Here is a 43,580-nt window from a genome sequence, read left to right on the forward strand (position 1 = left end):
AACGTTTTCAAGAACGCAACAACGGCCTTGCCCCTCTTGAAATGAGGAACAAGGCCGTCGCCTAATCTTTTATTATTTCATTGTCCACTTGACAGGGAGCAGTTCATAATTCGCTGCTACCCTCAATTTTATCATCAGAAAAATCAAGACAACAATGGGTAAGACACTTAAAAAGATATCCATAAATTTTTTTCATTTCCCTATTTATTTTCAAACCAAAGATTTGAAACATCTGTCAGCTCTACATCATACCTAACCACCATGATTAAGCAAAAAGAAACCTAACATTGTGTGTATTATAGCACAGGTTAGGGAAAAAAGTAACACCCTATCTATGAATTATTTTCATTATTTTTCAAGAGATAGTCACCTACGACCAATCATTCGTCTTGCTGACTATCTCTTGAAAAATTGACAAATCTCAATACATATGGTAAACTATTAGAAAATTGTAATTGCGAGGTAAGGAGAAATGGACAGTAACAAGTAAACTCAATTTAAGTTCTATACTTATTTAGTAGTTTTCTTGCGTCCATTTTTCTGCTCCCTCTATTCCATGAATAGGGTCTTTTTGAGCAGGACTTGACACACTACTAAATAGGTAGTGTGTTTTTTCTTGTAAAGGAGGCCTTATGCTACTAACCACTCAACACCTAACCCTCGACCATCAAAAAGATTTGAGAAATCTGGTTCATGACCTAAACCTCATTGTCAACCCTGGCGATAAAATAGCCATCATCGGCGAAGAAGGAAATGGAAAATCCAGTCTATTACTCACCTTGATGGATTCAGCTCTTGTCGCCGACTACCTGCTCATATCAGGCAGCATTCACCGATATTTTCACTCACCAGTCTATATTCCCCAAAGTCTTCCACTGGAAATAGCAGAGCTAACCTTGAACGACTACTTCTTCGCTGACTTGGACAGTGACATTGATTACGGTCTACTCTACCTCTATGCTGACCAGCTCCAGTTTGACAGTGAGCGATTTGCCAGTCAACAATTGATTGGAAGCCTGTCAGGTGGCGAAAAATTAAAAATTCAGTTAATCAAATCTTTAGCAACTCCATCTGATATTATTTTTCTAGATGAGCCGTCTAACGACTTGGATTTAGATACCTTACTTTGGCTTGAAAACTATATCATCACGAGTCCAAAGACCATCCTTTTTGTTTCTCACGATGAAGACTTTCTTAGCAGAACAGCTACAAAAATCATTCACCTAGAATCAGTAAAAAAGAAAACACTTGCTCAGACCAAGGTTGAAGATCTTGACTACCAAGATTACGCATTGAGACGCCAACAAGCCTATCAGAAGCAAGTCCAACAAGCTCGGAATGATCAAAAAGAATTTGACAAAGCTATGAACAAGCACCTACGTCAAAAATCACAGGTTCGTCATACCTTGCTCAACACCCATGATGCTACATTGGGACGGCTCATAGCCAAGAAAATGAAGAATGTCTTATCACGTGAAAAACGCTATGAGAGAATGAAGGAAAATCTCACACAAGTTCCTTTTCATGAGGATGCCATTACCCTCTTCTTCTCAGACATTTCACCACTACCAGCTAGAAAACAAGTGCTTCACTTAGAAAACTTCCAATTGAACATTGAAGGGCGACAATTAGTTCAAAATATCCATTTCAACTTAAATGGACAAGAGAAAATTGGCATCATTGGACAAAATGGAATTGGTAAATCCAGTTTTCTAAAGTTAATCTATCAAGAACTCAGGCAACGAGCGGACATAAACTTGGGATACATGCCCCAGCACTATTCAGAAGTCCTTGATGAATCTAAAACTCCACTTGATTTTTTATTAGAAAATGGCAATCGTGAGCAGGAACAACTTATCTTAACACATCTAGCCAGTCTGCAGTTTACACGACAAGAAGTTCATCACAAGATCTGTGAACTTTCGGGGGGACAAAAAGCCAAGTTACTCTTGTTAAAAATGGTTCTTGATCAAGCCAATTTTCTCTTATTAGATGAACCCAGTCGAAACTTCTCTCCTACTTCTCAGCCATATATTCGTCAACTATTTGCCGATTATCCAGGTGGCTTGGTATGTGTATCACACGACAGACGTTTTTTGAAAGAAGTTTGTCAAAGAATCTACCGACTAACTGAGAATGGACTGGAAGAACTAGAACAGATATAAAAAAGGAAGTTGGCGCACATGCCAAATTTCCTTTTCTAATAGTATTTCGAATATATTCGCTTTACAGCTTATAGTTTATCAAGAGCAAGCTGTAAGTCCTCAATCAAATCATTGACATTTTCAAGTCCGATGGATAGGCGGATTTGATTTGGTGTGACCCCAGCAGCAAGTAAATCTTCTGGAGCTAACTGAGCATGCGTGGTTGTAGCTGGATGAACTACTAGTGATTTAGCATCGGCAACGTTTGCTAAATTGGAAAAGATTTCCAAACTATCAATAACCTTACGCGCTTCTTCTGCTCCGCCTTCTACTTGGAAAGAGAAAATAGAGCCAACTCCCTTAGGCAGGTATTTATCCGCCAAAGGCTTATAAGGACTATCTGGAAGTGATGGATAATTGACCGACTCTACCTGAGGATGACTAAGTAAAAAGTCAACAATTTTTTCAGCATTAGATACATGACGCTCTACACGGAGAGACAAGGTTTCTAACCCTTGCAAAAGCAAGAAGGCGTTAAATGGAGAAAGGGCAGCACCTGTATCACGAAGTAATTGTACACGAACTGCCACAATAAATGCAGCTGCACCAATATCACGAGTATAACTAATGTTATGATAGCTTGGATCTTCTTCAACAAATTGCGGAAACTTACCAGATGCCACCCAATCAAACTTGCCGCTATCGACAATCACACCGCCAATGGTCGTACCATGCCCACCGATAAACTTGGTTGCTGAATGGACTACAATATCAACACCATGAGAAAATACATTAATCAAATATGGAGTTGCGAAGGTATTATCTGAAACAAGCGGGATGTGGTGGTTGTGTGCAATTTCTGCCAATTTTTCAAGATCAGGAATATTGATAACAGGATTTCCCAAGGTTTCAATAAATACCAGTTTTGTATTATCTTGAATGGCAGCTTCTACTGCTTCAAAGTCATCAATATCGACAAAGCTTGTTGTAATACCATAGCGAGGAAGGGTTTCTTTGAAAAGATTAAAGGTCCCACCATAGAGAGTGGTCGCTGCTACAATATGATCCCCAGCGTGTGCTAATGCTAAAACAGTATAGGTAATTGCTGCCATACCAGAAGCAGTTGCGAGCGCCCCAACGCCACCTTCTAAGGCAGCAATACGATTCTCAAAAGTAGCAACCGTTGGATTGGTAATACGAGTGTAGATATTACCAGGTTTACGTAAAGCAAACAAATCCTCCGCTTCTTGAGCATCTTCAAATACATAGGAAGTTGTCTGATAAATAGGTACCGCACGCGATTTTGAAGCAGCATCAACCTCCTGTCCAGCATGAAGTTGAAGGGTTTCAAATGAAAATTCTCTAGCCATAAAGATACTCCTTTGGTCTTTTTCAGTATTCTACCTCATTTTTACCATCTTGACTAATATTTAAATGTTAAGGAACCCTATAGTTAACACCTATAACCACATCTTATGAGTGACACCTAAGCTACTAACCAAGTCAAAAGGATTATTTATAGCGGAAAGGCAGTTACTCTATAGCAAATCGTATATAAACTCAATTCATTTATATATTTAGGACTGTATAAAAAGTCCAACAAGAATTAGGCAATATTGTTCTGAATCGCTTGTTTTTTAAATGTGAGAGGGGATTTTACTTAGATTTTGTTTCGGCTATCAATGCTCGATTGTCAAACTAATTTAGAGGACTCGCTTGCGGTGAGTATACAAAGGCATTAAGTCATAAATTTGATATAAAGGCAATATCATTTAACGTTTTTTATACTTCTCAAGAATCTTGAGAGCGAACAATCTGATGAAAATGAGAGATAGACAGGCTAGTCCCACCATTTCAAACAGAAGTGATTTTATTATGTCTATTGTTGCCACCGTAGAAATTGTTGTTGTCTGTATTAGCACAGGATAGCGAATTTGAAATGTAAAGAGAAACATACTTGATAGCACAAGCAATATGGATATCCCTAAAGCATATATGATGGTATACATGAAAACAGCAAGTAATGTTAAGCTATTGGCATACTGACTAGGCGACAGTCCATAACTAAAAAGTAAGCCCCTATGTTTTGATAAATCATTTATCAAAAGCCACACCGTAATACAACAAATAAGAGCGGGGAGGAGCATGTTACTGACCGGAAGAATCTGCAATAAAATCAAATAAAAGTCATTTGGGGCAGAAGGGTAATGGAAGTCAAGTGACTGCTCGAGGACTTCAGAATAGACTGCAATTTTTTCCGACAATTCACTGCTAGTATAGTGATTGATGAGGTGCCCTTTTGCCTCCCAGTTATGTAAGGTTCGGTAGAGTTCAAGCTCTGTTTTTAAGACTGTCTGACTTTTACCCTGTCTGTATTCATTGTCCAAGTAGTCAGTTGCAAGAATTAGGATTTTTTTATAATATTCAGTAGCATCACTGTCTAATGATTCTTCTGCATTGTCAGCATACAAAATATATTCAGCATCTCTTTTAATTCGATTAATTCGAACTCTATCCTCAAATCTCAGTCTATCAACCTCTAAAACATTTCGAAAGGTCAACGCAACTGGGATACTGAGTACCACCATAACTAAGGCTAGAAAAATAGAATTTCGCCTGAGTCGTAAAATAAAAAGGGTAACTAAGTTCATTGTCTCAAGCTCTCCTATTCAAATAGTTCTTTATAGATATCTTCAGATTGGTGTTCGAGAGGAGCAATATCTAGTATTTTAACTTGACAAGCCATAATCAGCTCCAAGTAGAAATTAAGATTATGGAGACTAGTATCAACTTGAATCCCTTCTTTTAGCAAAGACACTCCATTCAGATATCTTAAACTCTCACATACAGCATGGTTATCAGTGGTTTGAATGCTGTACTGTCGTCCAACACAGTCGAGTTTTCGGTGAATAAGCTTACCATTCTTAAGAAATAAAAGCTGATTTGTTAGTTGGTCAACTTCATTTAATTGGTGAGAAGATACAATGACAGTAGATCCAGCTTGTGCTAAACTTTTAAGCAATTTCCTGGTTTGTATATAACTAGTCGGATCTAAGCCGTTTAAAGGTTCATCTAAGAGTATGAGCTTAGGTTTGTTCAAAATACAAATTGCAAGTAGGAGGTGCTGCTTCATTCCAAGTGAATAATTTTTGACAGGTATACTTACATAATCATGAATGCCAATTTCTTCAATCACTTGTTCAATTCGCTCTTTTGGTAAACCTTGAATACCTTGAACCAATCGTAAATGTTCCATTCCCGTCAATTCAGGGTATAGGACTCGATTATCTTGCAAGTAAGCAAAGGATTGATAAATACCAGAGTCAGTATGTTTCTTTCCAAGAACTTGAATAGTGCCAGAATCGATAGATTGTAGGTTAGCAATGCAATCCAAAAAGGTTGTCTTTCCTGCACCATTTGGGCCAATTAAGGCCCAGATACCTGGTCCCTCTAGTTCTAGATTTAGATGATCAAGGATTTTCTTTTGTCCGAAAGACTTGCATAAATCTTGAATGGCTAATCGCATAGTCAGACCTCCCTTTTTCTTATTAATAAATAAAACTGAAGAATATAAATCAATAAGTTGCTTATTAGTAAAATGAATAAAGCTCGCGTAGTAACATCTCCAGAAAACTGATGGAAAATTAGGATACTCCCATCTGATAAATCACCTGCATTCCAAAGACTGAAAGGATTGAAAATGTTTGGATAAAGGTTGGCGCACAAAGCCATTCCGAGTGTAACTAAAAATCCAGCAAGTCCATTTTTAAACAAAATTGCTATGGTTTGCGCTACTCCTAGAAGGAATAGAAGATAAAGATAGTGAATACAACTAGCAAGAAAGATTACTTGATAAATGGGGCTGATATGTGTATGAATAAAACTAAAGGTTAATTCTTTGCTGATATAAGTAGGTATAGGGTATATCCAGCTACTATTCCCATTTACAAGCGAGGATATTAGGAAGTGACACAAATAAGTAGCGAAGAAAAGAAAACTGTAAAGGATAAAAAAAGCAATGTACTTCTTGCATGTAAACTGTATCCTGCTCATTCCACTTGTCTGCAAGAGACGGATTTGCCTGTTATTTCCTATCTGATTCTTAATAAAAAAATCTGTAAAACAGACGAGAAAGAGTAGGCTCGTGATGATAACCCCATTATTTTTCTGCCATTTCCAGATTTCATGACTAGCTCCCTTTAGTGCTTGTTGTCCTAAACTATTGACAATTTCTCGATCTGTTTGTGATTTTGGTAATTCAAAAGCGGTTAGAAATAATTCAGTCGGAAAGGCAGAGGGGATCTCATGCTCTAATAAGTACTTGGAAACTAAGACCGTATTTTCAATGGTTTGAGAGGTAAATCCATAACCTTCGTAAGCAAAAGAAATATACTGCCCATCTAGCTGATAGTGCTGGATATTACTTTCATAAAAATAGGCCCAATCGTCATTTTTGACAGCTTGAATTTCCTTTTGATAGTTAGCAATATAATCTGTGAAAAATTTTTGTTCAGCTTCATAATCCATTTGATCGATTAAACTATTTTGATACTGTTCTTCCAAATCTTGCAACATATTCTCAATATTTTGAACCATAAGTTCATCATGCAGAATGACCTTCGACTTTGCTTCTCGATTGTGATACCCTGCTATGAAAGAACTAGCCAGAGTAATAACTAGTAAAATAAGAATAGCAATCAATGTTTTTTTACTACGTAAAAATAATTTTCTTTCAACCTGAAACATAGCTACCTCCGAAAAGAGAAGAGATTTATACGACTAGTTATATGTACAGTCTATCTAGAAATAGTTCCAGAATAATATGCCAAATAAAAACCATCGCTGTCCTGAATATAGTCAGTTAATCGTAAATTACCGGAATATTTTAGTCCGTTTCTATATTCTTCATAATATTTAGTTTGCGAGAGGTATCTAACAATAAATAGCTTATCACTAATGTAATAAGATTTTGGAAGAACAGCAACTCGTAATCCAGTTTCAGCTTTCACTGGTATGGTATTCATTTGAGTAACAACGGGAATAAAAATAGAAAGTATTAATAGTAAATGAACTACAATTTTTTTTCATAATAAACCTCCATTTATGATAAAATCTCTTCTCACAATATAATTATATATATACACAGCTAAAAGAGCAAATTATTATGTGCATTCTTATAAAAAAATAGTAAGTAACTTGTTTTACCACAATTTTCTGAGGTAGGATTGTTTTAGATTAATAATAATAAAATTAGAATTATAGGCGAATACATATTTGATGGGCTATTCAATACTTTAAAATCCACTACTCATATTACTTGAATAAAATAAGAAGAACAGATACAATGATATTATGAATACATTATTAGAATATATTGGACCAATAATCCTTGTTATCTTGATAATTTCTTATAGTATTTATCGGCGGTTCCATCCCAATACTAAGGATACCAAGCAGCCACCAAGATGTCCAAAATGTAAGTCTATCAAACTTCAAACTTATACTCCAAATCGAAAACAATATTCTCGTAAAGCTGGAATGGTCGGCCATGCAATCAATGGTGTTGAAGGAGCAATGTTTGCAATGCTCTATGAAGCCGATAGAACATATTATCGCTGCCAATACTGTGGTAACCGTTTTTCCAGAAAAGAAAACCGTTTTATCTCCAACATCGAATAATCCAACCTAATTTTTATTAGTTGATTTTTATCTTAAAACGCATTGGTTAGAATTCCAAGTAAAGGAATCTAACCAATGCGTTTTTATATTTATCTACTATTCTCACCCTTATGGGATCTATCCTTACAAGTATGTCGACTAGCTGACCAACTTAAAAATTCCTGTCCAATTCAAGAAAGCCTTTCTACGCATCCGTTCAATCTCAGTTCGAAAGAGGCCTGCTATTGTTGCACGATTTAAAACGACACTGTTTTCACGAGAAGAATTCATCACTTTAGTAACAAGCCTCTCCACTTCTTCTCCTTCTCTAGTTCCCATATCCCACAATTCTTGAAGTACTGTTTTATTATACATCTTTTCATACTCTGCCATACCTTGTAGCACCCAATACCTGTGGTCACTTTCGACTTCTAGCCACTGCCATATAATTTCAGCATCTGCCACATCTGGTTTTTCATACTGACAGGATTGACAGAGTACCATTTGATTCGCAAAACTAGTCATGTCTGTTTTCCACTTATGCGATACAATTTGATAAGCAGACACAGCATGAGGAGTTTTACATCTCCAACATAGACCGTTGTGAACTTCGGTATCATCAAAAATCCCTCGCTCAACTAAGGTGTCCATCCAGTAGTCTTCTATCTTTGATAAATCCATTTTAGTATTTTGCATATATAACATCTTTAACATCTTCATTCTCCCTTAAATCCTTATTTATTTTCCAATAGTTGTGACCGAATCATACTCGCTTGTAGCATTGCCAGCTCGACAATGCAAGGATACTGACTTAAATCTAAATTCTCCAACAAACGGTAAGATAAAAATAACTTCGGCTGTAAACGTGTCAAAGGTTTTGACCAAATAACTTGTTCATCTTGAAGTTGTTTGATAGCCAGAAAATATAGGTGATTGGCCATGAGATAGGCTTTGCCATTTAACAAATAGGCATAATCCTGCATCAAATCCCGACAAAATGATGCAATCCACACAGCAGCTGTCTTTTCAACATCGAATTGGTAAGTACGTAATAAGTTAGCTGTGAACACACTTCCCTTTCCAAAATCCTCAGACCACCTACCTTCAAAATCTTCCATGTCTAACGGAGAGGTCAACCCAAAATGACTAGCATATGTTTCCCATTCCTTATAAATATCATTCCAAGAAATAACTGTCTTCATAATCGATCCTACCTCCGTTTTTCATTTATGTGAGATAATTTTAACACCAATTTTTTATTTTGTCAAACATGTTAAACAATATTTGCAAACAAAAATATAAAATGGTATAATTAGTTAAACAAACAAGGAGACAACCATGATACTAGGCGAAATATTAAAAGAATACCGAAACAAACATTCATTATCAATGGATAAATTTGCGGAGCTATCTGGTTTAACAAAGGGATATATTTCCATGTTAGAAAAGAACCAACATCCCAAAACAAAAAAAGCTCTTTTGCCGACAATGGATACACTTGAAAAAGTAGCAAAAGGAATGTCCATATCTGTTGGGGAAGTGATCGAACAGTTAGACACCAATCAAGGCATTGCTTTGACAATCACTCCTGGGCAATTCAAGCTTTTTCAGCAACCTATCCATCCTCAGGTCCAGCTCTTGGATAAAGAGTTACAAGAACCATTTCACAGTCAATGGCTAGCCTTTGGTCAAGAACAGTTACTGGCTATGCGGGAAACTAGTCAGACAAACATTCTGCAAATGGATGATTACCGTGATCGGGTTGAGTTAGCCGTTCCAGGTAAAGTCTCTGCTGGTACTGGTTATTGGCAGGATACTGATTTGAATAACCTAGTCTCATTCTTCAGTGATGACATTCCTGACAGCCACACATATGATACAATCGCCCAAGTAGTTGGTGATTCCATGGCTCCACAGATTCAAGATGGCGATTATTTATTTATTCGATTAACCCCACATATTCCATTAAATGCCATTGGGATTTTCTCCGTAAATGGGGAAAATTTTGTTAAAAAATTCAAAGGCGACTACCTACAATCACTCAATCCAGACTATGATGATATATATTTTAATGCAGATGACGATATCCGCCCAATTGGTCAAGTGGTTGCAATTTATGATTAAAAAAGGAGGCTTACTCGCCTCCCTTTTCTTTTAACGGAAAAGTCTCTCATCTGATGACTATTGACAATTGATACTCTTTTCAAAACCAAAATGAACCGGTGTCAACTTTTAATCTTGATAGAGTTGATTTAATAAGTAAATTAATTATTTAGCTACCCTTATGTCGATTGATTGTCCTCTACTATTTTATTTAAAGTGTGGAGATTGCTTATTATTATTGAAAATTATTAGAGGTTTTGATTTTACTATTTCTCAACTTGTATGCTGAAAATTGAATCGTTATGGTATGAAAATATTAGCCTTCATTTAGATTGAACTGGGTAACTGGGCTAATGTCAGGTACAAATGCTATGCATTATAAAACACTACATTCCAAATTACATTTGGAAAACCGACGAAAGACTTTTCCCCTACTAAAATCTGCAATTTTTTTGCAAAAAATTCAGAATCCTAGTAGTATATACACACCTATGAACGCTAATAGACTCCTTTCACTCGGTCAGATGGCGTTCAACATCTTAAATCAAACTATTTCCTTTTTTCAATTAGATTATACCACTATTGTAAAACGCTTTCAAATAATTATGTGCTCCAAATTCATTTTTTTTATCATTTTTTTAACTTTCTTTTGCTTTTACAAAAGATTCCCACATTTTCTGCTGCGGTTTTGCAAATGGATAGGTAGGAAAATCTTCTACAGAGACCCATTTCAATTCTTTTGAATCTGGAAGTGTGCTTGAATCTGATATACCTTCTATCAATTCGATTTGCCATTTGCGGTGACTAAAAATGTGCTGGACGGTATCAAATTCTTGCTCTTGCCAATCAACAGTCAGACCATAAAGTTCCGTAAAGCTCTGCCGAATATCTGGCTGAACAACTTCTTCTGCAACTTCAAAGAGAGAGACTTGCTTGTCAACGATTGCTCCTTTTTCCAAAAGCGGAAAAGACCAGAAACCTGATAGAAGACCTGCTTCATTATTTTTTTCCAATAAAAATTGATTATCTTTATTTCTAATAAGAAATCCTTGGTAGGCCACGGGAATCGGCTTTTTCTTTGGTGCTTTGATTGGATACTTATCCATTGTACCGTTTAAGTAGGCTGCGCTAAAGGCTTTGACTGGGCTGTCCTGGGGACGTGGATTAACTGGCGATTCAATATCCGAACCCAGATCCATCAGGGCTTGGTTGAAATCGCCCGGTCGATCTGGATCAATCAATAGCTCCATCATCGCTTGGAAAATCTTACGATTGGCAGGCAAACCAATATCATAATCAACCTCAAACAAGCGGCTGAGAACCCGCATCACATTACCATCTACCGCTGGTTCTGGCAAATTAAAAGCAATACTGGAAATTGCTCCAGCAGTATAGGGACCAATGCCCTTTAGGCTTGAAATGGCTGCATGCGTGGTCGGAAATTGCCCATCAAAATCTTCTACCATTTGCTGAGCCGCCTTTTGCATATTCCGCACGCGCGAATAATAGCCCAATCCCTCCCAGAGTTTGAGAATGACCTCCTCTGGTGCTTGTGCTAAATCACTAATCGTAGGCAAGTGATGGAGAAAACGTTCATAATAAGGAATGACCGTGTCTACTCTTGTCTGTTGAAGCATGATTTCAGAAACCCATATAGCGTATGGGTCCCTTGTCCTTCTCCAAGGCAAATCACGTTTATTAGCATCATACCAATCTAAGAGTGCCTTGCGAAAAGATTGAATCTTTTCCTCCGGCCACATTTCGATTCCATATTCTTTCAAATCTAACATACATCTAGTATAACACAAAGAAAGGGAGCCAGCTTTTGCCAACTCCCGTATCTTGTTTATAATTAAAATCAAATTAGCTCGAGAGGTTTGGGGAGCCTTTGGAGGTTTGAGATAAAGCGAATGAAATTTGTTTCTCTAAAACTAACCAGGACCGGCTGCTTTTGATGTTCGTTGAGTATTATTCTACTTTACCTGTTACAAACATGGTAAAGCTTGCTGAAGCAAGTAGCTGTTTATCTTGATTTTCTATCTTCACTTCGACGACCTTTGTTCTACTTCCATCATGTGTGCAAGAACCAGTGACGGATAAGCTATCACCAAGTTTTGCCGCCTTCATATAATGGATATTGGACTGTAGGGTGACTGAATAAGAACCCCCTGCTACTGTAGTCAATCCTGCTACTGAATCAGCTAATGTAAAGAGGAAGCCTCCATGAGCCATACCATATGGATTGAGAGACTTTTCAGTCACCTTAGTAGTCAGTAGTACCTCTTTCTCATTGAGCATTGTAGCTTGATAGTCATCTAAAACTGTAATCGGTTGTAAGTCTAATTTATCTAACACATTCATTCTCCTCTGATTGCTGACTCGTTTGCATTTGGTAATATACGCCCTGCTTCTTCATCAACTCTCTATGATTTCCTTGTTCAACAATTTTTCCATCCACCATTACTAAAATCAAGTCAGCTGATTGAATGGTTGATAGGCGATGAGCAATAATAAAACTGGTCCGTCCTTCCATCAATTTGGCAAATGCTTCCTGTACTAAAATTTCTGTCCGTGTATCAATAGAGGAAGTCGCCTCGTCTAAAATCAGAATTTTAGGTATTTTAACAAAGACACGCGCAATTGACAAGAGCTGACGTTGTCCTTGAGATAAGGCTTCTCCTCCATCTGCCAAAACTGTATCATAACCTTGCGGAAGCTGACGAATAAAGAAGTCTGCATTAGCTGCCTTAGCCGCCTCAATGACCAATTCCCGCGTGGCATTTGGATAGCCATAGGCAATATTATCATGAATGGTACCAGATTTGATCCATGTCTCCTGTAAAACCATCCCAATCTGTCTGCGAAGATCCTCACGACTGTACTGGCTAATCGGAACCTCATCTAAAGTAATTTGACCAGCCGTTACATCGTAGAAACGCATAAGCAGGTTAATCATGGTTGATTTACCAGCACCAGTAGGTCCAACAATGGCTACCTTTTGTCCTGCTTTGACATCAATGTCCAAATGTTCTATCAGAGAACGGTCAGCGCTGTATGAGAAAGACACATTGTCAAAGGAAATAGTTCCCTTCAACTCCTCTGAATCGATTTTCCGCTCAGCCTGATCGTCAATGCTATCTAGAGCCAAGATAGCAAACAGCCTGTCTGCACAAGCTAAAGCGCTCTGCAATTCCGATAGGACCGAGGAAATATCATTAAAAGGCTTGCTGTACTGACTAGCATAATTGAGAAAAGTTGTCAGTGAACCCACTGTAAACTGTCCTGCCATAATTCTCAGCGCTCCAAGTCCTGCAAGCAAGGCATAAATAATAGCATTGATAAACCGTGTACTTGGATTGACCGTTGAAGAGGCAAAGATAGCCTGTTGGGAATAGGTCGCATACTGTTCATTCACAACTTGAAACCCATGCGTAAATTGCTCTTGAGCATTGAAAGATTGAACCAAGGTCAGTTGACTAATCGATTCCTCAAGTAGCTGAGATTGCTTCCCACGTGCCTGTGTTTGTTTTCTATAATAACCATAGGATTTTTTAGCAATATACCGTGCAACAAGCAGAGACACGGGAGTCAGGGCAACAACAACCAACATCATCGTCAAGTCAAGCCTAGCCATAGTGAAAATGGTTAAGAAAATGGTCAAGATACCTATGAAAAATTGATTGAAAACCATTAAGAGTCCGTTGGTTAATTGCTCACTATCACTTGAAAAACGAGCTACCAAATCACCAACTGAATGACGATCCAGATAAGATAGGGGCATCTGGTGCAGCTTAACATAAACCTGTTCACGCAAGTCGGACACCATTCCATAAACCAAGCGATTGGTTACTAGTGGGAGATACCATTGCACCAGCGTATTAAGCAAGATAACCATCACCATTTTGCCAATTATCCCTAGCAAGACCTGACCATCCGCTATCAATACTGCATCGACTGCCTGACCAATCAAGATAGGTAGATAGACTGTCAGAAGCACCTGCATCAAAGTTCCCACCAACATCAAGGACATTCGAAAGGGTTGGCCCAAAACCAATCTGACCAGTTCCTTAAAACTAGATTGTTTCATGGCTGTCCTCCTCCCTATGTTGTGATTGATCGATTTCATGGTAAATGGCAGATCTTCTCAGCAAGTCTTCATGACGGCCAAGTCCCACTTGACGCCCTCGATCCAAGACTAAAATCAGATCAGCTGTTCGTAAACTATTGGTTCTCTGAGATACCATTATTAAGGTTTGCTCAGGCAATTCACGACGAATCGCAGCCAATAACCGACTCTCTGTCAGATAATCCAAAGCAGAGGTCGCATCATCTAAAACCAATATCGGTGCTTTCTGTAAAATAGCGCGTGCAATAGTCAAACGTTGACGCTGTCCACCAGAAAAATTCTTCCCAAAGGCTTCGACAGGACTATCTAGGCCTCCCTTGTCCTCAATGAAGGACTTAGCCTGTGCAATTTCCAGCGCTACCCATAACTCACTGTCCAATACACTTTCTAAGCCTAATGACAGGTTAGAACGCACAGTCCCAGCAAAAAGCTGAGCTTGTTGCGGAACAATAGCTAATTGCTGCCGCCACTCTTTCAAATTCCTAGGACTTTTCCCATCAATAAAGAAAGAGAGTTGGCTGTTCGGTATGGAATAAAGAGCCTGTAAAAGGTCTACTAAGGTCGATTTCCCTGAACCAGTACCACCAATTACTCCCATAAACTGCCCCTTACCTAGTTCAAAATTAATATCTATTAGTGATTCCTCAGAAGATTTTGGATAAGAAAAGGAAAGATGGTTCACGGAAAAAATCAATTCCTTGTCTGCACTATAAACTACTGGCAGATTGGCTTCTACATCCTCAGATTCTTGTTCAAACACCTCTTGAATACGTTGCGCTGAAATGTAGGTCTGGTTGAGAGTAGACACGACCATAATCATCTTGACCAATTCGACTAAAATTTGAAGAAGGTAGTTGATAAGAGCGACCAACATCCCCAGTTCCAACAAATTGTGTGAAATAGCCTTATTTCCCTGCCAGATGAGAATAATCAAGGTTCCATTGACAACTAGAAAGGTCAAGGGGGACAAAAGACTTGACCAAAAACCAGCCTGTAGCTGTTGCTTCTTATATCGTTGATTTATGCCTTGAAATGTCTTAATTTCTCGCTCTCTCTGCCCAAAAGCTCGAATCACTCTCCAGCCAGTAACCGTTTCTCGTACCTGTCCTACCAAACCATCTAATTCCTTTCGAATAGATTGATAAATACGACTAGTCAGGACTGAAATTCCTGTTACGATGACCAACAACAGGAGAATCATTCCTAGAAAATAGATTGATAGACTTGGGCTAATATAGAATGCCATAATCAGTGAACCAAATACGACAATCGGAGCCCTTAGGAATAAACGTAAAAAAGTATTGATACCTGTTTGAACCTGCAAAGCATCACTCGTCAATCTGGTTAATAAACTGGCAGATGAAAGTATGTCTCGACTTGATTTTGGAAGAGAAAGGACTTTCTGATACAAATCATTCGTTAATGCTTTTGTCACTCCGACTGCTGCTTTGGCTGAAAAATATTGCGCTGTTATCGAGACAATAATTCCAATACAAGCGAGTCCAACTAGTAATAAAAGCATAGCAACCAGGTCTCCCCGGTTGCCATTTGGAATAATTGTATCTACGATATAGGCGATTATCAACGGAACAAGAAGTTCAAAGCTAGCTTCCAATAGCTTGAAAACTGGACCTAGAATGGATTCCTTGATATAGTCCTTAAAATACCGTGATAAAAATTTCATATTAACGGTGCTCCAAAGCTTGAACCGCCGTAATCAAGGTCAAATTATAAACATCATCTGGGTTACAACCACGAGACAAGTCATTTACTGGTTGGTTCAACCCTTGTAAAACCGGACCGACAGCAGCAAACCCACCCATACGTTCAGCAATTTTGTAACCAATATTACCAGCTGAAATACCAGGGAAGATAAATACAGTCGCTTGACCAGCAACGTTTGAACCAGGGGCTTTTAATTTACCAGTTGCAGGAACAAAGGCTGCATCAAATTGTAATTCTCCATCCAAATCCAATTCTGGACGCAATTTTTGAGCAATTTTTGTAGCTTCAACAACCTTATCCACTTTAGGACCCGCACCAGAGCCTTTTGTAGAATAGCTGAGCATCGCAACTTTTGGATCAATACCAAACATTCTTGCAGTACGTGCAGAGTTGATTGCAATCTCAGCCAATGTTTGGGCATCTGGGTCAATGTTTATAGCACAGTCACCAAAGATATAACGTTCTTCACCTTTCACCATCAAGAAGGCACCGGATGTTTTAGAAACACCTGGCTCAGTCTTAATAATTTGAAGCGCAGGACGAACTGTTGAGGCAGTTGAATGAATAGCACCAGAAACCATTCCTTCTACAACGCCCATGTAAACCAACATGACACCAAAGTAATTGACATCTTTCAACAATTCATGAGCTTGCTCTTCCGTTACTTTTCCTTTTCGGCGTTCTACCAAAGCTTCAACCATTTCATCATATCGATCATAGTGAGCAGGATCAATGATTTCAAACCCTTCAGTAATACCTTCAATATCCAAATAAATCTTGATACGTTCAGGGTTACCAAGCAAGACTGGCACTACATCTGATTCATTCACCAAACGCTTCGTCGCTTGAAGGATACGAGGTTCTTCACCTTCAGGTAAAACAATACGCACTTTTTTCCCCTCTAGCTTGCTAGCTAGCTGTTCAAAAATTTTCATGAGCAAACTCCTTAAATTTTATTAACTGATTGATAACAGCCTGAAAATCCTCCGGAAGCGCTGCTTCCAAATTAACCCTTTCGGCTGAAAAAGGGTTAGTAAAGACAAGATTGTGGCAATGAAGAGCCTGACGCTCAATACCACAATCTAAACTCCCACCATACAAATCATCACCAAGTAGTGGAAATCCAATATGGGAAAAATGGACACGTATCTGATGAGTGCGCCCTGTATGGAGTCGTATATCCACAAGATGAATATTGCCCCAAGACTGGACAAGTTTATAAGAAGTATGAGCATACTTCCCATTCTGTGTTACACAGCGGGTAATAATACTATCCTCTGGTCGACCAATAGGGGCAATAATGTCCCCTTCTTGCTCTAACTCCCCATCCCCTCGAACCAAGGCGAAATACCTCTTACTAATTTGCTTCGCCTGTAATTGTTTATCTAATCGGGCATGAGCATAGCCATGCTTGGCAAACAACATGAGCCCAGATGTATCTCGATCCAATCGCGTTACAATGTGAACCTGCTTATTCTCATAATTTTGTTCGACTAAATATCCTTTCACGAAATTAGCAATTGTAGAAGAATGTAGAATCGAAGGAATAGAGGCATAACCAACAGGCTTGTTGATTGCTAAAAAATGTTCATCCTCATAGACAATATCCAAAGGAAAAGAAATCGGTTTCAAACTTCCAGTGACATCTTCTTCCGCAGGTATGTTTATTGTAACGCTATCTCCGATTTCAAGCAAGTAAGTAGCATTCTGTTCACTACCATTGACCAAAATGCTACCACCTGTATATTTAATTTTGGCCAAAAGTCCCTTGGAAACACCTTGGGCCTTTAAAAAAGTTTTCACCTTTGTGTGCTGATCAGCAACAAAATCAAATCGCATTACTCCACCTCTCCAATAAAGGCATCCTTAACACGATTCCAAAAACTAGTGTGGCTAGGTGTCGCAACAAAATGGATTTTGCTATTGTCAATCTGATACTCAATGCAATCAATGTTGTCGTAGACAATCGTTTTATTATCCACCGCAATGGAGTAGCGATCACTGTGTTTTGGTTCAATGACAATCTTGTCTTTTTTCGGTACAACGATGGATGACCCAAGTGTCCTGTAAACACGATTGTTTAAACTAGCTACCTCTGCTATCTGTAAAGCCTCAATTGTAGGGTGCAATACTGCTCCACCAAGTGACTTATTATAGGCAGTTGAACCAGTTGGTGTTGAAACTGAAATACCATCACCACGAAAACGTTCAAATGGAACATTATTGATAATAATATCTGCTACCATCGTTTTAGACAAGCGCTTGATTGTCGCCTCGTTGAGAGCTTTCATTTCGACAATTCTTCCATCCGTCATTTTCACTTTTACATTTAAAATCGGATAAGAAACACGCGCACCTGTATCTAATTTTAAATTTTCAACCAATTTCTCAACTTCGAAGTCCCGATAATCCGTATAAAATCCTAAATGGCCAGTATGAATTCCTACAAAACGGACCCGATCTATCAACTTTTCATACTTATGAAAGGCCGATAAAAGCATACCATCGCCCCCAATTGAAATAACAATATCTGGATTTTTAGGTGTTAAAATAAATTTTTCTTCTTTCAATCGTGTCCAGAGTTCTCTAGACACAGCCTCACTTTTCGGATTGCGACTAGCAAGCAATGCGACTTTTTTTCTACCTGTATTCTTCATCTGTATCATCGCTGTTTCCAACGCCATCATTCAATTTTCTATATCCAGGATCAAAGAGAGCCTGAGCTTCTTGAATGTCGTCGCGGATTTTTCGCATCTCCTCATCTAATTGATATGCTATCTTTGCTGTAACTTCTAATCGTTTTTTAATTTCTTCAGGAAAATTTCCTTTATACTTATAATTGAGCGAATGTTCGATTGTTGCCCAAAAATTCATTGAAAGAGTACGGATTTGAATCTCCGCTAAAACCGTTTCGTTCCCATTAATAGTATCTACTGGATAAGCAATTACGACATGATAAGAACGATAACCGGAGGCCTTCATATTGTTGATATAATCGCGTTCATGAATAATTTGCATATCCTTACGCTTGCGAAGAATGGAGAGCACTTCTTCAATGTCATCAACAAATTGAACCATGATTCGAACACCAGCAATATCCTGCATATCCTGAGCCAAATGCTCAAGTTTAATGTGTCTAAGCGCCATTTTCTCTTGAATAGACTCAATTGGCTTAACTCGCCCAGTAACAAACTCAATAGGCGAATGACGATTAGCCTTACGATATTGCTTACGAATTCCTCTTAGTTTGATTTTTAATTCACCTACAGTTTGAATGTAGGGATCCAAAAATTCTTCCCAGTTAAATTCCATAAAGCCCCCTTTCTTGTAAAAACTACTAATTTGTATTAAAATAACACAAAGACGAATCTATTATAACATATGAAAGGGTTTTCTGTATGAAAAACCATCTCGAAATTGAGTATAAAACCTTATTAACAAAATCAGAATACAATCGACTCCTCTCTGAATTTTCTGATGTTACCCCCATCTATCAAACTAACTACTACATTGATACTCCGAATCTTGACATGAAAAACCACCGCTTTTCGCTTCGCATTCGTACGTTTGAGGACATAGCAGAGCTAACATTGAAAATTCCTCAAGAAATCGGGAATCAAGAATATAATCAATTGTTAGATATTAAAACTGCACAGGACTATATTGACCATTTTGAACTTCCATCCGGTCAAATAGCTGATATTATTTCTAAAACAACAGTTCCATTAAATCAACTAGCAGTTTGGGGACACTTAAAGACCAAGCGATTGGAAAAAGAAACATCAATTGGATTGATGGCACTTGATGAGAATAACTATTTTGGACAATCAGATTATGAACTTGAAGTCGAGGTATCAGACGCTGAAGAAGGCAAAATACTATTCGATGAATTCCTAAAGAAAAAATCCATCCAATTCAAATACGCTAGTAGCAAAGTAGCTCGAACTGCGGCTCAAAAAAAATCAGCTCAATAAAGCTGATTTTTTTACTTTACTACTGAAAAAAATAGGATTTTTTGATAAAATAGAGTTATCTGTTGTTAAATTACTTTTATGATTTTTCATAAAAAAGCATTAAATAAGGAGTTTCTCAAAATGGTTCAACCAACTGGTGATCATAACATTAAACTATTCTCGCTAAACAGTAACCGCGATATCGCTGAAAAAATTGCAGCCGCTGCTGGTCTGCCTCTAGGAAAACTTTCTTCTCGCCAATTCTCAGATGGAGAAATTCAAATAAATATTGAAGAGAGCGTTCGTGGCGTTGACGTTTATATTATTCAATCAACTAGTTTTCCAGTCAACAACCACCTTTGGGAATTGCTTATCATGATTGATGCATGTAAACGTGCAAGTGCAAACTCAGTAACTGCTGTCATTCCATATTTCGGCTATGCTCGTCAAGACCGCACTGCTGCACCACGTGAACCAATTACAGCTAAACTAGTTGCAAATATGCTTGTTAAAGCAGGAATCAATCGTGTATTGACTCTTGATTTACACGCTTCTCAAATTCAAGGTTTCTTTGACATTCCAGTAGATAACCTGTTGACCGAACCATTGTTCGCATCCTACTACATGCAAAAAGGACTCTGCGGCGAGGATGTCGTCATTGTCAGTCCAAAAAATTCCGGTATCAAGCGTGCTCGTAATATTGCTGAATTTTTGAATGCTCCGATTGCGATTATTGATTATGCTCAAGACGATTCTGACCGTGCAGAAGGCTATATCATCGGTGATGTAGCTGGCAAAAAAGCAATCTTGGTCGATGACATTTTAAATACTGGCCGTACATTCTCACAAGCCTCAAAAATTGTTGAAGATGGCGGAGCTACTGAGATTTATGCTGTTGCCAGTCATGGACTTTTCGCTGGAACTGCTGCGCAATTGTTGGATGAAACATCTATAAAAGAAATTTTAGTGACTGACTCAGTTGCAAGTAAAGAACAACATCCAAAAAATATCGCATTCCTAACTGCAAGTGACTTAATCGCTGATGCTATTCACCGCATTCAAGAGCATCGTCCACTCAGCCCACTCTTTAAATTTACAAATCCAGAAAAAGAAAACTAGGAGTATACTCTTTGATATATTTAGATAATGCTGCTACTACTGCTCTATCTCAGGCAGCCATATCAAGCATGATTGAAGTTGCTCAACAACACTATGGAAATCCTTCCAGCATCCACGGATTTGGCCGAGAAGCTAATAAAGTACTCAGAAAAGCACGAGAAGACATCGCCAGAGTACTTTCTGTAAACCCTGATACAATCATTTTCACATCTGGTGGATCTGAAGCAGATAATCTTGCTATTCAAGGTTATGCTTTGGCAAATATGCATCGTGGAAAACACCTTATTACCACAGCCATTGAACACCATGCTGTGTTGCATACCATGGAATACTTAGAGCAACGATTCGGTTTTGAAATTACATATATAAAGCCAGAAAATCAAGAAATCACAGCTCAACAGATTAAAGAAGCCCTACGACCTGATACAATTCTTGTTAGTGTCATGTATGCCAATAATGAGACTGGGCAACTGCTACCTATTAGGGAAATCGGTTCTCTCTTGTCTCAACATCAAGCTGTTTTCCATGTCGATGCTGTTCAAGTGGTTGGGAAAATTCCAATTAAACCACAAGAACTTGGTATTGATTTTCTGTCCGCTTCTGCCCATAAATTCCATGGACCGAAAGGGATTGGTTTTCTCTACTCTTCAATCCACCAATTCGATTCACTGATTCACGGTGGGAAGCAAGAAAATCAACACAGAGCAGGAACAGAAAATCTCCCTGCAATTGCAGGGATGGCTGCAGCGCTCGTCCATCAATCAACACAAATGATTCAAAATATTGAGTATATCCATGATCTGAAATCCTATACACTCAAAAATTTAAGTGAATTTGATTTTTACGTCAACCAAGCTGGTGCTCATTTACCTCATGTACTGAATATTGGTTTTCCGGGACAACTAAACGAACAATTGTTAATGCGATTAGATTTGGCAGGAATCGCTATTTCCACTGGATCTGCTTGCACAGCAGGTGTCGTTGAAAATAGTCATGTACTTGAGGCAATGTATGGAAGTGATTCTCCTAGATTAAAAGAATCCGTACGTATTAGCTTTTCAGAATTGAATACCAAAAAAGAAATAGATATCCTACTATCAGCTTTAAAAATAATTATTGGAGGTTAGCATGGCATTCCAACAAACCGTAGCATTGAAAGATTGCGATTATATTTACCATATTAGTCCAACTGTAAAAAAATATACATTACGAGACAATACCTTTGAGGTAACAAAGGCTGGTCACTACCAACTCAGTCGCTTATTAGAAGAGGTCCCAAATTCAAATCAAGGATTTCTACTAAAAATCATCATTAATCAAGATCTAAAGGGCTTTAAAATTAATATCACGGATCAATCTGGTCTTCACTTAGTGAATATTTTTAAACAAGACACTAACAAAGTCATTCAGGAAAAATTCTATTTCTTGATGGACAGTTTGGTAGATCGTGATATATTTACGAAAGAAGGAAAATAATGATAACAATCTTCTATAAAGATGCCTATCACGTTGAGCGACAACAAGAGTTTGACAATCTCGAAGCAGCAAGGCTCGCCTTTGCAGGTTGCTTGACCCTTCCTGATTATTATCCCGTCATTCAAATTCTTAGAGATGGAACACCATTGGATTTTCAAGGAAGAATTGGGGACCTCTATCAGTATTTACAATCCATAGATTAGACAGAAATCTGTTTAATCTTTTTCAATTCAATCTGTTGATTTTTTCACAAACTTACACTAGAATAGTAGAGGACTATCTATTATTTTTGTTATATTGGTATGTACCAATTAATGATGTATATAAAATATAATTAAGGAGACAAATGTGAAAAACGATAAAAATACTGAAATTCCACGTGCCACAGCAAAACGACTATCCATTTACTACCGCGTATTTAAACGATTCTATGCGGAGAAAATCGAAAAAGCAAGTTCAAAAGAGATTGCAGAGGCAATCGGAATCGACTCTGCAACTGTCCGCCGAGATTTCTCATATTTTGGTGAACTTGGACGCCGTGGATTTGGTTATAATGTGAAGGATTTAATGGACTTTTTTGCCGATATTTTAAACGATAACTCGATTACCAATGTTATGTTAATCGGGGTTGGGAATATGGGTCGTGCCCTTCTTCACTACAAGTTTCACGAACGAAATAAAATGAAAATCATCATGGCTTTTGAAGCAGATGATAATCCTGCAGTAGGAACCATTGATGAAAATGTTCCTATCCATGCGATTTCAGAGTTAAAAGATCGCATCAAGGAAGCAAATTCTCAGACTGCCATCTTAACGGTACCAAGCGTAAAAGCTCAAGAAGTTGCTGATGTATTGGTTGAAGCTGGCGTTAAAGGTATTCTTAGCTTCTCACCTGTCAACTTGACCGTTCCTAAAGATGTTGTTGTCCAATATGTTGACTTGACAAGTGAACTACAGACACTACTTTATTTCATGCGCAAAGGATAAAAAATGAGTCAACCAATCATTGGAATTTCCGGAAATCATTATAAAACAGGGGATCATACAGAACCCCTGCTTTCTTATACTCAAACTTGCTTAGTGAATGCTATTGAAGATGCTGGCGGCATCCCACTAATTTTACCAGTCACTCGTCCAGAACTTGCTGAGCAGTATATGAAACTGGTTGATAAATTAGTATTGACTGGTGGACAAAATGTTGAGCCTATTCACTATCAGGAAAAATTACTCATCGATAGTAGCAATTATTTTCCTGAGCGAGATCGATTTGAACTAGCACTGATAAAAGCTGCTCACCAACAAGAAAAACCTATATTTGGCATTTGTAGAGGCCTCCAGATTTATAACGTCGCCCTGGGTGGCAGTCTCCATCAAGAGATTTCAGGGCATTGGCAGGAAAATCCCGGCAACCAACCAAGCCAAGACCTCTATTTCCCAATTGAAAGCCACTTATCACAGATCTATGCTCAGCAGCCAACCGTTAACTCATTCCATCGCCAAGCAATCAACAACCTAGCTCCCTCATTGGAAATGATTGCCCTATCCCCGGATAAACAAATCATTGAAGCGGTACAGTCTACAAGAGACTATCATACCTTTTTGGGTGTTCAGTGGCATCCTGAATTACTCTACGGCGAACGAGAGACGGAAAATAGGCTATTTGATTACATCGTCAATCAGCTCTAAAACAGCTCACTTTCTTCTCTAAAGGAATAATAATTTTTATTCCCCACAATTAAATGATCTAATAAGACCAGTCCTAGCACCTCGCAGGACTGTTTTAAATTTTCTGTAAAAAGTATGTCATTCTTACTAGGGTGAACTGATCCCGAAGGATGATTATGGACAATAATTACTGACGTGGCCATGCATTTGATAGCATGATGCAGGATTTCCCGCGGTTCTGCAATACTACGATTCACACTTCCAATAAATATTGTCTCCTGTTTGATGATTTGATTTTGTGTATTGAGATAGAGCGCAACCAAGTGCTCTTGTTTTTTGTCTCCAATTTCTTGGATCATCTTTCGACCCAATTTTTCACTACCTAGTACTTGTTCATTTAGCTGCAAGTGGGATTGATTGATCCGTTTTCCGAGCTCAATCATAGCTTTTATCTCAATTGCTTTTACACGACCAATACCCGTTAAAGTCTGCAATTCTTCAATAGATAAATCTCGTAAACTTGCTAAATTCTCCAATTGATTCAATAGTTTATTGGATAAAATATTGACAGGTTCGTTTCTCGTACCCGTTCGAATAAAAATAGCCAGTAACTCTTGATTACTTAGTCGCTCTGGGCCAACTTCAACTAATCGTTCGCGTGGTAAAAGTGATTCTTCTTTAAAATCAATTTGATACATAATTTCCTCCTCATACATCTATTCGTAAATCAGAGAAAAAAGAAAGTGGGAGTGGGAAAGAACTCGACCAAGATAAAAAGAGTTCGTCTTCCCACCCCCGCACAGTTGATTAGGCTAGATTTGGAGTGCAAAACACGAACAAATCTGCCAATCAACCACTGCGCTGAGATGTTGACACGAACTCTGAGTAGTGGTCCTGGGCATTTTTCCCAGCCTCACTTTCTTAAAAAATTTTACAGTAAATCGAAATTATTAGAAAATATCTCGTATAAAATTGCCTAACTTACTGACCATAATCATACTGATTATAACCTTGAGAGAAAGCCTTTTGTATTTCTTCTGAAGCATCTGCATATGGTGTAGATGATTCTAAAACTCCTTTTACAATGATCCGTTCTGTTGCATAATAGTCTGTACAAGTTACCAAAGTAACTTCCGTTCTACCCTCAACATCATCAATAACATAGACACTTTCAGGTGAAACAATCTCTACACTATCAATCACATAAGTATATACATTGCTTTTATCCGTGATATAGATTTTCATCCCATTTTGAGCACGGTCCAAAGGAGAGAAGAGGACATCCGCCGCACCAGTTACACCAAAAATATGGTGACTAGCTAGGGCATAGTTTCCTTTCCCCATTTCTTGTGTTTCCTTCATTGTTCCAGCACCATACATTAAAGATGTGTTTCCAACACCTTTAAAGATGGGGAGATTAATTCCCAAATCTGGAACTGCAATCCCTCCGATGACTGGCAGTTGCTGCGCTTCCCATTGAGCTTGAAGTATGGCTTCAGTCGAAACTGCTTGAACTTGTTCAAAGTCAAATGTAGACTCTGCTTGCTTGTTCTTTTCTATCTCCTCGGTAGTAACATTTGCAATTTGATATTTATTGGAATTCCAGCCAATAATCATATTTCTGATTGAGGTATTAAAAATCAAAGCTAAGGAAATAATAATGAGAACAAAGGCTAATAGGTTTCTCCACAATCTCCCCTTATTTTTTTTAGTTTGTGAACGTTTCGTCATGTTCTACTCCTCATCCTCTTTCTCTTCCGCTGCATCAACTAAGGCAAAGGTCATAATTTTTGCTTCTTCATCTAGTCGCATGACTTTAACACCCATTGTTGAACGACCGGTTTGTGAGATATTAGCTATACTTGTACGGATGATAACTCCTGTATCCGTAATAACCATAATATCTTCATCGCCCTGTACTGTTGTTAAACCAGCAAGTGGTCCGTTCTTTTCAGCTACTTTCAGAGTGATGATACCTTTACCACCACGGCCTTTCGTTGGATATTCAGATGCTGGTGTACGTTTTCCATAACCATTTTCTGAAAGGACTAACACTTCCTGATCATCAGATACAATGGTCGCACCAACTAAATGATCTCCTTCACGGAGTTTTATTCCACGTACACCTGTTGCGGTACGGCCCATGTTTCGAACATCTGTTTCTGCAAATCGAACAGAGTAGCCAAATTTTGTTCCCATAATAACATCAGCTTGACCATCAGTAAGGAAAACATTGATTAGTTCGTCATCATCTTTCAAATTCAAGGCCTTAAGACCGTTTTGTCGAATATTGGAGAATTCACTTACATTTGTACGTTTAACAATCCCTTGACGCGTTGCAAAGAAAAGATAGTGATCCGCTGTCTGATCCTTCGTCACATTGATAATGGTCTGAATAGACTCATTTTCTTCCAGTTTCAATAAGTTGACAACTGGAAGACCTTTAGCAGTTCGACCATATTCAGGAATTTCATAGCCCTTGAGACGATATACGCGTCCCTTATTGGTAAAGAAAAGCAGGTGATCATGGGTACTGGTTGATACGAGTTCGCGAACGAAGTCATCATCTTTCACACCTGTACCTTGGACTCCACGTCCGCCACGTTTTTGAGCTTGGAATTCATCTTGTGCCAACCGTTTGATATAGCCTTGGTTGGATAAGGTAATCAATACATCTGCTTCCTCAATAAGATCCTCATCCTCCAAGGAAAGGACTTCACCAACCATCAATTCAGTACGACGTGGGTCAGCATATTTGCGTTTTACTTCTTCTAGTTCTTCTTTGATGATCAAGACAACACGTTCAGGTTTTGCCAAAATATCTGTTAAATCAGCAATCAAAGCAACCAATTCGTCATACTCTGACTGGATTTTATCACGTTCCAATCCGGTCAAACGACGCAGACGCATATCCAAGATAGCCTGACTTTGTCGTTCGGACAAGTCAAAACGTTCCATTAATTCAGCTTGAGCAAGTGCATCCGTTTCTGAATTACGAATGATACGTATGACTTCATCAATATGGTCCAGAGCAATCAGCAAGCCTTCTAAAATATGAGCGCGTGCTTCTGCTTTTTCCTTATCAAATTGAGTGCGACGTGTAACAACTTCTTTTTGGTGTTCAATGTAAGACTCTAAAATTTGACGTACAGAAAGAATCTTCGGTACCCCATTCTGAATAGCCAACATATTGAAACTAAAGTTGGTTTGCATTTGCGTCTGTTTAAAGAGATTGTTCAAAATAACATTAGCGGAGGCATCTCGACGCACTTCAATTACAAAGCGAACCCCTTCACGGTTAGATTCGTCTCGAACAGCCGTAATGCCTTCAATACGTTTTTCTTGAACCAATTTAACAATATGCTCTTGAACCTTGGACTTATTGACCATATATGGAAATTCAGTAACAACGATACGTTCACGTCCGTTTCCATATTCTTCGATTTCAGTACGAGAACGAAGAACAATTGAGCCTTTACCAGTTTCATAAGCACGGTGAATTCCAGATTTCCCCATAACCAGAGCTCCTGTTGGAAAGTCTGGCCCAGGTAGGACTTCCATAATTTCACGCGTTGTTACATCAGGATTATCCATCAAGAGCTTAACAGCATCAATGGTTTCACCCAAGTTGTGCGGAGGAATGTTTGTTGCCATACCAACCGCAATACCAGTAGTCCCGTTCACCAATAGATTAGGGAAACGAGCTGGAAGAACTTCTGGCTCACGCTCGCTCGAGTCATAGTTATCCGCAAAATCAACCGTGTTTTTATTGATATCACGCAACATTTCAAGAGCAATCTTGCTCATGCGCGCCTCAGTATACCGCTGGGCAGCAGCACCATCACCGTCCATGGAACCAAAGTTACCATGACCATCAACCAGCATGTGACGATAGCTCCACCATTGAGCCATACGGACCATTGCCTCATAAATAGCACTATCACCATGTGGGTGGTATTTACCCATTACATCACCAGTGATACGTGCAGATTTTTTATGTGGCTTATCTGGAGTAATACCAAGTTCGTTCATTCCATAAAGAATGCGTCGGTGTACTGGCTTAAGACCATCACGTACATCAGGAAGAGCGCGTGCAACGATTACACTCATGGCATAATCGATGAAAGAGGTCTTCATCTCATTAGTCAAATTTACCGTAACTAAATTTTTGTCTTGCATTAATATGCCTCATTTCAACTGTCGTTAATACTACTATTATACCATATTTTTCAAACGTTTTCTTCTTTTGAAATCACTATGTAAACATTTTCAAACGATCTTTCTTTAGTGACAAAGGTCTGAAAAAATGCTAGAATGGTTAGTGGTTGGGATAGCTATCCCTAAATAAAACTAAGGAGATGTTTAGATAATGACTGCAACTAAACAACACAAAAAAGTGATCCTTGTCGGTGATGGTGCCGTAGGTTCTGCTTATGCATATGCCCTTGTAAACCAAGGTATTGGTCAAGAATTGGGTATCGTAGATATCAATAAAGACCGTACACAAGGTGACGCAGAGGATTTGAGCCACGCTTTGGCCTTCACTTCACCTAAGAAAATTTATTCAGCAGATTATTCTGATGCTCATGATGCAGATCTTGTTGTATTGACAGCTGGTTTGCCACAAAAACCAGGTGAAACTCGTCTTGAATTGGTTGAGAAAAACCTTCGTATCAACCAACAAATCGTATCTGAAATTGTTAAATCTGGCTTCAATGGTATTTTCCTTGTTGCTGCTAACCCAGTTGACGTTCTTACTTACTCAACTTGGAAATTCTCTGGTTTCCCTAAAGAACGTGTCATCGGTTCTGGTACTTCTCTTGACTCAGCTCGTTTCCGTCAAGCATTGGCTGAAAAAATCGGAATTGACGCTCGTTCAGTTCATGCTTACATCATGGGTGAACACGGTGACTCTGAGTTTGCTGTTTGGTCACATGCAAACGTTGCTGGTGTGAAATTGTATGACTGGTTGCAAGATAACCGCGATATTGATGAGCAAGGTCTTGTAGACTTGTTCGTATCTGTACGCGATGCAGCTTACTCAATCATCAATAAAAAAGGTGCTACATATTATGGTATCGGTGCTGCACTTGCACGTATCACAAAAGCTATCTTTGACGATGAAAATGCAGTACTTCCATTGTCAGTTTACCAAGCTGGTCAATACGAAGGCGTTGAAGATGTCTTCATCGGTCAACCAGCTATCATCGGTGCACATGGTATCGTTCGTCCAGTTAACATTCCATTGAGCGAAGCTGAATTGCAAAAAATGCAAGCATCTGCTGCCCAATTGAAAGACATCATTGACGATGCTTTTGCTAACCCAGAAATCGCTGCTGGTGTTAAAAACTAATTCTATTTTTAAATAGCAAAAAAGGTGAGTCGCTTAGGCCACCTTTTTTATATCCATTTGAATTAGCTTTGATATATCGTCACTTTCGGCACGCCTAACTCAACGAAAGTGACTTGTTATGTAAGTCTAATTTCAAATCTAGAACAGCCTTTAAGCTATTCTAACTATCTGCAGCTCAGTTCCTTGTCTGAAAACTAATTCATTTTAGTTTCTTCGATCATATCTCAACATCGCAATTCCATCAGTTACAGTTGATTCAACTAATGTTAATTTTTGTTCCTCAGGCAATTGTTGGAATAAGGGAATTCCATCTCCTAAAATGGTAGGGATGATGCCGATGATAAAATGATCAACGACCCCAGCTTTCAAGCATTCTTGAACAAGGGATGCGCCACCAAACAACCAGATATCTCCCCCTTCATCATTTCGTAAGCGCTCAATTTCGGAAAGAATGTCTTTGACAAAACGAACATTTTCATAGTCTGATTTGTCAGCATGGCTAGCCACGAGAAATTGCTTCTCTTGATAGCCCTCAATCATCTCTAAGGGGCAATCATCTAAAGATTTACGACCCATAATAACAGTATCACATTTCTGAAAAAATAAAGGATTGTCAAACTGCAAGGCGGTATCATATTGATTTGTACCATGTCCTTCAATCCAATCATAACTTCCATCTTTTCTAGCAATAAAACCATCCAGACTCATCGCAATATTTAATACTAATCTTCTCATATGTTTCCCTCATTTCTACTTTTCACTGAAAAATTATTATACCACAAGAAGCTATGAAAAGAAGAAATAGTATTACCAAGAATAAAACCAATCAAGTCAGAAATGTTCACCTCAGTTCCGCTATTTTACATATGGAAAAAACGCATAAAATTATGTTCTCAAAACATTGATTTTATGCGTTTTATTGTTAGATTATCTCGATCCATGCACCCGTGTTGGGTGCAACTATTATTTAAGGAGGTAATCACATGATTGCAGCGATTTCAATCCACGCACCCATGTGGGATGCGACTAGCTTCATTGAATATGAAGGCTGTTTGATAAATTTCAATCTTCAAGCTCAAAATTGAGAGTGTACCTACCTTATTTAGATTTAATGTAGTTAACACCGTCTGCTTTTGGCGCTACTGCTTGTCCAAAGAAGGCAGAAAGTGCAATAACTGTAATCAAGTATGGAGCGATTTGGAGATATACTGACGGAATATCTTTCAAACCAGGCAATTGGCTACCAATAACCGCAAGACTTTGTGATAGTCCGAAGAATAGACTAGCAAGCATTGCACCAATTGGGTTCCATTTACCGAAGATAACTGCCGCCAAGGCAATGAAACCAGAACCAACAATCGTAGTCGCCGAGAAGTTGATATTAACAGATTGGGCACTTACAGCACCACCAACACCGCCTAGGAAACCTGCAATCAGTACACCTGCATAACGCATTGCGTATACATTGATACCAAGGGTATCAGCTGCTTGAGGGTGTTCACCAACAGAGCGAAGGCGCAAACCAAATTTTGTTTTATACAAAACAAACCAAGAAGCAAATGCTGTCAGGATAGCGACATAACCCATCAAACTTGTATTTTTAAAGAATAAATCACCAATAACAGGAATATCTGCCAATACTGGGAAAGAGAACTTACCAAAAGACTCACGAATACTATCAGTTTGTCCTTTATTATATAAGACCTTAACAAGGAAAACTCCGAGTGCAGGTGCTAGTAAGTTCAATACGGTACCAGAAACCACGTGATCCGCTCTAAAGTTAATAGTGGCCATCGCATGGATAGCAGCAAAGACAACACCAGCCAAACCACCAACGATGATCGCTAAAAATGGTGTAGCTTTACCAAAAGTTTCAGCAAATTCAATGTTGAAAACAACACCAGCAAAGGCACCAATAACCATGATTCCTTCCAAACCAACGTTTACGATACCACTTCGCTCAGAGAATACGCCTCCAAGACTTGTGAAAATCAATGGTGCTGAATAAATGAGCATTTGCGAAATGAGTAGGGTTAAAATAGATAAGTTCATCTTATTTAGCTCCTTTCGCTACTTTTTTTGAATTCAACAATAGTTCAAAGATATACTTCACACCAATGAAGAAAATAATGGATGCTGTAACAACGTTTATCAATTCTGGTGGAATTTGTGCACGAACCATACCAGGTGCACCTACAGAAAGTGTACCAAATAAGAAGGCTGCAAAAGGAATTCCCAGTGGTGAGTTCGAAGCCAGTAAGGCAACAGACATACCATTGAATCCAATATCTAAATTACCACTTTGAATATAAACGTTTTGGAAAGTTCCCAACCCTTGGATTGCACCACCAAGTCCAGCTAAAGCACCGGAAATAACCATTGATAGAATGATTGTTTGTTTAGCTGACATACCTGCGTAATTAGAGGCGGTAGGGTTAAGACCTACTGAACGAATTTCAAAACCAAGCGTTGTCTTTGTCATTAAGAACCAAATAACTATGACAGCAATAATGGCAAAGAAAATACCAATATTCATCCGTGAGTTGTTCGTTAGCGCGCGCAACCATTCTGTTTGATAAGAGGCGTTAGCAGAAACGGTAATTGTAGAATCTGTATTTTTCATCAAATTTTCTGAAAATACATCACGAATGATATAGTTACATGAATAGAGAATAATGTAGTTCATCATAATCGTAACAATAACTTCACTCGTTCCGAGATAGGCACGAAGGATACCAGGAATTGCACCAGCAATACCACCTGCTACCATCGCAATCACAACTGTCCCCAAAATCAAAACTGGTCGTGGTAAATCAGGATTTAACAATGCAAACCAACCTGCAAAGACCCAACCGACATAGGCTTGACCAGACAAACCAACGTTGAAGAATCCTGCACGACTTGCAACTGCAAATCCTAATGCAGTAAAGATTAGAGGAGCCATTGCACGGAAAATCTCACCGATTGATTTGATGTTCCCAAAAGCTGAATAGAATAACTCTTCATATCCCCAAATCGGATCATATCCAAAAATGAACATGACAATTGCCCCAAGCAGTAAACCACTGATTGTCGCTAGCAATGGGAATAGTATTGTTTGATATTTCTTAAGCATGTACTTCTCCCTCCTCAATATGACCACCAGCCATCAAGACACCCAATTCTTGTTTGTTTGTCTTAGCAGGATCAACAATACCATGAATGACACCATCGTGGATGACCGCAATACGGTCTGATACATCCAAAATTTCATCCAATTCAAAGCTGACAACAAGTACTGCTTTCCCCTTATCCCGTTCAGCAATAAGACGTTTACGAATATATTCAATAGCGCCAACATCCAAACCACGTGTTGGTTGACTGACAATCAATAAATCAGGATTTCGATCGATTTCCCTTGCGATAATCGCTTTCTGTTGGTTACCACCTGAAAGAGCTTTTGCTGGAACTAATTCACTTGCACCACGCACATCAAATTCTTGCATCAATTGACGCGCCTTTTCATTAATCGCTGTGTAATTCAAAATACCATTTTTAGAATTTGGTTCTTTATAGTAAGTTTGTAGAGCAATATTTTCAGCAACGGTCATCGGAAGCACTAAACCATCACGGTGACGATCTTCAGGAACGTGGCTCACTTGCATCTCAGTGATCTTACGTGGTGATTTACCAACCACTTCCTCACCTTTAATCGTGATAGAACCAGACTTCACTTTGCGAAGTCCAGTAATTGCTTGAATCAATTCACTTTGTCCATTGCCATCAATACCTGCAATACCCACTATTTCCCCTGCACGTACGTCAAGAGATAAACCTTTCACTGCTGGGATACCGCGGTTTTCATTGACAACCAAATCTTTAATGGAAAGAACAACTTCTTTTGGATGGGATTCAACTTTCTCTGTCTTGAAAGAAACAGAACGCCCAACCATCCATTCAGCCAAATCTTGGTTAGTTGCTCCTTCAACTGCCACAGTTTGAATCGATTTACCACGTCGAATAACCGTTACACTATCTGCAACAGCACGAATTTCATCCAATTTATGCGTAATCAAAATAATTGACTTGCCTTCTGAGACTAAGGTCTTCATAATCTTCAAGAGCTCTGCAATCTCTGCCGGAGTAAGTACAGCAGTCGGTTCATCAAAAATTAGTAAGTCTGCACCACGATACAGTGTTTTTAATATTTCCACACGTTGTTGTGCACCTACAGAAATATCCGCAACTTTTGCAGTCGGATCTACTTCAAGACCGTAGCGAGCTGAAAGTTCTTTTATTTCTGCAATAGCCTTTTTAAGGTCAATAACACCAGCTTTGGTTGTTTCGCTACCTAAAATGATATTTTCAGCAACAGTAAAGGCATCCACTAACATAAAGTGTTGATGAACCATCCCAATACCCAAGTGTGCGGCTTTGGAAGGGGAATCAATTTTCACTTCCTTACCATTAATGACAATCTCACCACTTGTAGGCTCCAATAAGCCTGCAAGCATATTCATAAGTGTTGATTTACCCGCACCATTTTCACCCAAAAGGGCGTGAATTTCTCCACGTCTGACATTCAAATTAATATGGTCGTTGGCAACAAACTCACCAAATATTTTGGTGATATTACGCATCTCAATGACATAATCCTTAGTCATAATCTAGTTCCTTTCTGATTACAGTTAAACGGATTGAACCGACTGCCAACCACCCCTCCCATTTAAGATAATAGGGTTTCTAGCAAGTTCATTCCAGCTAACTGTACCATTTTTACCAGTAAAACCTACCAAATTTGATAGGCTTTACTGAGAAAAATCTCAGCTTCTAAAAGGGCGACCGAGTGGTCGCCCTTTCGGAATTCATCAATATAAAAATTATGGTTTTTCTGGTACTTCTACTTTACCATCAAGAATAGCTTGTTTTGCGTCAGCAACAGCTTTTGATGCTTCGTCAGAAAGGTTTGTTTCTGCCAACTCTACACCTTTATCAGCAAGAGTATAACGAACAATTTCACTGCCAGGGAATTCACCATTTTCAGCTTTTGTAGCAATATCTTTTACTGCTGCACCAACTTGTTTCAAAGTAGATGCCAATACAAAATTAGATTCTTTACCATCTTTAGAAGTGTAAGCACCTTCTGCAGATTGGTCACGGTCAACACCGATTACCCAAACTTTATCTGCTTCATTACGAGTTTCGTTTTCAGCTTTAGCAGCGGCAAATACACCGTTACCAGTACCACCTGAAGCGTGGAAGATAATATCTGCACCTGCAGCATATTGAGCAGCAGCGATAGTTTGACCTTTAGCAGCATCACCAAATGAACCAGCGTATTGAATATCAATTTTGATTGATTCATCAACAGATTTAACACCAGCTACGAAACCAGCTTCAAAACGGTCGATAACTTCACCTTTCATACCACCGACAAAACCAACTTGTTTCGTTTTAGTTGATTTAGCAGCCGCAACACCAGCAAGGTAAGAAGCTTCATGGTCGGCGAAACCAACGCTAACTACGTTATCTTCGTCAGCTACAACACTATCCACGATAACATAGTGAGTATCTGGGTTGTTTGGAGCTACTTCTTTAATCGCAGATTCCAATGCAAAACCGATACCAAATACTAGGTTGTAACCGCCTGAAACTGCTGAATCAAGGTTAGTAATGTATTCTGATTCATTAGCTGATTGGAAATAGTCATAACCATTACCTTTAGAAAGACCAGCTGCATTACCCCACTCTTGAAGACCTTCCCACGCAGATTGGTTGAATGAACGGTCATCAACACCACCGATATCAGTAACAATTGCTGCTTTAATGCTTGAAGCACTATCAGATGATGACGAATCATTCTTTACAGTACGGCTTCCGCAAGCTGCTAAAGAAAGAGCTGCAACTGAAGCTAGACCAAGGCCAACAAATTTCTTGTTCATTTCTGAACCCTCCTAAAAAAACGTTTTGCAACTATTGTGTTGCAGAATGAAATTGCTACAGTCATTAGACTGCCATACAGACTAAGATAAGTCTGTAAAGGAATATGGAAGTAATTCCCCGACTGTCATCACGACTGTCGATTTATCTTTAGCGACAAGAGTCACTTTTAAATCCTTATCAAAAAATTCCGCCATAACTTGACGACATGCTCCACAAGGAGATATTGGCTTCTCTGTTTCACCATAAATAATAATTTCAGAGAAGTCACGTACTCCCTCGGAGATTGCTTTAAAAATCGCTGTTCTCTCAGCACAATTCGTCAACCCAAAACTAGCATTTTCTATATTCACACCTGAATATAGTTCCCCAGTCTTTGTAACAAGAATAGCACTGACTGGAAAATGTGAATAGGGCACATAGGCATATTTGCTATTGTCTACAACTAGTTCTATTAAATTAGTAGTCTCCATCCGCCTGTGCTCCGTTCATAATTGCTACACCTGACGATGCACCAATTCGAGATGCTCCAGCTTCAATAAAGGCAATAGCATCTTCATAAGAACGTGCACCACCAGAAGCTTTAACGCCCATGTCTGGACCCACAGTTTTTCTCATCAATGCGACGTCAGCAACTGTAGCACCGCCAGTTGAAAAACCGGTAGAAGTCTTCACATAATCAGCTCCAGCTTCTTTTGACAATTGACAAGCTCTCACTTTCTCATCATCTGTTAATAAGCAAGTTTCGATGATTACTTTAACAAGTTTATCTCCACTAGCATCTACAACTGCTTTAATATCATCCAAAACCAAGGCATCATTTCCTGATTTTAAAGCACCGACATTGATCACCATATCAATCTCATCAGCACCATTTGCAATAGCATCTTTAGTTTCAAAGGCTTTAACTGCAGATGTATTTGCTCCCAAAGGGAAGCCGATTACTGTACAAACTTTAACATCACTGTCTTTCAGGCTTTCTGCTGCCAATGAAACCCACGTTGGATTTACACAGACACTAGCAAAATCATATTCTTTTGCTTCAGAAAGAATCTTTTCAACCTGTTCTTGTGTTGTTTCTGGTTTTAAGATTGTATGATCAATATATTTATTCAATTTCATGTTTTTCTCCGTACATTAATAAATTATTTCAATGATTTCTTTCGTCTTTACACTTACTTTATCTATTTTAACATTTTTTTGAAAATTTGTAAGCATATTTTCCGAAATATTTTCATTAGCATATATTGTCGCAATCTGTTCACCTTCTGAAACAGATTCACCTACTTTTTTATGGAAAACAATTCCCGTTTCGTAATCCAATTGATCCGATTTTACAGCGCGACCTGCACCAAGTTTCATGGCGAATAAGCCAAACTCTAATGCTGGTAGAGCCACGATATAACCGTCTTTCTCTGCGTAAACAGGAACTTGGTATGACACTTCTACAGGGCGGTATAGATCAGATAAATCACCACCCTGTGCAAGCACCATTTCCTCAAATTTCTTCAATGCGAGGCCGTTATCAATATGCTGTTTAACTTCTTCAACGCTTTTTTCAACATTCGCAAGACCTAACATGATATGTCCTAATTCACAAATGAATTCGGTTACATCCTCGCGACCTCGCCCTTGCAATATTTCAAGGGCTTCTAAAATTTCTAATCGATTACCAATTGAAGTCCCTACTGGTTGTGACATGTCTGTCAGAACAGCGACTGTTTTACGACCAACAGCTTTCCCTAAATCAACCATGGTTTGTGCAAGAACACGCGCATCTTCCACAGTCTTCATAAAGGCACCCTCACCAACAGTGACATCTAGAAGAATCGCATCTGCACCTGCTGCAATTTTTTTAGACATGACAGAACTTGCAATTAAAGGAATAATATCAACTGTGGCAGTGACATCCCGAAGAGCGTAGAGTAATTTGTCTGCTTTAACAAGATTGTCAGATTGGCCAATGACTGCTACACCAGTGTCTTGGACTTGTTTAATAAAATCTTCTTGACTAACTTCAATCTGAAAACCATTAATCGATTCTAACTTGTCTAGTGTACCACCAGTATGACCTAAACCACGACCGCTCATTTTTGCCACAGGAACACCAAAACTAGCAACCAGAGGGGCAAGAATCAAGGTGACCTTGTCACCAACACCACCAGTAGAATGTTTATCCACTTTTATACCTGGAATGGCCGATAAATCAATCTGTTCACCCGTTGCAACCATAGACATGGTTAAATCTGAAATTTCACGTGTTGACATGCCCTTAAAGTAAATAGCCATCGCAAGAGCAGACATCTGGTAATCTGGAACAGTTCCAGCTACATAACCGTCAATCAACCATTTGATCTCATCTGACGATAATTCTAAACCATCTCTTTTTTTTTGAATTAAGTCAACTGCTCTCATTTGTTCACACTTTCAAGGATATAATACCCTTTATCCTTCCTGATAATTTCACAGTTTCCAAAAACCTCTTCCATCTTCGCCTTGGCACTTGGTGCACCTTGTTTTTTCTGAATCACAATAGTAAGCGTGCCATTTTCGTATAGATGATTCTTAGCTCCTGAAATCACTTGGTGAACAACCGCCTTACCAGCGCGAATTGGAGGGTTTGAAACAATATAATCAAATTGTTTTGTCACATTTTCATAGATATCGGATTGGAAAATGTCGACAGCAACATTGTTTAGTGTAGCATTTTTTTCAGCCAATGCCAGGGCTCTGTTATTGATATCTATCATTGTAGTGTCAACATGATAGACCTTTGCAAGTGTTAAGCCAATCGGACCATAGCCACAACCTACGTCAAGCAAAGACTTCCCTTCTTCTAAATGAAGAGACTTTAAAAGCACCTGACTTCCATAATCTATCATTTTCTTACTAAATACCCCTGCGTCTGTTTGGAATGTCATTGGGGTATCCAGTAAAATAACACGAAGTTCATGAATATCATGTGCTGTACTTGGATTTTTCTCGTAATACATATTTGACATATATTCATTATAACATTTCCTAAAAACGTTTACAAGAATTTTACTTAAATTCATAATCGTGCTACAATAGGCCTATGAAAAATGAATTTATCAATTTTGAACGCATTAGCAGAGAAACCTGGCAACAACTTCACCGCCATACGACAGCTCCACTCACGCAAGAAGAACTAAACTCCATAAAGAGTTTCAATGATAATATAAAACTCCAGGAAGTATCTGACGTCTATTTACCATTAATCAATCTCATTCGCATTTATCGTAAAGCTCGCACGGATTTGACCTTTTCAAAAAGTTTGTTTTTACAAAAGAAAATTGAAAAACAACCCTTTATCATTGGTGTATCTGGTAGTGTTGCTGTCGGAAAATCTACAACCAGTCGTCTTCTGCAAATATTACTTTCCCAAACATTTAGGCATGCAAAAGTTGAGTTGGTTACGACAGATGGATTTCTTTATCCAAATGCAGAGCTTCAAGAAAAAGGTCTTCTTGACAAAAAAGGGTTTCCTGAATCTTACAATATGGAACTGTTGCTGAATTTTTTGGATACTATAAAAAATGGCGAATCCTTTAGCATTCCAACTTATTCACACGAAATTTACGATATCGTTCCGGATTCTTATCAAACCATCGAAGCACCTGATTTCCTCATTGTGGAAGGCATCAATGTATTCCAAAATCCTCAAAACCAACGATTGTATGTCAGCGACTATTTTGATGTTTCTATTTATGTAGATGCTGACGTGGATAATATTGAAACCTGGTACTTGGAACGATTCCAAAAATTGTTGAAACTAGCCGAAAAAGATCCGACAAACTATTACCATCGGTTCACACATTTACCATTTGCAGAAGTCATTGAAATGGCTCAACGTATCTGGAAAGATATTAACTTAGCCAACCTAGAAAAGTATATTGAACCGACACGAAACCGAGCAGATATTATCCTGCATAAAGGATTGAATCACGAAATCGATGAAATTTACTTAAAAAAATAAATTTCACTTGTCAAATGCAGTCTTTTCATATATAATGGTATAGTTAGTACAAGAAAGGGTGGAGGTGAAACCATTGGCAAACATTAAGTCAGCTATCAAACGCGCTGAATTGAACGTTAAACAAAACGAAAAAAACTCAGCACAGAAATCAGCTATGCGTACTGCAATTAAAGCATTTGAAGCTAACCCATCTGAAGAGCTTTTCCGCGCTGCTAGCTCAGCAATCGATAAAGCAGAAACTAAAGGTTTGATTCACAAAAACAAAGCAAGCCGAGACAAAGCACGTCTTGCATCAAAACTTGCATAATAAAAAAGAAGTCTATTAAGGACTTCTTTTTTTCTATTCTACTACCAATTCAAATGTTAAGGTCTGTTCATTGTACAGATATTGGTAGGTTTCAATCCAGCCCAATACTTCAAATAGTCGATTGGTACCCGAAGCTGCATATTCCACCATTTGATCCAAGGCTGCTTGATTAGAAAATTGACATGCAATCCGGTGCTGACCTGACTGATATAGATTAGAAACAGTTTGAACGATTAATTCCTCATCAAAATTCTCAAAATAAGTACCCTGCTGAACGTAATAATTTAAGCCGTTGTCAGTACAAGAAGGATAGGCAAGTGGTCTCTCCGAATATGGATATTCTGTTCCCCAATAACTTAGTAAGTCCACATCAGCAACTCTATTTCTATACAAAATGGAATCTGGAACACATAGATAGTCATAGCTAATAGTAGATTGCGCTTGACTCCCCATAGCTTCTTCAAAGACTGGATCTCCCCAGGTTGAATCTACACCATAGTATTGCTGATCAATCTTCACTAAATTCCAAGCGTGTTCAATAGTTTCACCATTTGTTCCAGTCACATTACCAGATACATAGACAGCTTCTATCCCAGCCAACTTACATAAATATTGAAAGGTTCGGCTATACCCTGCACACACCGAGCTATTATCCAGTAAAACTGATTTTATGGATTGATTATTCCAACTAATCTGACTATCACTCAAAGCAGCAAGATTATAATCCGTATGCTGAATAATGTATTCATAGAAGAATTTTACAGTATCGTATACATGATCTTTTGGAGCTTGGCTAACGATGGATTGTGCCAAAGTTGCTAATTTTTCACTTTCTTCTTCAACCTGCAACGGATAGTCAGGCTCAGAAAGGTCCTGATAATCAATGCCATCCCTCATTGCGTCAGTCATCCAGTAATACTCAGGGAAATCATTTGCTACTGAGAAAAATGCACGTGTATAGGTCTCATCGTCTACCCTGTCAATTGCAATCTGCTGTTTGAAGGTACGCAAACCATTAGCTAATTGGAGGTAGACCCGGCGTTCCTCATCAGTGTCTAATTGTTGATAAAAAAAATAATCAGCAACTTGCTCCTTCATCTCTTGCAATTCATTTTCAAGGACTTTAGCTTCTTGTGTTGCTTCTCCACTGATTATCTTGCCAAAATCCTCCATTTGAGGAAAGTATGAACAGCCTGTCAACTGGGTGCAAGCCAATATGATTAATATAATTAAGTAACTCTTCTTTTTCACGACCTACTCCTCTCCTCCATCCTAGTATATCATACTTTCGAACCGACAAAAAAATGATAGGGCACGTTCCTATCATTTTCTGATTTTATCTTGGTAATCTTACCTCAAAAATAGTTCCTTTAGGCTGATTATCCCGCACAGTGATTGTGCCTTTCAAACTATTGGAAATTTGTAAGGCTAAGGATAAACCGAGACCAAACCCACCTTTGCTCCGAGTACGGGCCTTGTCTACACGATAAAATCGATCGAAAATTTTCTTTTTATCACTATCACTGATTCCCAGTCCATTGTCCGCCACCGTAAAGAAAACCAACTTATCTTTGATATTAGCTGTCACTTGTATAGCGCCATCTTCTTCGGTATACTTCATTGCATTATCAAATAGGATGGTTAGAAGCTGCTTTACCAACACCTTATCCGTCCGAATTGGTTGATGAATCAAATTATTAACCGTGACTGTTTTACCATTTTCGTCAGCAATCATCGTGTAATTTTCAAAGATTTCATCAAAATAGCTAGGTGGAACGTCAACTATATCTAATTTGAAACCGTCATCACGACGAGCTAAGTTCAGTAAATTCGTAGTTAACATACGCATATTACGAACTTCCTCTAGGCTTGATCCTATACTCTCACTACTCTCCAAAATGGTTGCATTTGGATGTCTAAAAAGACCTTCCAAACGATTTTGTAGCACAGCTAAAGGCGTTCTCAATTCATGACTAGCATTCTCAACGAAATCCTTTTGTTTTTGATAGCTAATCAAGATAGGACGCATACTCAAATTTGACAGATAGATACTAGCCAAGATGGAAATAAGCCAAGCAGATACCATGACAATAGCTACAGCAGTTTCATACGTCTCTATAGATGATTTAATCTGACTCACGTTCACAAAAATTGTCGCGTATTTAATATCATAGGAAGAATAATACCCAAGGTCATCTGGCGCCAATTCAATAGTAACATAGCGGTAATCTTCTGAACTACCGAATGTAGAATCTACCGATACTTCCTTGATTTCCCCTAAATTTTTCTTGTCTAAAGATAAATCAGTTAAACCAGTAAACGTATCAGGATTAACTACTTGACCATCTTTTGAATATAGCAAGACATGCGTATTAAAACCAAGTTTCAGCTGATCGTCTTTTTGATTCTTTGGGGTGTTTGGAGATGAAGAATCGGAAGTTGTAGTTCCACTCCCATCGGTTATATTATCATCTTGAACAATAAATTCCGAATTGGGTTCATAGGTTCTTGCAACCGCAAAGCCAACTACTAGTGCCGGTGCATCCTTAATTCGGGCTAATGTATCGTCTGAAGTCTGATACATGGTTGAACGCATCAATTGGAAAATAATTGCAGTCATCAAACCAAAGATAAGGGTAAATACTGCGAAATAGCGAATAAAGAAGGAAAATTTATCCGTTGAAATAAATTTTTTAAAACGTTTAGGCATTCTTCAAAATGTAACCGACACTACGAAGAGTTTGAAGATTTTCTCCAAATGCGGTTCCTTTCAATTTTTTCCGAATTTTAGAAACATACACTTCCACTACAGAAATAGTTGTATCACTATCAAATCCCCAAATACGGTCGAAAATCTGTGTTTTAGGAAGAATGACATTTTGATTTTGTAAGAAATATACTAATAAATCAAACTCTTTTCCGAGAAGCTCAACTTCCTGTCCATTAACTGTAGTTGTGTTAGTAGATAAATCAACAGTTACATCTCCAAACGTAAGTGTATTTTCATTAAATTTTCCAGCACGTTTCAATAATGCTTGGATTCGCATTTTTAATTCTTCCAAGTAGAATGGTTTTGTAAGGTAATCATCCGCACCTAACTCAAAACCATGCCCTTTATCCTCTAGGCCTTCCTTGGCAGTCGTAATCAGAACTGGAGTTGTGACACCTTTTTCACGGAGTTCTTTTAAAACTTGGAATCCATCCTTTTCAGGTAACATTAAATCTAAAAGAATTAAGTCATAAACCCCAGTTTCTGCTTCATAGATTCCTTCTTCACCATCAAAAACTTGCATAACATCTGCAAAATCATCTAAAAAATCAAAGACTGAATTGGAAAGGCTCAAATCGTCTTCAACCAATAATATCTTAATCATTCATTTCTCCTTTGCTCCATGAGCTAGTCGTTAGACTAGAAAAGATTCCAAGCTATTTTTTCTCTTCCAAGTTCATTATACCATGGAATGAAAAAAACAAGAATTAATTGACCTATTCTTCCGTCGAACTAGAGTCACTTTCTATCTGAGATTTAATTTCTTGATTTCGTTGTTTCAATGCATTCACTTCATCAGAAGACGAAGAATTCTCATCCGTAGTTGTAGAATCCGACTGCGAAGCCCCACTCGTTGCATCAGGCGGAGTCATACCTTGGCCCCCTCGGCCAGGTGGCATTCCCTGTCCAGCCCCACCTTGTCCTTTTCCGCTTGGCATTTGATTAGGATCAAAACTTCCAGGAGCTTGGTCAGTTGCTCCATTCTGATTTTCTGACGTAGTAGCCTGGCTCTGATTAACAACTGAGCTAGTGGTTCGGTTAATGCTCATTCCACCGGCAAAACCTATTGTAGCTGCTGAAATCCCCACAGTCGCCAATAAAATTAGTGGCTGTTCTTTTAATTTACTTAAGAGTGACATACATTACCTCATATTTTGATTGTAAGCGCCCAATAACAAAGTATATTGAAAAAGGCTCCAAAGTCCTGTCGACTCTGGAACCTTTTTCTATTTACATGCTCTTTTAATTTTTTCCTTCCATGGCAA

General features: G+C 38.5%; 43 protein-coding genes. 13 read left to right on the forward strand and 30 right to left on the reverse strand.

Annotation, left to right across the window (positions count from 1 at the left end; genetic code table 11):
• Positions 1-632: 632 nt before the first annotated feature.
• Entirely contained in the window at positions 633-2,165 is a 1,533-nt protein-coding gene (locus K6V43_RS06755; protein WP_222382380.1) for an ATP-binding cassette domain-containing protein, read from the forward strand.
• Positions 2,166-2,233: 68 nt separating this feature from the next.
• On the opposite strand, the gene K6V43_RS06760 is transcribed toward K6V43_RS06755, so the two are convergent.
• From K6V43_RS06760 to K6V43_RS06775, 4 genes are all read right to left on the reverse strand, one after another.
• Entirely contained in the window at positions 2,234-3,514 is a 1,281-nt protein-coding gene (locus K6V43_RS06760; protein ID WP_222382382.1) for an O-acetylhomoserine aminocarboxypropyltransferase/cysteine synthase family protein, read from the reverse strand.
• 402 nt (positions 3,515-3,916) lie between these two features.
• Entirely contained in the window at positions 3,917-4,795 is an 879-nt protein-coding gene (locus K6V43_RS06765) for a hypothetical protein (protein WP_222382384.1), read from the reverse strand.
• A gap of 14 nt (positions 4,796-4,809) precedes the next feature.
• Positions 4,810-5,670, reverse strand: coding sequence for an ABC transporter ATP-binding protein (locus tag K6V43_RS06770; RefSeq protein WP_222382386.1), 861 nt, complete (start codon positions 5,668-5,670; stop codon positions 4,810-4,812).
• A gap of 2 nt (positions 5,671-5,672) precedes the next feature.
• Positions 5,673-6,890 carry a v-SNARE N-terminal domain-containing protein gene (locus K6V43_RS06775; protein ID WP_222382388.1) on the reverse strand — a complete coding sequence of 406 codons (1,218 nt, stop codon included), beginning with the start codon at positions 6,888-6,890 and terminating at the stop codon, positions 5,673-5,675.
• Positions 6,891-7,496: 606 nt separating this feature from the next.
• Here K6V43_RS06775 and K6V43_RS06780 point away from each other — a divergent pair.
• The gene (locus K6V43_RS06780; RefSeq protein ID WP_222382417.1) at positions 7,497-7,823 is read left to right on the forward strand and encodes a hypothetical protein; all 327 of its coding nucleotides are present in this window, start codon (positions 7,497-7,499) and stop codon (positions 7,821-7,823) included.
• A gap of 138 nt (positions 7,824-7,961) precedes the next feature.
• Here the strand turns inward: K6V43_RS06780 and K6V43_RS06785 are convergent, their stop codons facing one another.
• Both K6V43_RS06785 and K6V43_RS06790 read right to left on the reverse strand, forming a co-directional pair.
• Positions 7,962-8,516 carry a hypothetical protein gene (locus K6V43_RS06785; protein ID WP_261311799.1) on the reverse strand — a complete coding sequence of 185 codons (555 nt, stop codon included), beginning with the start codon at positions 8,514-8,516 and terminating at the stop codon, positions 7,962-7,964.
• Between the two features lie 20 nt (positions 8,517-8,536).
• Positions 8,537-9,004 carry a hypothetical protein gene (locus K6V43_RS06790; protein WP_172130510.1) on the reverse strand — a complete coding sequence of 156 codons (468 nt, stop codon included), beginning with the start codon at positions 9,002-9,004 and terminating at the stop codon, positions 8,537-8,539.
• Between the two features lie 136 nt (positions 9,005-9,140).
• Here K6V43_RS06790 and K6V43_RS06795 point away from each other — a divergent pair, with 136 nt between their 5' ends.
• Entirely contained in the window at positions 9,141-9,926 is a 786-nt protein-coding gene (locus K6V43_RS06795) for an XRE family transcriptional regulator (RefSeq protein ID WP_222382390.1), read from the forward strand.
• Between the two features lie 617 nt (positions 9,927-10,543).
• Here the strand turns inward: K6V43_RS06795 and mutY are convergent.
• The 8 genes from mutY to yjbM form a co-directional block, all read right to left on the reverse strand.
• Complete coding sequence (gene mutY / locus K6V43_RS06800; protein WP_222382392.1) at positions 10,544-11,695, reverse strand: A/G-specific adenine glycosylase; 1,152 nt, start codon at positions 11,693-11,695, stop codon at positions 10,544-10,546.
• Between the two features lie 178 nt (positions 11,696-11,873).
• Complete coding sequence (locus K6V43_RS06805; protein WP_174235197.1) at positions 11,874-12,266, reverse strand: PaaI family thioesterase; 393 nt, start codon at positions 12,264-12,266, stop codon at positions 11,874-11,876.
• Positions 12,250-13,992 (reverse strand): ABC transporter ATP-binding protein, encoded by a 1,743-nt coding sequence (locus K6V43_RS06810; protein ID WP_222382394.1) that lies wholly within the window; start codon positions 13,990-13,992, stop codon positions 12,250-12,252. Before K6V43_RS06810 ends, K6V43_RS06805 begins: the two co-directional genes overlap by 17 nt.
• Positions 13,979-15,715 (reverse strand): ABC transporter ATP-binding protein, encoded by a 1,737-nt coding sequence (locus tag K6V43_RS06815; protein ID WP_222382396.1) that lies wholly within the window; start codon positions 15,713-15,715, stop codon positions 13,979-13,981. Before K6V43_RS06815 ends, K6V43_RS06810 begins: the two co-directional genes overlap by 14 nt.
• Position 15,716: 1 nt before the next feature.
• Positions 15,717-16,691 (reverse strand): phosphate acetyltransferase, encoded by a 975-nt coding sequence (gene pta / locus K6V43_RS06820; RefSeq protein WP_222382398.1) that lies wholly within the window; start codon positions 16,689-16,691, stop codon positions 15,717-15,719.
• A complete protein-coding gene (locus tag K6V43_RS06825; protein ID WP_222382399.1) occupies positions 16,678-17,595 on the reverse strand; it encodes an RluA family pseudouridine synthase in 918 nt (305 codons plus the stop codon). Before K6V43_RS06825 ends, pta begins: the two co-directional genes overlap by 14 nt.
• Entirely contained in the window at positions 17,595-18,413 is an 819-nt protein-coding gene (locus K6V43_RS06830) for an NAD kinase (protein ID WP_337250532.1), read from the reverse strand. Before K6V43_RS06830 ends, K6V43_RS06825 begins: the two co-directional genes overlap by 1 nt.
• Positions 18,397-19,068: a GTP diphosphokinase gene (gene yjbM, locus K6V43_RS06835; protein ID WP_024397503.1), complete on the reverse strand. Its 672-nt coding sequence runs from the start codon at positions 19,066-19,068 to the stop codon at positions 18,397-18,399. The genes K6V43_RS06830 and yjbM overlap by 17 nt, the downstream gene beginning before the upstream one ends.
• Before the next feature lie 86 nt (positions 19,069-19,154).
• Between yjbM and K6V43_RS06840 the strand changes: the two genes are divergently transcribed.
• The 7 genes from K6V43_RS06840 (at position 19,155) to K6V43_RS06870 (ending at position 23,990) form a co-directional block, all read left to right on the forward strand.
• Complete coding sequence (locus K6V43_RS06840; RefSeq protein ID WP_222382400.1) at positions 19,155-19,730, forward strand: CYTH domain-containing protein; 576 nt, start codon at positions 19,155-19,157, stop codon at positions 19,728-19,730.
• 120 nt (positions 19,731-19,850) lie between these two features.
• On the forward strand, positions 19,851-20,828 hold the full coding sequence (locus K6V43_RS06845; protein WP_222382401.1) for a ribose-phosphate diphosphokinase: 978 nt from the start codon (positions 19,851-19,853) through the stop codon (positions 20,826-20,828).
• Positions 20,829-20,839: 11 nt separating this feature from the next.
• Positions 20,840-21,955: a cysteine desulfurase family protein gene (locus K6V43_RS06850; RefSeq protein WP_222382402.1), complete on the forward strand. Its 1,116-nt coding sequence runs from the start codon at positions 20,840-20,842 to the stop codon at positions 21,953-21,955.
• 1 nt (position 21,956) lies between these two features.
• Entirely contained in the window at positions 21,957-22,304 is a 348-nt protein-coding gene (locus K6V43_RS06855) for a DUF1831 domain-containing protein (RefSeq protein WP_172018636.1), read from the forward strand.
• Entirely contained in the window at positions 22,304-22,507 is a 204-nt protein-coding gene (locus tag K6V43_RS06860) for a DUF4649 family protein (protein ID WP_222382403.1), read from the forward strand. Before K6V43_RS06855 ends, K6V43_RS06860 begins: the two co-directional genes overlap by 1 nt.
• A 145-nt stretch (positions 22,508-22,652) precedes the next feature.
• Entirely contained in the window at positions 22,653-23,291 is a 639-nt protein-coding gene (locus tag K6V43_RS06865; RefSeq protein WP_024403852.1) for a redox-sensing transcriptional repressor Rex, read from the forward strand.
• Between the two features lie 3 nt (positions 23,292-23,294).
• The gene (locus tag K6V43_RS06870) at positions 23,295-23,990 is read left to right on the forward strand and encodes a gamma-glutamyl-gamma-aminobutyrate hydrolase family protein (protein ID WP_222382404.1); all 696 of its coding nucleotides are present in this window, start codon (positions 23,295-23,297) and stop codon (positions 23,988-23,990) included.
• Here K6V43_RS06870 and radC read toward each other — a convergent pair.
• The 3 genes from radC to gyrA all read right to left on the reverse strand — a co-directional run bounded on the left by radC (position 23,987) and on the right by gyrA (position 28,148).
• The gene (radC, locus tag K6V43_RS06875; protein WP_222382405.1) at positions 23,987-24,667 is read right to left on the reverse strand and encodes a RadC family protein; all 681 of its coding nucleotides are present in this window, start codon (positions 24,665-24,667) and stop codon (positions 23,987-23,989) included. The genes K6V43_RS06870 and radC overlap by 4 nt on opposite strands.
• 283 nt (positions 24,668-24,950) lie before the next feature.
• Positions 24,951-25,700: a class A sortase gene (locus K6V43_RS06880; RefSeq protein ID WP_222382406.1), complete on the reverse strand. Its 750-nt coding sequence runs from the start codon at positions 25,698-25,700 to the stop codon at positions 24,951-24,953.
• 3 nt (positions 25,701-25,703) lie between these two features.
• A complete protein-coding gene (gene gyrA / locus K6V43_RS06885) occupies positions 25,704-28,148 on the reverse strand; it encodes a DNA gyrase subunit A (RefSeq protein WP_222382407.1) in 2,445 nt (814 codons plus the stop codon).
• Between the two features lie 190 nt (positions 28,149-28,338).
• On the opposite strand from gyrA, the gene K6V43_RS06890 reads away from it, so the two are divergent.
• Positions 28,339-29,322 carry an L-lactate dehydrogenase gene (locus K6V43_RS06890; RefSeq protein ID WP_024392099.1) on the forward strand — a complete coding sequence of 328 codons (984 nt, stop codon included), beginning with the start codon at positions 28,339-28,341 and terminating at the stop codon, positions 29,320-29,322.
• Between the two features lie 204 nt (positions 29,323-29,526).
• Here the strand turns inward: K6V43_RS06890 and K6V43_RS06895 are convergent, their stop codons facing one another.
• The 9 genes from K6V43_RS06895 to K6V43_RS06935 form a co-directional block, all read right to left on the reverse strand.
• Complete coding sequence (locus K6V43_RS06895) at positions 29,527-30,057, reverse strand: dihydrofolate reductase family protein (protein WP_222382408.1); 531 nt, start codon at positions 30,055-30,057, stop codon at positions 29,527-29,529.
• A gap of 363 nt (positions 30,058-30,420) precedes the next feature.
• On the reverse strand, positions 30,421-31,374 hold the full coding sequence (locus K6V43_RS06900; protein ID WP_024392097.1) for an ABC transporter permease: 954 nt from the start codon (positions 31,372-31,374) through the stop codon (positions 30,421-30,423).
• 1 nt (position 31,375) lies between these two features.
• Positions 31,376-32,437: an ABC transporter permease gene (locus K6V43_RS06905; protein ID WP_222382409.1), complete on the reverse strand. Its 1,062-nt coding sequence runs from the start codon at positions 32,435-32,437 to the stop codon at positions 31,376-31,378.
• Positions 32,430-33,965 carry an ABC transporter ATP-binding protein gene (locus K6V43_RS06910; protein ID WP_172018658.1) on the reverse strand — a complete coding sequence of 512 codons (1,536 nt, stop codon included), beginning with the start codon at positions 33,963-33,965 and terminating at the stop codon, positions 32,430-32,432. Before K6V43_RS06910 ends, K6V43_RS06905 begins: the two co-directional genes overlap by 8 nt.
• A gap of 216 nt (positions 33,966-34,181) precedes the next feature.
• On the reverse strand, positions 34,182-35,243 hold the full coding sequence (locus K6V43_RS06915) for a BMP family lipoprotein (protein ID WP_222382410.1): 1,062 nt from the start codon (positions 35,241-35,243) through the stop codon (positions 34,182-34,184).
• Between the two features lie 81 nt (positions 35,244-35,324).
• Complete coding sequence (locus K6V43_RS06920) at positions 35,325-35,714, reverse strand: cytidine deaminase (RefSeq protein WP_172018666.1); 390 nt, start codon at positions 35,712-35,714, stop codon at positions 35,325-35,327.
• Positions 35,701-36,363, reverse strand: coding sequence for a deoxyribose-phosphate aldolase (gene deoC / locus K6V43_RS06925; protein WP_024392092.1), 663 nt, complete (start codon positions 36,361-36,363; stop codon positions 35,701-35,703). The genes K6V43_RS06920 and deoC overlap by 14 nt, the downstream gene beginning before the upstream one ends.
• A 15-nt stretch (positions 36,364-36,378) precedes the next feature.
• Positions 36,379-37,656, reverse strand: coding sequence for a pyrimidine-nucleoside phosphorylase (locus K6V43_RS06930; RefSeq protein WP_222382411.1), 1,278 nt, complete (start codon positions 37,654-37,656; stop codon positions 36,379-36,381).
• Positions 37,653-38,243: a class I SAM-dependent methyltransferase gene (locus tag K6V43_RS06935; RefSeq protein ID WP_222382412.1), complete on the reverse strand. Its 591-nt coding sequence runs from the start codon at positions 38,241-38,243 to the stop codon at positions 37,653-37,655. The genes K6V43_RS06930 and K6V43_RS06935 overlap by 4 nt, the downstream gene beginning before the upstream one ends.
• A gap of 74 nt (positions 38,244-38,317) precedes the next feature.
• Between K6V43_RS06935 and coaA the strand changes: the two genes are divergently transcribed.
• Complete coding sequence (gene coaA / locus K6V43_RS06940; RefSeq protein ID WP_024392089.1) at positions 38,318-39,238, forward strand: type I pantothenate kinase; 921 nt, start codon at positions 38,318-38,320, stop codon at positions 39,236-39,238.
• 58 nt (positions 39,239-39,296) lie between these two features.
• Positions 39,297-39,545, forward strand: coding sequence for a 30S ribosomal protein S20 (gene rpsT, locus K6V43_RS06945; RefSeq protein WP_012027069.1), 249 nt, complete (start codon positions 39,297-39,299; stop codon positions 39,543-39,545).
• A gap of 33 nt (positions 39,546-39,578) precedes the next feature.
• Here rpsT and K6V43_RS06950 read toward each other — a convergent pair whose 3' ends face one another.
• From K6V43_RS06950 to K6V43_RS06965, 4 genes are all read right to left on the reverse strand, one after another.
• Complete coding sequence (locus tag K6V43_RS06950; RefSeq protein WP_222382413.1) at positions 39,579-40,796, reverse strand: transglutaminase domain-containing protein; 1,218 nt, start codon at positions 40,794-40,796, stop codon at positions 39,579-39,581.
• 85 nt (positions 40,797-40,881) lie between these two features.
• Positions 40,882-42,255 carry a sensor histidine kinase gene (locus K6V43_RS06955; protein WP_222382414.1) on the reverse strand — a complete coding sequence of 458 codons (1,374 nt, stop codon included), beginning with the start codon at positions 42,253-42,255 and terminating at the stop codon, positions 40,882-40,884.
• Positions 42,248-42,919: a response regulator transcription factor gene (locus K6V43_RS06960; protein WP_024403838.1), complete on the reverse strand. Its 672-nt coding sequence runs from the start codon at positions 42,917-42,919 to the stop codon at positions 42,248-42,250. Before K6V43_RS06960 ends, K6V43_RS06955 begins: the two co-directional genes overlap by 8 nt.
• Positions 42,920-43,031: 112 nt before the next feature.
• On the reverse strand, positions 43,032-43,454 hold the full coding sequence (locus K6V43_RS06965; protein WP_024403837.1) for a hypothetical protein: 423 nt from the start codon (positions 43,452-43,454) through the stop codon (positions 43,032-43,034).
• Between the last annotated feature and the right edge of the window lie 126 nt (positions 43,455-43,580).

The organism is Streptococcus suis (assembly GCF_019794615.1).
In the GTDB taxonomy this organism is placed as follows: domain Bacteria; phylum Bacillota; class Bacilli; order Lactobacillales; family Streptococcaceae; genus Streptococcus; species Streptococcus suis_AI.

Coding starts and splice junctions, on each gene's coding strand:
- yjbM (WP_024397503.1), bottom strand. CDS start 19,068: ATGGAATTTAACTGGGAAGAATTTTTGGATCCCTACATTCAAACTGTA.
- deoC (WP_024392092.1), bottom strand. CDS start 36,363: ATGAAATTGAATAAATATATTGATCATACAATCTTAAAACCAGAAACA.
- K6V43_RS06770 (WP_222382386.1), bottom strand. CDS start 5,670: ATGCGATTAGCCATTCAAGATTTATGCAAGTCTTTCGGACAAAAGAAA.
- K6V43_RS06930 (WP_222382411.1), bottom strand. CDS start 37,656: ATGAGAGCAGTTGACTTAATTCAAAAAAAAAGAGATGGTTTAGAATTA.
- K6V43_RS06755 (WP_222382380.1), top strand. CDS start 633: ATGCTACTAACCACTCAACACCTAACCCTCGACCATCAAAAAGATTTG.
- K6V43_RS06960 (WP_024403838.1), bottom strand. CDS start 42,919: ATGATTAAGATATTATTGGTTGAAGACGATTTGAGCCTTTCCAATTCA.
- K6V43_RS06880 (WP_222382406.1), bottom strand. CDS start 25,700: ATGACGAAACGTTCACAAACTAAAAAAAATAAGGGGAGATTGTGGAGA.
- radC (WP_222382405.1), bottom strand. CDS start 24,667: ATGTATCAAATTGATTTTAAAGAAGAATCACTTTTACCACGCGAACGA.
- mutY (WP_222382392.1), bottom strand. CDS start 11,695: ATGTTAGATTTGAAAGAATATGGAATCGAAATGTGGCCGGAGGAAAAG.
- K6V43_RS06830 (WP_337250532.1), bottom strand. CDS start 18,413: ATGAAGAATACAGGTAGAAAAAAAGTCGCATTGCTTGCTAGTCGCAAT.
- K6V43_RS06955 (WP_222382414.1), bottom strand. CDS start 42,255: ATGCCTAAACGTTTTAAAAAATTTATTTCAACGGATAAATTTTCCTTC.
- coaA (WP_024392089.1), top strand. CDS start 38,318: ATGAAAAATGAATTTATCAATTTTGAACGCATTAGCAGAGAAACCTGG.
- K6V43_RS06890 (WP_024392099.1), top strand. CDS start 28,339: ATGACTGCAACTAAACAACACAAAAAAGTGATCCTTGTCGGTGATGGT.
- K6V43_RS06860 (WP_222382403.1), top strand. CDS start 22,304: ATGATAACAATCTTCTATAAAGATGCCTATCACGTTGAGCGACAACAA.
- K6V43_RS06805 (WP_174235197.1), bottom strand. CDS start 12,266: ATGAATGTGTTAGATAAATTAGACTTACAACCGATTACAGTTTTAGAT.
- K6V43_RS06790 (WP_172130510.1), bottom strand. CDS start 9,004: ATGAAGACAGTTATTTCTTGGAATGATATTTATAAGGAATGGGAAACA.
- K6V43_RS06840 (WP_222382400.1), top strand. CDS start 19,155: ATGAAAAACCATCTCGAAATTGAGTATAAAACCTTATTAACAAAATCA.
- K6V43_RS06870 (WP_222382404.1), top strand. CDS start 23,295: ATGAGTCAACCAATCATTGGAATTTCCGGAAATCATTATAAAACAGGG.
- K6V43_RS06905 (WP_222382409.1), bottom strand. CDS start 32,437: ATGCTTAAGAAATATCAAACAATACTATTCCCATTGCTAGCGACAATC.
- K6V43_RS06785 (WP_261311799.1), bottom strand. CDS start 8,516: ATGTTAAAGATGTTATATATGCAAAATACTAAAATGGATTTATCAAAG.
- pta (WP_222382398.1), bottom strand. CDS start 16,691: ATGAAAATTTTTGAACAGCTAGCTAGCAAGCTAGAGGGGAAAAAAGTG.
- K6V43_RS06910 (WP_172018658.1), bottom strand. CDS start 33,965: ATGACTAAGGATTATGTCATTGAGATGCGTAATATCACCAAAATATTT.
- K6V43_RS06760 (WP_222382382.1), bottom strand. CDS start 3,514: ATGGCTAGAGAATTTTCATTTGAAACCCTTCAACTTCATGCTGGACAG.
- K6V43_RS06920 (WP_172018666.1), bottom strand. CDS start 35,714: ATGGAGACTACTAATTTAATAGAACTAGTTGTAGACAATAGCAAATAT.
- K6V43_RS06775 (WP_222382388.1), bottom strand. CDS start 6,890: ATGTTTCAGGTTGAAAGAAAATTATTTTTACGTAGTAAAAAAACATTG.
- K6V43_RS06845 (WP_222382401.1), top strand. CDS start 19,851: ATGGTTCAACCAACTGGTGATCATAACATTAAACTATTCTCGCTAAAC.
- K6V43_RS06965 (WP_024403837.1), bottom strand. CDS start 43,454: ATGTCACTCTTAAGTAAATTAAAAGAACAGCCACTAATTTTATTGGCG.
- K6V43_RS06825 (WP_222382399.1), bottom strand. CDS start 17,595: ATGCGATTTGATTTTGTTGCTGATCAGCACACAAAGGTGAAAACTTTT.
- K6V43_RS06780 (WP_222382417.1), top strand. CDS start 7,497: ATGAATACATTATTAGAATATATTGGACCAATAATCCTTGTTATCTTG.
- K6V43_RS06765 (WP_222382384.1), bottom strand. CDS start 4,795: ATGAACTTAGTTACCCTTTTTATTTTACGACTCAGGCGAAATTCTATT.
- K6V43_RS06815 (WP_222382396.1), bottom strand. CDS start 15,715: ATGAAATTTTTATCACGGTATTTTAAGGACTATATCAAGGAATCCATT.
- K6V43_RS06895 (WP_222382408.1), bottom strand. CDS start 30,057: ATGAGAAGATTAGTATTAAATATTGCGATGAGTCTGGATGGTTTTATT.
- K6V43_RS06795 (WP_222382390.1), top strand. CDS start 9,141: ATGATACTAGGCGAAATATTAAAAGAATACCGAAACAAACATTCATTA.
- K6V43_RS06915 (WP_222382410.1), bottom strand. CDS start 35,243: ATGAACAAGAAATTTGTTGGCCTTGGTCTAGCTTCAGTTGCAGCTCTT.
- K6V43_RS06900 (WP_024392097.1), bottom strand. CDS start 31,374: ATGAACTTATCTATTTTAACCCTACTCATTTCGCAAATGCTCATTTAT.
- gyrA (WP_222382407.1), bottom strand. CDS start 28,148: ATGCAAGACAAAAATTTAGTTACGGTAAATTTGACTAATGAGATGAAG.
- K6V43_RS06810 (WP_222382394.1), bottom strand. CDS start 13,992: ATGAAACAATCTAGTTTTAAGGAACTGGTCAGATTGGTTTTGGGCCAA.
- K6V43_RS06855 (WP_172018636.1), top strand. CDS start 21,957: ATGGCATTCCAACAAACCGTAGCATTGAAAGATTGCGATTATATTTAC.
- K6V43_RS06935 (WP_222382412.1), bottom strand. CDS start 38,243: ATGTCAAATATGTATTACGAGAAAAATCCAAGTACAGCACATGATATT.